Source organism: Gordonia sp. Z-3, assembly GCF_036233855.1.
In the GTDB taxonomy this organism is placed as follows: Bacteria; Actinomycetota; Actinomycetes; order Mycobacteriales; family Mycobacteriaceae; genus Gordonia; species Gordonia tangerina.
The window spans coordinates 172,703-229,541 of the sequence record NZ_JAZARS010000001.1; the positions used below are offsets into that span (position 1 = coordinate 172,703).

Below are 56,839 nucleotides of genomic sequence, written 5' to 3' on the forward strand. Positions count from 1 at the left end.
GTCACGCACCCGGGCGCCGGTGCGGGGTGTGATCGACCAGTCGACCGTCGGGCATGCGCAGACGTTCACGACGGTGGACTTACCGGCTGTGCTCGCCGACTACCACCGACCTCATCCAGGGGTAAAGATCGAGTTCGTCGAGGACATCTCCGTGCTTGTGATGCAGAACCTGCTCCGAGGTATACGGCACCACCTCGACAGCAGATCCAGCCCACGATCCACCGACACCGACGCGCCGTCGATCATGATTGCGGACATCGATTCAACTCTGCCGCCATTGATCTCCGCGTGATACGTGATCGCCCGGGCGAGCTCTTCGGTGAACTCGAGACGCTCCCGCCTCGAGCGGCCCCGTCCGTCTGACATGACGAGCAGTCGACACGATTCCGCCGCGGCCGCGACATCGCCGGCAGTGGTCACCATTCGAGATCGATGGCGGAACATAGTGATTCGTTTCCGCCAGCTCGACGGCAGGAGAGTTGATGACGCAGCGGGAACCGGACAGGCGACCACCACGTGCTCACCGGCAGCCGGTGTATCGGTTCTATGTGGATCCCCGAGTGAGAACATGTGCACGCCAGGCTCCGACGTGGTTTCGGGCGAATCGCGGCGTGCGCCGTCCTCGGTGAGGGCCCCGAGTACCACGGTTGCCGGCTGGCAACTCGCGGTGATCACAGTGAGCGCGATCTCGCTCGCCGGGTGATTCAGAAACCTTGGACGGCGCGCACGTTCAGCTTGGTTGAACACACTCCAGGATGGTGATGGTACCGACCGTGCCGTTGGGAAGGCGGTACGAATGTCGCTCGCCCACAGAAGATCCCAAAACAGCCTGCCCCAGCGGGGAGTCGGGTGAGCAGGTCTCGACACCGACGAACGGCTCTTGGGTCGGATCGCCGACATGAATACGCGCGACATCATCGACGTCGTCATCGAAGGACACTGTCACGATTGATCCCTCTTGCGCGCGGCCCGGATCGTCGGACCGGATCGACCAACCGTCGCTGGAGGACGCGAGCATTGATCGTACGCGGACGAGTTGGGCGTCGAGCATCTCGACTACGCGTACTGCGCGATGGTAGTCGTCGTTGTTTTCGAGATCGCCCACGCTGCGTAGTTCGACCATCGCCGCATGCGCCGTGATCCGCTCCTGCGAAAGTCGATTGACCTCGTCATGTAGTTCAGCGCGGGGCCGAGTCTCGGGCCACATGGTTTCCACGATTGTCACGTCTCTCCTATAACTGCAACGGATTATGAATTCGAAGATTCGCGTTCAGCCGACGACCATGGGGGCCAACGTCGACAGTCCCAGGGCGGGATGGCGCAAGGCGATGTCTCGCCGTCCGCGCCGATCGGTGCTCGACACCAGCGTCAAAATCCAGGGAATGGTCTCCTCGGCCGACATCGACTGGTGTGTAGACGAATCGAGTGTCGTCAGGAGGTCGCGTGACAAGCTCTCCAACCGCGCGGCGGTGAGTCTGCCAGAACTGTCAGCGAAGGCCAGGCAGATGTCGTAGGTCGACGGACATGGTTCTTCGCGGCTCGAATTGGCCTGAGTCCACTGCCGCGCGAGCATCCGAGACGCCTTCTCCTCGACCACGCACGAGCGCATGGTCGGATGCGGAAACGCCTCGGCGGCTTGTTCGATTGCGGCCTCGACGAAAGCATCGCGACGAGCTCGCGACGCACACACTCGGATACGACACTCCATCACAACCGCTTTCACGGCCACTCACTCCTTTTCTGGTGCGGGTGCCATGGACACTAGCCCAAAAAAAAGAAAAAGCCAGTCGCTCGTCGTGCGCGGGATGATCGGGAAATTCACTGGTAGGAAATGAATGTCGATTTTCGTATACCTGCGCCACTGCGCCTGGGCCCGCCTGGACTTTGTGGGATTCTCGGCTATGGTCTCGAGGGAGCGGATTTTATCCGCGATCACTTTCGGCATTGAGGTAACGATGGCGGAGAAGAAGACCAGTTCCAAGCAAAAACGTCTGGCACTGAAAGCGCAGCGTCAACGTAAGCGCGCCGAGGTGGGCGCAGTCGCCATTCGCAAACGCAAGAGTGGTTGATGGCGGACCTGACGGTGGCCTCGGCGTTCTGTTCGAGACCTTGCACGAGCATTCTCGGCGGTAGCCGGCGTGCGGTACAGATCGACGGACCTGCGCGACGGCCACGAGCTGGTGTGACGCGAGGAATAGATATTCGGTAAGGCGCGTATTCTCGACTGCTTCTCGCCGTCGATGACCAGCGACCTTCGCTCCGATCCGTGCGGCATGTCGAAGCTGCGTGAACATCTGGTGACCCGCTCGGGCTTGCGCAGAGATGGGTCGGAGGCCACCTGGGGCTACTACATGGGTGTTTCGGTGGGTGATCGAGTGCGTGGTTGTCGCAGAACGGGCGTGGCACCTGCAGGAGCGTTCGATTGACCCGTGCTCTTCGACCCACGGACGGGTCGCGACCATCTCGACTATGCAGGACTCAATTGGCGCCCGACGGCACCGACGACGAGTTCTCCTTGGGCAGATAGGGCTCCAGGGCGGCGGCGAGTTTGTCCGGTGTCATCGACTGTAACCAGGGCCGGCCCGCGCTGCCGAAGACACCGACTCCGAGTTTGCGCTGCAGCCCCACCCATACCTCGATGTCGTTGGTGCTGGCCACGAAGGAGCCGCTCCGCACCATGAACTGGTCTGCCGCGGAGATCTGGAGATGCTGGATCTCGCCGGGCATACTGGCCGCGAGGGCGACAGAACCCCCGTGCGACGGCGGTGTGTCCTTCGACAGGAACAACTGTCCGCCGCCGAGCATCCGTTCGAGACCCCCGTGAAACCGTTCTCGCCGCCGGAGCCGAACGCCGGGGGACGTCACCATGTCGAACGAGGTGTGAGCCAGGCGACGTCGCCGCCCTCGGCGATGATGTGCTCGCCGGGATCGAGGGTCAGTTCGAGGACGGGCATGGTGGTGCCGTTGATCTGGGTCTGCACGACCTCAGCTTAAGACGACGATGTCACCGCCGCCTGGGTTTGCACCCGATCGGCACGCGTGTAGAGCACCATCGACTCGCCGCGGGAGAACCCGACAAGGGTGATGCCGCGTTCGTCGGCCAGGTCCGCGGCCAGCGACGACGGCGCCGATACCGCCGACAACATCGGTATCCCCGCCATCGCCGCCTTCTGCACGAGCTCGAAGCTGGCGCGACCGGACACCTGAAGAATGTGCCCGCGCAAGGGAAGTCGTTGCGCGGCGGCCGCCCAACCGATCACCTTGTCCACCGCGTTGTGGCGCCCCACATCCTCACGGAGTGCCACGATGTCGCCGGATGCGGCGTCGACGAGCGCCGCCGCGTGCAGCCCACCGGTTTTGTCGAACACCGACTGTCCTGCACGTAGCCGCGTCGGAAGGTCCAGCAGGAACTCGGGGTCGACGACCAGCGGGTCGGACCCGGGATGAAAAGCCGATCGGGTGGTCACCGCGTCGATGCTGTCCTTGCCGCACACCCCACACGCACTGGTGGTGGTGAAGCTGCGTGCCAGCTCCGGTGCCGGCGGCGGCACCTCCGGGGTCAGTGCGACATCGAGCACGTTGTAGGTGTTGACGCCGTCTTCGGTGGCCCCGGCGCAATAGCGGGCGCCCCGGACCTGATCGCCGCCGGTGATCACCCCCTCGGACACGAGAAAGCCGAACGCCAGATCAACGTCATTGCCGGGTGTGCGCATGGTGACGACCAACGGGCGACCGTTGACGCGGATCTCGAGCGGCTCCTCGACGGCGAGCACGTCGGCGCGCGCCGATGGCGGTGCGTTACGCCGAATCCTGGTTACCCGCCGACGGGTGGTGATACGTCCCACGTGGTCAGCCTACCGATGCTCGGAGGCCTGATCAGACGTCGACGATCAATGTGACCGGCCCGTCGTTGGTCAGGCAGACCTCCATGTGCGCACCGAAGCGGCCGGTGGCGACCGTCGCGCCCAGCTCGCGCAGCGTGTCGACGACCGCATCGACGAGCGGTTCGGCCACCGACCCCGGCGCGGCCCCGTTCCACGACGGCCGTCGGCCCTTCGCGGTGTTCGCATACAGCGTGAACTGGCTGATCACCAGGATCGGTGCGTCGAGGTCGGCGGCCGACGCCTGTGTGTCGTCTCCGTCGAGGATGCGCAGCCGCCAGATCTTGTCCGCCAGCGTGGCGGCGTGCGCGGAGGTGTCGTCGTGGGTGACTCCGACAAGTGCGACGAGGCCGTGCCGGCCGTCGGAGAGATCGAGCTCGCCGACCGTCTCGTCATCGACGGCCACCGACGCCCGACTCACCCGTTGGATCACTGCACGCATGCGCACCAGCCTGCCACGAGGCCGGCACGGCCACCCGCGCCGGTCGTGCGGCGGCAGTCGGGACCTTCTGCTCTGGTCGTCGTCGGGCTGCAGGGTGACGATGGTCACATGTCGAAGGTTCTCGTGGCATATGCCAGCAAGCATCACGCGACCGCCGAGATCGCCGAGGCGATCGCCGCGGAACTGCGCACCCGTGGCCTCGACGCCGACTGCGTCGAGGCGGCGCAGGCCGGGGTATCAGGCAGTGATCCTGGGCAGTGCGGTGTACACGGGTCGTTGGCGCAAACACGCACGCGACTTCCTGGCGCACAACCACGACGTTCTGGCCACCATGCCGCTGTGGATCTTCAGTTCCGGACCGACCGGTGAGCATGCCGCCGAACAACTCGACGACGACTCGCGGTGGCTCGAACCGCACAAAGTCCTCGAACTCGCCGAGGCGGCCGGGATGCGCGGACACATGGTGTTCGCGGGCAAGGTCCCCGACGACCCGCACGGCTTCATGGAGAAATCCGTCGCCCGCCACACCCCGCAGGCCTACCGGGACGCGCGGGACTGGGACGCGATCCGGCAGTGGGCCGACGAGATCGCCGACGAACTCAGCTCAACGCGTAGGTGACCGTCACCGAGAAGGTGAGGGTCTGCTCGCCCGGTTCGATCGGGACCGAAGCAGCCGCCACGGCCGAATCACGTTGCACCGTGGTCGGTTGCTGCTGACCGCTGGTCGATTCGGTGATCGTCTGGACTTTACCCAGCGAGTCGCCGGCCAGCGACGCGTACTGCTCGGCACGGGCGCGCGCATCGTCGAAGGCCGCTTCGCGCGCCTGTTTCATCAGTTCCGAGTCGTCGTCGATGGCGAAGGCGACGTTGCTGATTCGGGTGTTGTCGCCGCCGGCGGTGGCTGCCGCGGCGAGGACATCCGAGGCCGCTGCGATGTCGCGAATGGTGACCCGGATGGTGTTGGTCGCCTGATAGCCGGTGATCTCGCCCGAGGTGCCCGGCGCGGGGTTGGTGTAGCGCGGAGACAGATTCACCTGTTGGGTCTGGATGTCGCTGCGTTCGACCCCGGCCTCGACCACCGCGTCGGTGACCTTGCGGACCTGTGCACTCGACTCGTTGAGCGCGCTCGAGACATCGGGGCCGGTTGCCTCGACACCGATGTCGGCGCGCAATGTGTCGGGCACCCCGGTCACCTCACCGCTGCCGTTGACAGTCACCGTCCGCGGGTCGCCGCCGCTGCCACCACCATCGCCGCACGCCGTGAGGAACAGCAGCGCGACGACCCCGACGACGGCCGCGGCGGCCCGCACCGGGCGCGGCCGGTTCACACCGACTCCTTCATCAACAGCCCGAGCATCCACCCGACGATCGAGATCACGATCGCCCCGAAGATCGCCGACCAGAAGAAACTGTCGACCTCAAGACCCCAGTGGGTGGTGTTGCGGGTGATCCAGGCGGTCATCTCGAGCATGAATGCGTTGATGACCACGTGGATGAGGCCGAGCGTCAGGATGTAGAGCGGGATCGACAGGATCTGCACGATCGGTTTGATGAAGGCGTTGACGACACCGAAGATCAACGCCACGACCACGACGATGCCGAACTGTTGCCAACCCGTCGAACCCCCGACGAAGTCCAGGCCCGGCACGATCAGGGTCGCGATCCACAGGGCGAACCCGGTGAACGCCGAACGAATCAAGAACGCGGACATGGCAGACAGTGTGCCAGGCCGGCCACATCATCCGCGCGGTTGCCACGCATCCGCGCATGTCTCGACAAGCGCGGATGCGTGGCAGGTGCGCGGATGGCATGGACGGTCAAACATCCGGTGGTTCAGCCGATCTGCAGCGGGAAGAAGACCGTGTAGATCAACGTGATGACGAAGTTCACTCCGATGATCGCCACCGTCGAGACCACCACCGTGGCGTTGACACCGTCGGCCACGCCGCGTGGCCCGCCCTTCGCCTCGAGCCCGCGCTGACAACCGATGACCGCGATGATCACCCCGAAGATGGACGCCTTGACCATCGCGAGCAGCATGTCGCGCTGTGAGGCGAAGGAGCCGAACGACTGCCAGTAGCTGCCGGGCCCGACACCCTGCATGGTGACTGCGAGATAAAAGGCGGCGAGAACACCGACCACCACGATGAAGATCGCCAGGAGCGGTGCCACCACCGCGGCGGCGATCACCCGGGGTACCACCAGCCGTTGGATGGGGTCGACACCCATGGTGCGCATGGCGTCGATTTCCTCGCGGACCGTGCGCGCGCCGAGGTCGGCGGCAATCGCCGAGGCACCTGCCCCGCCGAGCAGAATCCCGGCGGCCAGCGGTGCGGCCTGCTGGATGACGGCGAATCCGGATGCGGCGCCCAATAGCGACTGAGCACCCAGCTGGTTGATGATGTTGCCGATCTGGATGGTCACGATCACGCCGAACGGGATGGCCATCAGGAAGGCCGGCAACGCGGTGACACTCACCAGATACCAGGCCATGACCACGGCCTCGCGGACCTTGAGCTGACCGCGGACGAGGTCGAGCGCCATCTGGAGCATCGCGACGATCGACAGCCGGAATGTGCGGCCGAGTGTCCGCACCGGGCCGAGCGCGTTGTCGGAGAAATTGGCGGAGAAGGCGTCGAGGGCGGGGCTGCGTGAGGCTCGGCTCATCGTCATCGCTCAGCCCCCAGGTGCCGGCGACGGGGCGGGAGCCGATTCCTGTGCGCCCGAATCCTGTGCGCCCGAATCCGGTGCTGCCTCACCCAATCCGCCGGGGATCGCGCCGGTCGGATCGCCGACCTCGGTGATCAGCCAGTCCTGCGATCGGTCCAGCGTCACGGTGTACACCGCGACGGCACTGCCGCCGTCGGGGGTTTGCACGCTCTTGGTGTCGACGTCGACGACGGCGTCGACGCGGAACATGTCGCCGTTGACCTCCTGGGTCTTGGCCAGTACCAGTTCGGCCGTGGTCTGCATCCGCAGGGGTGTGATGATCTGCTCCATGGCCTGACCGATGACGTCGTACTTCTTCTGCAGTTCCGGGCTCACGCCGTCCTTCATCGCTGCGATCCAGGGGGTCAGATCCTGGTAGTCCAGGGTGGCGGCGGCCACGGCGTAGCGAGCGGCGACATCTTCGGCCTTCGCCGAATCGGCGGCCTCCGACGTCATGGCGTCGAGGTCCTTGCGTGCGGACACGTCCCGGTAGATGAACGTCCCGAGGGCGGCGACGAGCGCGGCGATGAGCAGTGAGATGCCGAGCGTGCCGAGCGAGATGGACAGCTGGCGTTTGGCTTTACCGGCACGTGCCGGCGCGTGCTCGGCACTCGGCTTCGGGCCGGCGGGGGTGGGGCCGTCGGTGTCGGCTTTCTCTACGGTGTGGACTTTCTCTTCGGTGCCGGCCTTTTCTACGGTGCCGGTGTTCTCGACGGTGTCGCCTGTCGTTGTCTCGGACGCCTCGGTGTCCGCTGGCTCGATGCGATCGGCGTCGGCGTTGTCGTGCTTGTCCTCGGTGGACGTGTTGTTCTCGGCCACAGCCGATCTCCTTCTGCTACGCGGGTATGTCTCGATGTCTCAGTTCGGCTGGGTGATCACCAGTCGCATGCCGTCGCCGGCACCGAACAGTTCCAGCGCACGTGCCAGCAGTTCGCTCATGTTGATCTGCGGCAGGGTCTGGTTGAGTGCGGTCACGATCGGCATCAGTGGGCCGACGGCATCCATCACCGGGGGAATCGTCTTCTCCAGGTAGGGGTTGAATTGCTCGAAGAACGGGTGCAGCGTGTTCATGATCGAATCGTGCAGATCGGTGCTGTTGACCAGGTGGGCGGTCGCGTGCAGTGCGCCCTGGAATTCGGTGACCACCTGATCGAGTCCGCGGGAGAACTGTGGGAGGGTATCGACGATCCACCCGAGATTTGCCGTGTAGATCTGGGTGTTGGAGAACATGCTGCGCAGCTGTTCGGACCGCGACAGCAACAGGGCCGCGACCAGCCGGGTGCCGTCACTGATGCGGCCCAGCGACGGCTCGGTTCCGTCGAGTGCCTCCGAGACCGTCTTCAGCACGCCGGCCATGGGGCCGGCGGCGATTGCGGTCGACATCGTCGAGATTTCATCGAAGATCCCGGGGATCGACTCGGGTTCGTCGATCTGCTCGGCCGAGATGACCGCTCCGTCGGGCAGTGCCGGACCGGCGTAGGTGCCCGAGGTGAAATTGATGTACGGCTCGCCCAGAGCCGACTGCAGACCGATCTCGACGGTGGAGTCGACAGGAATCTCTTGGTCGCTGTCGTAGTCGAGGATCAGCGTCGCCCCCTGCCGGGCGAGTTGGACCTCACGGACATCACCGATGCGTACCCCGCTGGCGAACACGCCGGTTCCGGACAGGATGAGCCCGGTGTTCGCCACGCTCATCTGGACGGTCTTCGGCTGCTCGAACGGCCGCCAGTCGTACGCCTGTGTCGCCAGATAGCCGCCGCCGAAGATCAGCACGACGACGAACGCAACGATGTTGAGGATCAGTTCTCGGATGGTCTGTGGATTCATCGGGTCATTCCCAACATGCGGAAGACGTTGGTGAGCTGGCCGGCGATCTCCCGGTCGGAAACGTTGTTCTCGATTGCCATGGACCGGATGTTCAGCCCCGGGGCGTTCTTGAAATACGGCACCAGCTTGTCGTTGAGGACGTCGACGAGCAGTTCCGCATTGGACACGTCGGAACCGGGCCATCCCGGGATGAGGATGGGCTTGACGACTGTGTTGATCAGTCGTGTCAGACCCGTGAGCACCGGCACCAGTGGCATCGCGGGACCGAGTGCCCGCGACAGCCGGGCCAGGACGACCACCAGGTAGGTGGTGTCGCTCATGGCGCGGAACTGGCCGGCACCTTCGGGGCTCAGAGCGAACTGCAGGGTGCCCTTCATACTCTTGAGCCGCTCGGTGAGCGCCGTGACGTTGCGCAGGATCGAGGTGATGTCCTGTGTGCTGTCGGCCCAGGTGTTCACGGTGTCGGTCAGCACGGCCTGGATCTTGCGGACCTCGGCGGGGTCCTGCGGGAACTGGTTGTTGACCGTGGTGAAGGTACTGCCCAGCTGCATGAGGTCGCCGCTGCCGAGAAAGTTCGACAGGCTCACCATCAGCTGTTCGATCTGGACCGGCCTCTGGACCTGGGACTGGGGGAGCGTGCCCCCGGGGGGCAGAGCCGAGCTGATGGCGTCGGGCGGGTTGGTGATCGAGACATAGGTGTCACCGAGAAGGGTGTCCTGCTTGAGTTCCAGAGTGGCCTGCGCCGAGATCGCCTGCGATTCATCGACCAGCAGTCGGACGACCGTGTGACCGGTCGCGGGCTCGATCGCGGACACCACACCGGACGCGATGCCGTTGACCACGACCCGCGAACGCAGCGGAAGGTTGACGGCGGTCGGGACCTCCACGTGCATCGTCCAGCCGGTGCGCACGGACTGGGGTGTGGGCAGTTCCTCCGGAGTGAAGTGGGTGTAGGCCGAACACCCCGTGACCAACCAGCCCGCCATCAGCGTCGCGATCAGTCGGAGTGTGGTGGTCCGACGCGGCATACGTGGCACGATTCTCATGGTTTGGCCCCGGTCATCATCAGGGCCATCGTGATGGCGTCGACCTGCATCCCGTCGGGATCGGTGACGGTGCACTGGCCCGGGACGAGGCGGTTGATGTTCGCGCATGTCAGCTCTGGATTCTTGGCGGGGATGCGGGTGGTCGGCGGTGTGTACCGGATGCGCAGGCCCAACGACTTCTGATCGAAGGAGATGTCGAAGGCCTTGATGAGGACCGGGACGATGCCGAGGATGTCGCCGAAGTTCCGCATGCCGGCGCCGATCACGCGCGCGACCGGCACCACGACGTCGAGCGCGGGCCAGACGAAGTGACCGTAGTGTGAGATGACGTTGGTCAGCAGGTTGATCGTCTCCGGGACGGCCGCGATGATGCGGACGACGTTGCCGACCGTCGGCAGGACCAGAGGTTGGATCACCCCGGTGATCTCGGTGATGAACTTCTCGAGGAAGTCCCAGTTGCCGGCGAGGCCGGTGGACATGGCGCTCACGCTGTCGACGATGCGTGCGGTGTCCACGAGCGCGCCGTCGATCGGACTGTTCGCGGGCATCGCGAGCTTCTTGATCAACGCGTTGAGCTCGGGTCCGGTGCCGGCGAGTTCGTCGTCGAGATTGCCGACGAATCCGAGCACGTTCTTCAGCTGATCGGGCCCGCCCGCGGTGGTGAGTTGTTTCGCGACGACCGAGATACTCTCCAGCGACTCCGAGATCGACACCGGCGTATTGGTCGACAGGCGCGGTATGCACGTGTCCGGGCTCAGCGTGTCGCCGTCGGTGTCGTCACCGATGAGAGCGAGTTGCCGGACGGCGATTACCGACGGCGCGACCGTCGCCGCCTTGACCTCGGCTGGGAGTCGCTGTGCACCGTCGGCGGTGAACCGCACTATCGCGGTGCCGGGACCGGGCTCCACCGACGTGATGGTGCCGACGGTGACACCGCGCTGGGTGACGTGGTTGCCGGGAAACAGCCCGATGGCGTCGTCGAACTCCGCGCAGTACTGCTGCTTGCCGGTAAGTCCGGAGCCGACGACGTAGAGGCCCGCCAGTGTCGCGACCACCACCGTGATCGAGATACCGGAGATCAGCCACTTCGAACCGAGGATCTTCACCAGCATCAGCACGCCACCCCCACCATCGGTACGCAGTAGTCCGACGACAGGACCAGGTTGCTCTGGTCGATCACGATGGAACCGTCCGGCGCCACCATGCCTTCCAGCCGCTTGATCAGGTCGCGGCCCTGCTCGATCAACGGCGTGTAGCGCTGGAGCGCCGGTCCGAAGTCGCGGCCGATCGCGTCGAGCTGATCGATCAAGGGTTGGATGTCGTCGTCATAGAGCAGGGCGAGACCGCGCAGTCGTTGCAGCAGCAGACCGGTGTGTTCGAGCACCACGTTCAGACGTGGTGCGAACACGGCGTACTCGGAGATGAAGCTGCTGAGGTTGCGGGCCATCTGGGTGATCACGTCGCCGTTGGCGTTGATCTGCTCGGCGTAGTCGGCCGCCAATTGCAGCATCGAGCCGAACTGATCCTGGCGCTGCTGCAGGTTGTCGAGCATCGAGCTGATCACGCCGATGTTCGTGCGCAGCGCGCCGGGGTTGGCGGTCAGCGCCTCATCGAAGTCGGCCATGGTCGTGCGCAGCGGGTTGGCATCGATCTTCGCCAGCTTGGGCTGGATTGTCTGGAAGGTCTGCATCAGGCTGTAGGGCACCGTGGTGCGCGCAGCCGGAATCGGCTCGTCACCCAGTGGTCGGTCGCCCGCGGTCGTCAGGTCGACGAAGGAGCCGCCGACGATGGTGAGCATCTTGACGTCGGCACGGGTCTGGTCGCCGAGGTATGTACCCCACCGCACGGCCATCTCGACGTCGACGTGGTCACCTGCGAGCTCGATGCTCTTGACCGTGCCGACCGGCACACCGGCGACCCGGACGCTGTTGCCGACTCGCATCTGTCCGGCCTCGTCGAACTGTGCGACGACCCGGTAATGGCCCGGGCTCAGCCAATAGACACCCATCGCGATCAGCGCGGCGACGAGGGTGACGGCCACACCGGCGATGCCCCACCGCAGTTCGGAGCGGCGGCGACCTCGATTGGACATCGGCTTGTGGTCGGTCATGCGGTTCACCAGACCGATGCCCCGGTCCCACAGTCCGCGGATCGCCGAACCGAGGCCCGACAGCTTGGGCATGGACGTGCCGTCCTCGCGGAGGGTGTCGTAGTTCATCGTTTGCACAAGGTCACCTGGCTTCCACGCAGAAACAGCTTCACGTCGGCAGGTATCTCGGCCGCGCCGGCCGAGCATGTTCGATCGACCTGTGCCGCGTCGGTCGCCGGCAGCACCGAGTTGATCGACTGCAGGATGCCGGGCGACAGCGAGAGCAGTCCGATGGCGGCCTCACCGATCGGCTTGATCTGGTTGAACAGGAAGTCGGCGTCGGGGGTGCGGTTGGGCTGCACGCCGAGCGCGGCCAGGAGGTAGTCGGCCTGTACCAGCAGGTCGCCCGTGTGGTTGGCGAGATCCTCCAGATCGGGGGTCCATTCGGCGAGCACGGTGCCGAAACGCGAGATGTAGCCGATGATCGGATCGATGTACTCGGCGCGACCGTCGACCGCGCCGGACAGCTCGGCGAGGTTGTCGACGAGTGTGTTGATCACCTCGGACCGGTTGTCGACCAGCCGCATCATGGATGTCAGCGAACTCACGAATTCGCTGAAACTCGAGCCGTCGCCCTCCACCACGGCCAACAGGCTCTCCGAGAAGTGGTTGATGTCTTCCGGGCTCATCGTCGCGAACACCGGTGCGAGACCGTGGAATACCGTCGTGACGTCGAACGACGGCGTCGTCGAGGCAGTGCCGATGATCTCGTCCTGTCCAACCGGGTCGCCGGGCTGCTCCGGGTCCTGCAGGTCCACGTAACGGATGCCCGTCAGGTTGAGGTAGCGGATGGCCAGGGTGCTGTTGGCATGAACCCGGGCATCGCCCGACAGCTCGAACTCGACCCGAGCGACACTCGTCGCGTCGCCGGGAGCGTGGTGCACCTCGATGGCCGTGACCTTGCCTATCCGTGCACCGCGCACCCGCACGTCGTTGCCCGCCTTGAGGCCGGCGGCATTGGTGAAGTCGGCGGTGTAGGTGCGGGTCACGTTCGACACCGGACGGTCGATCGCATTGTTGATGAACAAGCCCCCGGCAACGGTCATCACCGCGAAGACGATCAGGTACACCAGGGCGCGACGGAAGCTGGTCATCGGGGGCCCGCCGATCCACCGGTGGGCAGTTGCAACGCTGCCGCCAGACCCGGCGTCGACCTGAGCACGACGTCCACGTTGAGGACCGGGCCGTCGGGGGTGTCGGGCAGCGACCTGCGTAAACGTTCGATCAGGGTGGCGATCTGGATACCGTTGCGTCGGCTGTCCGGGAAGGTCTGCTGGACCCGACCGATGATCTCGGTGAGCACCGGCATCAGCGGCGCGGTCATCCCGAGCGCATCCGGACCGAGGAGGCGGGTGAGGTCGTCGACAAACGGACCGGCGGTGGCCGAGAGGCCCTTCTCGGAGGCCTCGAGGTATCCGGGTGCACGCGGCGCCTGCCAGTCCATGATCTGTTTGACCGGCGGCAACAGGTCGTCGACGGCGCCACGCACCTGTCCGATCAGCTGCGTGTACTGCGGGAGGGTCTCGGCGGGGGTCACCACCTGGGTGTCGGCGATGTCGCTGGCGATCTGGCCGATGGCCCCGAATAGGGGCAGCAAACCGCCGGTGGCCTGGTTGGCGATGTCCAGGACGCCGCCGACGTACGGATCGAACGCCTCGTTCTGCAGGTCGCTCAGGTTGTGGAGCAGCGTGGTGAGGGTTGCGTCCTCGGGTTCCGGTGGGGAGAAGCTCGACCCGTCGTGCAACGGGGCGCCTCCGGGCTGTCCGTAGAGCACCACGGCGGCGATACCGAAGAGATTCTCCGGCGCGTAGCTGACCATCGCTGTGTCGGTGAGTATGTCGGTAGACGCGCCCATCCGCTCGGGGTCGAGATCGAGCGCGATCTCGTAGGTGTCCGGTGCCGGCGTGGTCACGTCAGCCACCCGGCCGACCTGTGAGCCGTTGAGGACCACCGACGCACCGCGCTGGATACCACCGGCCACCGATGACGTGGACATGGTGATCCGGATCGAGTCGCTCGGGATCGCCCGATCGATCACCACGACAGCGCCGACGAACACCACGGAGGCGGCCAGGAAGGCGAGTGCGCGTCGTCGGTAGGTCGCCGTGTCGGCGGACATCCCGGGAATACGGAATTCGGCCATCGGATCAGCCTCGGAAACTGAACGGAGAGTTGATACCCCAGAACGCCACGGTGAGGATCAGATCGAGGATCATGATCGACACCAGGCTGGCGCGGATGGCCCGACCGGAGGCGACCCCGACACCTTCCGGGCCGCCACTGGCGAAGAAGCCCTTATAGGAGTGGATGAGGGTCACGGCCACCACGAAGACGACGCATTTGATCGTCGCGGACACGAGGTCCGGAAAGTTCAGGAACTGGTCGAAATAGTGTTCGTAGGCTCCCACGGACTCATCGCGGAACCCGACGACCAATGAACTACTCAGGTAGCTGGCGACCAGTGCGACGAGGAAGGTCGGGATGGTGGTGAGGACGCCCGCGATGACGCGCGTGGTGACAACGAAGGCCATCGCATGCACGCCGATGACCTCGAGCGCGTCGATCTCCTCGCTGATCCGCATGGAACCGACCTCGGCGGTGATGCGGCATCCGGCCTGGATCGCGAAGGCCACTGCGGCGAGGATCGGCGCGAACTCGCGGGTGATCGCGAACGACGATGCGGCGCCGGAGACCGCGCCGAGTCCCACGAGGTCGAGGGTGCTGTGGGCGATCACCGCTACGGTCGCGCCGGCCGCGATGCCCAGAGCGGCCATGACCAGGGCTGTGCCACCTCCGACGATCACCGCGCCACGACCCCACGCGAGGTCGGTCACGGCGCGGACGGTTTGCCGTGGGTAGTGGACGAAGGTGGTGGGTATGTAGCGGATCGTGTAGTAGACGAAGGTGAGGAACTGGCCCACGTAGGCCAGGGACGTGTCCGCGCCATGGACCGCCCTGGCCACCGGTTTGGCCCACGGCGGAGCGTACGTCGATGGCGCGTTCATGAATTTCCCCCGAAATCCTTCGTTCCCCCGAGTCGTGTGCGACGACGAACCGAGCGCGTGTGCGTCCATCAGCCAACAGCTGGTGGCGTGTTTCAAGTCATATGTATCATATATGTGGTCAAGTGTCCCACATCACACCGAATTCGCGCTGTGGGGCCGCACACCTCATTGGCGCTGTAATGCCGCTGTATTGCCGCTGTGTCGGCGCGACTCGTCACAACCGCGCATCTGTCACGGTGCCGCGCATGTCGCGACGTGCGCGGCAGCGCGGGGAGTGCGCGGTTGTCTCAACTCCTGGCGGTTTGGTCTGAACTGCCAGTTCGCGTAACATTGAACGTCGGTGTGCTTCGCATGCCGGTATCCGCATGTCTTCGAGCCCACGGGCCGGCGAGGCGGTTCCGGCGGGTGTCAGCACCGATGGGGCCGGTCGGCGACGATCGGTGTCCACACACTAACGGATAAACACGGTTTCAACCGGGCTTCGTGTCATGGGATCGCATGGGCGATCTCCGCCGACCAGGAGCCAGGATCGCGGAGGACATGGCGAAAAAAGACGGGGCCATCGAGGTCGAGGGTCGAGTGATCGAACCCCTGCCCAATGCGATGTTTCGCATTGAGTTGGAGAACGGGCACAAGGTTCTTGCCCACATCAGCGGCAAGATGCGGCAGCACTACATCCGCATCCTGCCCGAGGACCGGGTCGTCGTGGAACTCTCGCCCTACGACCTCGGTCGTGGGCGCATCGTTTATCGGTACAAGTAGGACTTCCCCGGGTTTCCGGGAGAGGACAGGATCGGGTGCGGCTTGGTCGTGCCCGGACAAGTCAAGGAGAAGCGGACGTGAAGGTTCAGCCGAGCGTCAAGCCGATCTGCGAGAAGTGCAAGGTGATCCGCCGTAACGGGCGGGTCATGGTGATCTGCGACAACCTGCGTCACAAGCAGCGTCAGGGCTGATCATCGGCACCCCTCGGGGTCGCTTGAGAGTTACCGACCACAACTGAATATGCATCGAAGAGCTGAACATTCTTTGTGAAGCCCTCCCAGCACCAGTGTCGACATACGGGTCGGCGCCCACCCCCGGTTCAGAGGCCGGGGCCCCGCAGCATCAATCACCACAAGAAGAGTCGGGGACGGACTGGGAGCAGACCTCTGAGAAGTAAAGGAAACGCCACATGGCACGTGTTGCTGGTGTGGATCTCCCCCGCGAGAAGCGGCTGGAGATCGCACTGACCTACATCTACGGAGTTGGTCGTACCACCTCCAAGGAGATCCTCGAGGGGACCGGGCTCTCTGCCGACCTCCGGGCGAAGGATCTCACCGACGCCGATGTCGCAAAGCTGCGTGAATACATCGAGAACTCGGTGAAGGTCGAAGGTGACCTGCGTCGCGAGGTGCAGGCCGACATCCGTCGCAAGATCGAGATCGGCTGCTACCAGGGTCTGCGTCACCGTCGTGGCCTGCCCGTCCGCGGACAGCGCACCAAGACCAATGCCCGTACTCGTAAGGGCCCGAAGAAGACCATCGCCGGGAAGAAGAAGTAATGCCACCCAAGTCACGTAGCGCAGGCCCCAAGAAGGGCACCCGCCGTCGCGATAAGAAGAACGTCCCGCACGGCCACGCACACATCAAGTCGACGTTCAACAACACCATCGTGTCGATCACCGAGCCCAACGGCGCCGTCATCAGCTGGGCGTCCTCGGGTCATGTCGGCTTCAAGGGCTCGCGCAAGAGCACCCCGTTCGCTGCTCAGCTCGCCGCGGAGAATGCTGCGCGCAAGGCCCAGGAGCATGGCGTCAAGAAGGTCGACGTGTTCGTCAAGGGACCGGGTTCGGGTCGCGAGACCGCCATCCGTTCCCTGCAGGCAGCCGGTCTCGAGGTCGGCACCATTTCCGATGTCACCCCGCAGCCACACAACGGTTGCCGTCCGCCCAAGCGGCGTCGGGTCTAGCGGGAAAGGGAGGAAGAGAAAACATGGCTCGTTATACCGGCCCCGCAACCAAGAAGTCCCGTCGTCTGCGCGTCGATCTCATCGGCGGAGACCAGGCGTTCGAGCGTCGCCCCTACCCGCCCGGCCAGCATGGCCGCTCGCGGATCAAGGAGAGCGAGTACCTGCTCCAGCTGCAGGAGAAGCAGAAGGCCCGATTCACCTACGGAGTGATGGAGAAGCAGTTCCGTCGCTACTACGAAGAGGCCAACCGTCGTACCGGCAAGACCGGTGACGAGCTGCTGAAGCTGCTCGAGACCCGCCTCGACAACGTCGTGTACCGCGCCGGCCTGGCCCGGACCCGTCGTCAGGCCCGCCAGATGGTCACCCACGGTCACTTCACCGTCAACGGTGTGCGCGTGGACGTGCCCAGCTACCGGGTCAGCCAGTACGACATCATCGACGTCCGGCCGAAGTCGCTGCAGACCGTCCCGTTCCAGATCGCCAAGGAGATCCAGGGCGACCGTCCGGTTCCGGGGTGGCTGCAGGTGGTTCCGTCGACGCTGCGCATTCTCGTGCACCAGGTGCCCGAGCGCGCTCAGATCGACGTGCCGCTCACCGAGCAGCTCATCGTCGAGTTCTACAGCAAGTAGTCCAGCCAGCAGCCACCTGGCTGTTCGGTTTCACCCTCGAGGCCTTCAAATAGCGGTAGGCCAAAGGAGAGAACACAGAAATGCTCATCTCACAGCGACCCACTCTGACCGAGGAGATCATCGCCGAGAACCGCTCGAAGTTCGTCATCGAGCCGCTCGAGCCGGGATTCGGCTACACCCTCGGCAACTCGCTGCGTCGTACCCTGCTCTCGTCGATCCCCGGAGCTGCGATCACCAGCATCCGCATCGACGGTGTCCTGCACGAGTTCACCACCGTCCCGGGTGTGAAGGAAGATGTCACCGACATCATCCTGAACCTCAAGGGCCTCGTGGTCAGCTCCGAAGAGGACGAGCCGGTCACCATGTACGTGCGCAAGCAGGGTCCGGGCACCGTCACCGGCGCCGACATCGTGCCTCCGGCCGGTGTCACCGTGCACAACCCTGACCTGCACATCGCCACCCTGAACGACAAGGGCAAGCTCGAGATCGAGCTCGTCGTCGAGCGGGGCCGCGGCTATGTGCCGGCCGTGCAGAACAAGGCGTCGGGTGCCGAGATCGGCCGGATTCCGGTCGACTCGATCTACTCGCCGGTGCTCAAGGTGACGTACAAGGTCGAGGCCACCCGTGTCGAGCAGCGCACCGACTTCGATCGGCTCGTGCTCGATGTGGAGACCAAGAACTCGATCACCGCTCGCGACGCGCTCGCTTCGGCGGGCAAGACCCTGGTCGAGCTGTTCGGGCTCGCCCGGGAGCTCAACGTCGAGGCGGAGGGCATCGAGATCGGGCCGTCGCCGGCCGAGGCCGACCACATCGCGTCGTTCAGCCTGCCGATCGAGGATCTCGAGCTGACCGTGCGGTCCTACAACTGCCTCAAGCGCGAGGGTGTGCACACCGTCGGCGAGCTGGTGGCCCGGACCGAGTCGGATCTGCTCGACATCCGCAACTTCGGCCAGAAGTCGATCGACGAGGTCAAGGTCAAGCTGCACGCGCTGGGTCTGTCGCTCAAGGACAGCCCGGCCAGCTTCGACCCGTCGCAGGTCGCCGGCTACGACCCGGCAACCGGTACGTGGACCGATGACGCATCGTTCGACGCCGACTCCGGTGAGGATTTCGCTGAAACCGAGCAGCTGTAAGGCGCTCGCCCCAAACCCTTCCGGTCGAGAGATCGTGAGTTTCTTCGAGGAGAAGAGAAATGCCCAAGCCCACCAAGGGTGCCCGCCTCGGCGGGTCGGCCAGCCACCAGAAGGCGATGTTGGCGAACCTCGCCACCTCGCTCTTCGAGCATGGCCGGATCACCACCACCGAAGCGAAGGCGAAGCGGCTGCGTCCGTACGCCGAGAAGCTGATCACCCACGCCAAGGCCGGCTCGCTGGCCAATCGGCGTGAGGTGATGAAGGACATCCGGGACAAGGATGTCGTGCACACGCTGTTCGCCGAGATCGGTCCGTTCTTCGCGGATCGTCCGGGCGGCTACACCCGCATCATCAAGACGCTGCCGCGCAAGGGCGACAACGCCCCGATGGCTGTGATCGAGTTGGTGCGTGAGTCGACCGCGTCGAGCGAGGCCAGCCGCGCGACCCGCGTCGCCGCCTCCAAGAAGGCCGCCGAGGAGAAGCTCAGCGAGACCGAAGAGGTCGTCGCGACCGAAGGCGACGTCGCCGACGTCACCGACGCCGAGAACCCGGTCGAGGCCGTCGAGGCCGACGCCGACGACGCGGCCGTCGAGAACGCCGAGGCCGTGGCCGAGGCCGTGGACGACGAGTCCTCCGCGGCGACCGCTCCCGATGCCGAGGCAGCGGGCGCGGACGTCGATGGCGACAAGAAGTAGTCGCTGAACTCAGCAGAGCGCGCAGAGCCCGCCGTCACCACATCCGGTGACGGCGGGCTCTGCCGTCTGCGCCTCGACATCTCCTACGACGGGACCGATTTCGCCGGGTGGGCATCGCAGGTTGGTCAACGGACCGTCTGCGGTGTGCTCGAGGAAACGCTTGGCACCATCCTGCGTGTGCCGGTGCGATTGACCGTCGCCGGTCGTACCGACGCCGGCGTACACGCGACCGGACAGGTCGCACACACCGACGTGCCGGAGGCCACGCTGGGCACCCGCTCGATTGCCGGCGACCCGTCGCGGTTGACGGGCAGACTGGCCAAGATGCTGCCCGATGATGTCCGTGTCCGTGTCGTCGAGCGGGTGAACAGGGATTTCGACGCGCGGTTCTCCGCGCTCCGACGCCATTACGTGTATCGGCTCACCGACGCGGTCTGGGGTGCGGAACCGATCATGGCCCGCACCACCGCGCACTGGCGTCGTCCGATCGACCTCGCGGCCATGAACGCGGCCGCCTCCACCCTGCTCGGGCTCAACGACTTCGCGGCGTTCTGCCGTCGTCGCGAGGGCGCCACCACCATCCGTGATCTGCAGCGTTTCGACTGGACCGCCGACGCCGACGGGGTGCTGGTGGCGCGGGTCAGCGCCGACGCATTCTGTTGGTCGATGGTGCGCTCGCTGGTCGGGGCTGTCGCCAGCGTCGGCGACGGACGACGCGATATCGACTGGTGTCGCGGACTATTGACCGAGCGGACCCGCAACAGCGCGATTCCGGTGGCGCAAGCGCGCGGACTGTGTCTGGTCGGCGTCGACTACCCCGCCGACGATGACCTCGCCGCACGCAACGAGGTCACCCGCGACATCCGCACCGCCGACGGTTGCTGCGGCGGCTGATCGTGGTCGGGACGGGCCCGGTCGGAGTCAGCGGCGGTTTCGGGTACGGCGGCGGGACACGGTCACGGTCGTAGCGGATATCCGTGCGTGTCGGTCACGCCGCCGGTGAGCATGATGATCCCGTCGACCAGTGCCCACAGACTCACCGCGAGGATCAGGAAGAACCCGATGAAGAAGAACAGGGTCACGAAGCCGACCAGCGTGAGCCCGAGTTGGATGCCGCCGGTCTGGTTGTCGCCGATGTAGAAGCGGCCGACCCCGAGGGTGCCGAAGAAGATCTGCAGTAACCCGGCGACCACCTTCGACTTCCCCGAGTACGGCAGTCCCGACATCGGATCGCGACCGTACGGTGCGTACGGGTCACCGCCCATCGGGGCGAAACCGTAGGGATTCGGCAGGTACGGATTCGGCGGATACGGATTCACCGGAGCCGGCCCCCAGGGCTGGTGCCCCGCTCCGGGCGCGCTGTGGGGCGCCGACGGTGGCTGTCCGCCGGCCGGCGGAAAGCCGTACTGTCCGTGCGGATCACCGGAGGGGTATCCGTACGGATCGTGGTACGGGTCGTTCGGCGGCTGTCCCGGGTGGCTCACCGTCACATCATCGCACGGGCATTGGCGTGGTCGGGCGCGGATGTAGTGGTCGTTCAGGTGGCGCTGCGTTCGTCCTCGATCGCCTCGAGCACCGCCTCCACCGTCTCCTCGTCACCGGCGAACTCGCCGAGTCGCTGGCCCTCGGACATCAGATGACGCCAGTTCGCCGGATCGAACACTACGGCCTCGTTGCGGTCGATGAAGTCGATGATGGTTTTCGTGAAGCGGTCCGGATCGGCATGGAATGGGAAGTGTCCACAACCGGTGAAGGTCTCGAACTCCGAATGCGGAATCGCGGCATGTGCCAGCCGGGCGTGGTGGTAGGGGATGACGGTGTCCTCGTCGCCCCAGATCAACAACACCGGAAGACGTTCGGTGAGATAGCACCGGTCCAGCATGGTCACGACCTGACCACGCCAGTCGACCACTGCGCGCAGCGTGCGCAGGAACGCAGACGACGCGGTGGCGTCGGCGAGGTCACCCAGCACGCGCACCAGGTCCTCGTGGTCGTTGAGCAGACGCCGCGGAGATGCGGCGGCCGGCACACCGGGGATGTGCGGTGCCGCGGCCAGGGTGCGGGCGGCCAGTCGCAACGAGGGAACCACTCCGGGCACCCGCAGCAGGGTGAGGATCTCGTGCGCAATCGGCATCGACACCAGCCGAAGTGCGGGATTGACCTCCCGCGTGACGCCGCCGGCCGCAACCAGGACCAGACGCTCCACGAAACGTGGGAACTGGTAGCAGAATTGCATGGCGACGCCTCCGCCGAGGGAGTGGCCGACCACCGTGACCTTCGAGATGCCGAGCACCACAAGGAGATCGCGCATGCCGTTGGCGAACGCCGGCACCGAATAGTCGGCGCGGGGCTTCTCCGACCGTCCGTGGCCGAGGAGGTCCGGCGCGATGACGGTGTAATGCTGGGCGAGCGTGGGGATCACCGAGTCCCAGGTCGACGAGTTGTCGCCGATGCCGTGGATGAGCAGCAGCGCCGGTCCGCTGCCGGCGATGCGGTAGGCCCGCCGGTACCCGTGGATGGTGTGATACTCGATGCGGATCTCGGTATCGGTTACCGGCCGCAGGGCGTGGCTCTTGCCGTTGCGGCCGTGGGTTCGGCTCCGAGACCCCGCCGCCAGCGGGGGTGTGGCTCCGGACACGGTGACTCCTTGGTGATCACATCTGCGTGATGGCTGCGGGCGCCGTGCGAGTACGCGGAACCGGTCGGCCCGGCGGCGTTCGTCGGCGTGCTTACCCATGAGTAAACCGCAGTTTGGCACATTTCGCCCGGCATGTTGCATCGAGTTAACTTCGTCCGTCGACGCTGGGGGGCGGCGCCGCTGCGGCGCCGCACGCGGCCGGGCTCTCGCCCACGTCATTAGGCTTGAGGTGATGAATCCGTTCGACGTCGACACCTTCCTCGCCACGGGCGGCCTGATCGGGTTGTGTCTGCTGGTCTTCGTCGAGACCGGGTTGCTGATCGGGTTCGTGTTCCCGGGCGACTCGGTGCTGTTCACCGCCGGCGTGTTTGCCGCGCAACCGGATCCGTTCGCGCCGCTGTGGTTGTTGTGCATCGCCGTGCCCGCCGCAGCCATCATCGGTGACCAGGTCGGTTACGCCATCGGCCGACGGCTGGGCTCCAGTGTCGTGGAGAGCCGGCTGATGCGGTTGGTGGGTCCCGAACCGCTCGCCAAGACACACCGGTACTTCGAACGGTTCGGTGCGCTGACGGTGTTCTTCGCCCGGTTCATCGGGATCGTGCGCACCCTGACGCCGCTGGTGGCCGGGTTCACCGGGATGTCGTACCGGATCTTCACACTGTTCAGCGTTCTCGGCAGTTTCGCGTGGGCGGCGGGCATCATCACGCTCGGATACTTCCTCGGTCAGGTTTCGATCATCCGCGACCACCTCGACGTCTTCATCATCGCCTCGGTGCTCACCGTGGTGGTGCCGACCGCCCTGCATCTCGCGCGGCGTTGGCGCAACGGGCGCCGAACGTCGCAGGACGGGGCTGCCGAACCCGTGCCAGAAGAGCCGGATCCCGAGCCCGCCGCCGAGAAACCGACGTCGTAGGTCCGCCAACCGGCTACTGGTAGAACGGCTCGTCGCGGTCGGTGGGCACCGATGAGAAGTCATCGGCGATCGTGGCGGCGAGTTCGGCGAAGGCGCGTCGGGTCTGTTTACTGACCAGGTCGAGATCCACGTCGGCGCCTTCGGAGAGATGATCGTCGAACGGGACCTTGTGCACCGCTCGACATCGGGTCAGGAAGTGCTGGCCCAGCTGATCGGTGTCGATCGTCGAGGCGCCCGGGCGCGATGAACTCAACACGACCACCGCGCGCGACACCAGATGGGCGTAGCCGTGGGCGGCCAGCCAGTCGAGCGTCGCCCCGGCACTGCGTGCGCCGTCCATCGCCGGCGAGCTGACCAGGATGATGGCGTCGGCGAGGTCGAGCACCCCGCCCATCGCGGAGTGGCTCAATCCGGTGCCGCAGTCGGTGATGATGATGTTGTAGAAGCGTTGCAGGATGCGCATCACCCCGCGGTATTCCTCTTCGCTGAAGGCCTCGGCCATCGCCGGGTCCCGCTCGGAGGCGAGTACTTCGAGACGGCTCGGCGACTGAGATGTATGCGCCCGCACATCCGAGTACCGGTAGACGTTGGTATCGGCGAGCAGGTCGCGCACCGTGGAGCGGGTCTGTTGGGGCACGCGTTGCGCCAGGGTGCCGAGGTCGGGATTGGCGTCCACGGCGATGACCCGGTCACCGCGCAGCGACGCGAAGGTGGAACCCAGGCCGACGGTGGTGGTGGTCTTGCCGACGCCGCCCTTCAGCGACAGCACAGCGATCCGGTAGTCGCCGCGGACCGGCCGATTGACGCGTTCCAGCAGCCGCTTGTACTCGACGTCGGCCGACGACTCACCCGGATTGATCGTTCCGGCGGAGATGGTGTGCACGGCGCGCCGCCACCCTCGGCTCGGTGGTCGCCGGGCCTTGCGGATGAGGGCGACCTCATCGAGCGCCGGGCCCGACTGCGGGTCGGCGTATCCGGGCGGTCCCATCGGGTAGCCGCCGTACGGTCCGCCCGGGTTCATCGGCGGCTGACCGGGCGGCGGTCCGGCCGGTGGCTGTGGGGGTGGACCCACGGGTGCGGGCGCGTCCGGCCAGGGCGGGGCACCGAAGGAGTTCGGTGGGCCCTGCGGCGCGGCGGCGGAATTCGGGGAATGCGGCGCGTGCGGAGGCTGTAGGCCGGACGGCGGCTGTGGGCCGGACGGCGGCGGCGGGCCGGCCGGAGGCATGGGACCGCGAGGGCCCGGTGGGTCGGTCGCGGGCATCGGGCCGGCCGAAGGCGTGTGCTGGGCTGGTGGCGCACCGGGCGGTTGCGCAGCTCCGTTCGGCGGGGTGGTGCCAGGCGGAGGAGGCGTGGTCGGCGGCAACGGGGCGCCGTGTCCAGGCGCGCCCGCGGCGGCAGCCGTACCGTTGTCCTGCCGGTCCGGCGGTACATCGGGCTGACGATGCGCGCTTTCGGGACTCGGGGCCGGTGCGGGCGCCTCGGTCGGCTCCGGCTCGGCGAACTGGAGCCATGGAGGGGGCGCCGGCACACCGGAATTGTCCAAACTTCCGGAGTCGTCGTACGTCATGTGAGAAAAGGTCCCCCTGTAGGTGGTCGATGGTGGCAGTTCCATCGCGCGTTGACGAGTCTAACGAACACTTTCCGACCCGCCGAATGCGGCGATGTAGACTCCCCGCTCGCTGTCGCGCCTCATCGCTTGTGCGCTAGCCGAGGATCGTGCATCAGATCACACCGTCGCGGAGCAGGTCCGCCATCGTGGCGTCGTCCAGGCCGAGGAGGTCGCGATAGATCTCGTCGTTGTGGGTGCCCGGTCGCGGTGGCCCGGCCGAGCGCACCCGGCCCGGCGTTTCCGACAGCTTCGGCACGATCCCTGGGCCGAGGACGTCTCGGCCGAGCCGCTCGTCATGGTGGGCAACGAGCATCTCGCGTGCCTGCATCTGCGGATCGGCGACGACCTCGGCAACCGTGTTCACCGGCCCGACCACGACGCCGGCGGCGCTCAGGACGTCGATGAGTTCCTCGCTGGTGTGCCGCGATGCCCAGTCGGCGATGATCTCGTCGAGCTCATCCTGATTGATGCCGCGGGCCCGGTGATCCACGAAGCGCTCGTCGGTGGCCAGTTCGGGCCGGCCCATCGCGCCGCACAGCCGTCCGAAGACAGTGTCCTGGTTGGCGGCGATCACCACGCGCAGGCCGTCGGCCGCCAGATACAGGTTGGAGGGGGCGATGCCGTCCAAACGGGTGCCCGAGGGGCCGCGCACCACCCCGGCGAGGTCGTAATCGGCGATGGTGGATTCCTGAACGGCCAGGCACGCCTCGGTCAACGCGGTGTCGACGATCTGCCCGCGGCCGGTGACGGTGCGTCGATACACCGCGGCAAGTGTGCCCTGGGCGGCGAACATCCCGGCCAGGGTGTCACCCAGCGACAGCGCGAGGCGTGGGGGCGCCTCCCCGGGATATCCGTTCAGATAACGCAACCCGCTCTCCGCCTCGGCGACCGACGCGTAACCGGCCCGGGTCGCGGCCGGACCGGTCTGGCCGTATCCGGATACCCGGGTGAGGATGATGCCGGGGTTGCGGTCCGCGAGGACGTCGTAGCCGAGCTCCCACCGTTCCAGCGTCCCCGGGCGGAAGTTCTCGACGATGATGTCGGCGACCTCGACGAGTTCGAGGAAGACCGCCCGGCCGGCCGGAGCGCGCAGGTCGAGGGTGACCGCCTTCTTGTTGCGCGCGTGCACCGTCCAGTACACTCGTTGGCCGTCCTTTTCGGCCTGGCCCCAGGTGCGGATGGGGTCCGGCGACCCGGGTGGTTCGACCTTGATCACCTCGGCACCCATGTCGGCGAGGAGCCGGCCCGCGAACGGACCGGCGATCAGTGTGCCCAGCTCGAGGACTCGGAGCCCGTCTAGTGCGCCGGGCACGTCTGTGTCGGTGTGCGTCACACTGCCAGCATCGCCGATCCGGTCCGAGGCGATGTGAGTGGGGCGCCGAGGCGGCCGCGTACGGCTGTGCGGTCGTCGGCGAGGTCATTCGAACGAACGCAAACCCGAGTGTTGGGTGGGCGGTGACGGGCTGGTATGGCAGGATCGTCGTCGGCGACCGGTCGCTATGACGCGTCGGTCGAATTGTTGTGCACCCGCGGGCGTGCGCACGGTTGGTCGGGGGACTCGTATCGCCACATCGTCGATCGTGGGAACCGATCGCGGCCGGGCTGCGTCCAAGTGTCAGCAGGATGGGGTCCGGAAGGGGGAGTCGCCATGACCGCACCAGGTCACCACAAGTGGGACGCGAACCACGGGTATCAGCACGACGGGTACGCGGATGACGAAGCGCTCGATGGCGGGGTCGCCCAAGATCGCAGAGGTGCAACCGGCGACGACCAGACGGCCGACGCCGCGCAGGCGCTGTCGAGCGCACGCTCACGTTCCGGCTCCCTGGCGGTGATCACCACGCCGCAGGGATTGCCCGTCTCGGTGCGGATCGATCAGTCGGCACTCGACAAAGAACCCGCGGTCGTGGCCGACGAGATCCTGCGGCTGTGTCGGCAATCCGCGATGGCCGCCGGGATCCGACTGCGCGAGCAGCTCATCGCCTCGGGTGTCGAACGCGACGTGGTGGATGCGATGAAGCTGCCGCGGGCTGATGATCTCGCACGTGCCGAGCAACTCGACGACCATGACCTCGACGCCCCGGCGTCCTGGTTGCGGTCAGGGTAGGGGGACGCCATGAGTTGGGCGATGGACGAACTCGAGGCCCGGGCACACGCGCAGTTGAACAGTCTCTACGAGCTCAACGAGCGCTACGCGGCGATCTCGGTGCGCGAGACGTCGGCAGACGATCTGGTGACCGTGGAGGTCGACGGTGTCGGAGCGCTCACCGGTCTGTGGCTTGCCCCCGGCGCCAACGAGATGGGCGGGCCGCGCCTCGGCGAGCAGATCGTCGCCACCGCCGCGCTGGCGGCTCAGCGGGCATTCGCCAAGCGCGCGTCGATCACCGAGGAGTTCAACGAGTCGTTCGGTGACCTGGTGAATTCCCGGCCACGGACCGACTAGCCGGCACGACCGAGAAAAACTTTCGCAAGAGTGGAACCGAATCGGACGCCGCTGCGTCCAAAGAGGGAATCGCGGCGGCTGCGCTCGACATCGAGAGCGCGCAAGCAAGTCACAGCGGTGAATTGGGAGGGACAGCGATGAGTGACGTGACAGTCGTGCCGGAAGCGGTCGAGGCATTCGGGGCGACCAGCGCGGCCATGGCGACTGCGGTCGGCGCCGCCGGATCGATCAACGCGGCGGCCAACACCGCGGTGATGGTCCCGGTCTTCGGTCTCATCGGCCAGGAGTTCCTGGCCTCGTTCATCGTCGCGCAGGCCAACCACCTGCTGTCGGTCGGCAACCTCGCGGCCGTGCATGCGGGCAGCGCCGCAGCGACTTTCGCCGGCCTGGCCCAGATGCAGGGCGCCGACGGCGATTCCGCGGCCACCATCCGATCGGTCCTGTGACCGGCGTCGGAGACCCCGGGCCGTTGCCGGTGACGGTGCCGGATGTGCCGGCGATGATGCACATGACGGTGCAGGAGATGATCGATGCATCTCCGCTGGGCCCGATCCTCGACACCAGCGTGGCCGACGTGCTCGCGGGCCACGGTCTGCCGGCTCTGCCCCCGATGCCGCCGCCAGGACCCCCACTGCCAGGGCTGCCGCCGCTGCCGCCGATCGACATCACCCTGTTGATCAAGCCGTTGACCGACCTCCTCGGTGGCTTCGGTACCGGCAACCTGTCGGGCGCCGACTTCGACCCGTCGGCGATCTTCGAAGGACTGTCGAAGGTGCTGCAGACCAGCATGTCGATGGGATCGGGAGCGGTGAAGGCGCTCGACAAGCTGTGGACCGGCACGGCGTCGACCGCCGCGGTGGGTAAATCGGCGGTCGCGACGGCAGATACCGCGAATGTGTCCACCCAGGGCACCGGGATGTCGATCGACATCCAGGCCGCTGCGGGCATTGTCGGGGCCGGTCTCGCCGCGGTGCAGGCGATCATCGCGGCCACCATCGCCAAGATCGCGGGCACGGTTCCGATCATCATGACCCCGCCCGGGCAGGGGCTGGCGGTCGCGTTCGCTTCCGAAGGTCTCGCCGAGGCGACCACCCAGGTTGCGGTGACGCGCGCACAGTTACTCGCGCCCACCGCGAAGATGACGGCGAACGGCGCGCAGGTACCGGTCACCAGTGCACCCACCACCGCCGGCGCGACGCAATCGCCGTTCGCCGTGGCCAGTGCGGTGCTGGACGGGGTCTCTCCGGCCGTGTCGTCGGCGTCGGAGCTGCCGTCGATGATCGCGTCACCGGTGTCCGGGATGCTGTCGGCGGCACGGGCAGATCCGATGCCCGGATCAGCGGCTGCCGGGCTCGCCGGTAGGCCAGGTGGTCCGGGTGGTGGTGGAGCCGGTGGCTCCGGCGGCAAGGGCCGCGTCGGCGGCGGAGGTGGTGTCGGTGCGGTCGGCGCTGCGTCGACTCCGCTGGCGCCCCGCCCGTTCATGACCCCTTCGGTCGGGATGACCGAGCCGGCCGCATCGGGCCCGACCACCACCCCCCGGGGCGCGGTGACCTCCACCGGTGCGATGCCGGCATCGATGGCTCCGATGGCCGGCGCCGGCGCCGCTCGCGGCGCGGGTGCGGGCGCGGGTACCGAGGAGCATCAGGTTCCGGACTATCTGGTGACCGAGGACAACGGCCAGCGGGTCGTCGGCGAGGTCCCCGATGTGGTGCCCGCAGTGATCGGTCAGGAGGACGACCAGCCTGCGGCTTCGGCATCTCCGGACATCGAACTGCGACTGGGCCCGCCGTCGAACCCGAAACCCGATCCGTCGGACAGCTCGTAGGCGTCGTCGACCCGAGCTCACCGGCCTGCGCATCGCACTGACCAACCGAACCGACCAGAACGAGGAAGACATGGCAGATTCGCACTTGAACGTCGACCCCACCGAACTCGTCACGGCGGCGGGCCGACTCGACCGCCTGGCCGAGCGACTGGAGACCTCCCTGGGTGGTGCCGTGCCCGCCCTGAGTGTCCCCGCGGCCGGTCGCGATGAGGTATCGCAGGTGTCCGCGACGAGTTTCAACTCGGTGGCCGAGACCTTCGCGACGGATTCCGCGAAGGGCGTCGAGGAGCTCCGCAAGATCGCGGCGTTGCTTCGTGCCCAAGCCGACGGATACGCCCGCGGCGAAGACGACGCCGCAGCAGGCTTCCGCATCTGACGTGACCTGACAGACCGCCCACCCATCATCGCCAGGAAGGAGAGGTGACAGTGACCGGCTTCACCGGTGTCGTCTGGGACGCCCGCACCACCGAGCAACTCGCCTCGGATCTCGGTGATGGCGCCGGACCAGCCCCGCTTGCCGAGGCGGGGCTGGCGTGGAGTCGTGTTGCGTCCGAGTTGGCATCTGCGGCAGCCGAATACGGGACCATTCTGGCTGCGCTCGGCATCCATTGGGAGTCGGTGCACACCAGTGAGTCGTTCGAGACCCTGGGTCGCCTGGCGCCATGGTTCGCCGATGCCGCGGCAGCCGCGGGCCGCAACGCCGCCCGTGCCGAGGCGCAGGCGGCCGCGGTGACCGTCGCCCGGATGACGATGCCGAATCTGGCCGAGGTCGACCTGGCCGAGGAGGCGATGCGTACTGCGAGCACGATCGCCGCAGTCGCACCGGCGCTCGTCGGCGCCGCCGCCCAGGCAGAACGTGCTCTGCACGACCAGCGGTTGCGGGCCGCTCGCGTGATGCAGACCTACGAGGCCGCATCGGACTCGGCGGCGACTCCGTGGGGCGGCGCCGCTCCTGCACCGAACCTAGTATCGGGGCAAGCACTTGCCGCCGAGCGGGCGGCACGGGAAGCCGCGTCCCGTGCGGCCGCACCGGCACCACCCCAGCCGCAACCGGCGCCCATCGCGGCGGCGACGGCCCCTGTCGGGCTGCCCTTGGCGGGCATGGTGATGCCGCCTCCGGAGAAGACGGGTTACGCGCCCACCATCCTGGCCGGCGGAGGTCCCGCGCCCACCACGTCGACGGCACCGGCGAGCCAACCCACGCCGTCTCCGCACGCGGGGCCCTTGGCCCCACCGATGTCACCGCATGGTGCGGGCAGCGCCGATCGGTTCGTCACCCGCGGGCCGTCGGCGCCCGAACCCGACACACAAGCGGCGGCCGCAGAGGTGGAAGCCGAACCTCTGGCCACCTGGGCAGATGTGGCCATGGCGCAGAGTCCTGCCGTGGCGCACACCCAGGACCTCGCCGACAGTCGAACCCTCGACCGTCGCTACCTGGACGAGACACTGTCGCTCGAGCACGGGAAGGGGTTCTGACATGTGGCAACTCAGCGCCGACGCCCCGGCCGCCCGCCTCGACGTCGACGTGTTGCGTCGACTGGGCGAGTACATCGACGTGCAGACCTGGCCGGTCGTGCTCGACCTCTGGCCCACGCATGCCGATGGCGACGACCTCGATGCCATCCGCGCCGCTGCCGATCGCGAGATCGCGCAGCGCGGTCTCATCGATGCCGGGGAGCCGGTGGCCTGGCTGGCCACCGCGCTGCGGGTGCTCAGAACACCGGAGCGGCAGCTGGAGATCCGCACGATGGGTACGGGTGCGGCCGAGATTCGGCGGACGTGCGTGGCGCGCAGCGGACACGACCATGTCATCGCGCGCCGGGCCGGTGAGCATGTGGATCTCCGGTTGGTGACCGTCACCGGTGAATCCGAGGTCGGGTCGCTGCTGGCGCGCGAACTCGACGTCGTCGAACCGCTCGAGTTCGGCGGCCTCAGCGCTCCGGCGGCGGAACTGACCGAGCGGCTCACCGACTGCCACGGCGCCAACGACATCGCCGACGCGTTGCATGCACTCGGGGCTGTCGGCTCCGACGCGGTCGTGCTCGCTTCGGCATTGACCCGTTGCCACACCCGATCGGAGATCGTCGCGGTCTCCTGGTCGAGCAGTGGCAGCACACAATCTTGCGGTGCACTGGCGATCTTCGACACCGAGCGTGGACGAGTCGTCGCCAGTCCCAGCAAGTCTCCGGACGGGCGCGTGTGGACCACGCTGTCGCCGGGTGGCGCTCACCGGATCGCGCAGGCCGTCGGCCTGCTGATCGAGACGCTGCCCGACGGGCGGTGGATGCCGTGAACCGTACGGAGGAAATAGTCAGGGTATCTGTGTCGCCGGCGCCGGGAGCATCGCGAGCGGGCCACTTTTCCGCGGATACCACCGGGGCATCGCCGTGCGGTGCCGAAACACAGAAGGAGAACAAGCATGGCCGGTGAAGGGTCGGGACTGAATCTCGATGTTGTTGCCGCACAGGCGTCATCGCAGTCGATCGCGGGGATCGTCGAACAGATGCGAGGCATTCTGCGGCAGATCGAGAGTTCGGCACAGAGTGGCATGGCCACGTGGGGCGGCACTGCAGCCAAGTCCTACAACACCACCCAGACCGACTGGAGTGGGACGGCGCAGAAACTACAGGCGGCGCTCGACGAGATCGAGGGCAAACTGACGACCGGGTTCAAGGGGTACGCGGAGCACGACGAGGACATCGCCCAGGCGATCACGTCGAGCGTCGGTCACCTCAAGCTCTGATCCACCGACGCTGCGTACGCCCACATCCCATCAGCCGATATCTCATCAGCCCAATCTCATCAGGACTGATACCTCAATAGGGGGAGCCACCATGTCTGAACCCATCAAGTACGACTTCGCCGGCCTGGACACGCTGTCCGGCGACCTCAATCGCCATTTCGCCGCGCTGGGACACCTGTCCGACCAGCTCAAGAGCGAGGTCAACAAACTCGGCGGCAACTGGATCTCGCAGGACGGCGCCGAGTCCTACCGCGTTGCTCAGGCGCACTGGGACAAGCTGTTCGAGGAAGCGCGACTCCAGCTGAGCGGCCTCGGCCAGGGCGTTTCGAACGCCGCGGAGCGGATGATGCAGACCGACCGGTCCGTCGGCGCCTCGTTCCACGGATAGTCACACCCGAACGGTCACACCCGGGGAGGGCTCACCGGCCACCTGTGCCGGTGGGCCCTCCTCGCTGTGTCTGTCGGGCTCGGCGGCGCACCGTCATCGGCTGACGCGCGAGGTCGAATGACGCCCGCAGACCCCACCGGTGCGATAGCGTCGGGCAGAACCGACGAGGGAGGGAACTGTGGCCAACCCCGACGCTGGCACCGCGAATCGTGAGACGTGGACCAGGAACTCCGGCTTCATCCTGGCCGCGATCGGATCTGCGGTCGGACTCGGCAACATCTGGAGATTCCCCGGCGTTGCCTACGAAAGCGGTGGCGGAGCGTTCATCGTTCCGTATCTGTGCGCACTGCTCACCGCCGGCATTCCGATCCTGTTCCTGGACTACGCAATCGGCCATCGATATCGCGCGGTTGCGCCGCTGGCGTTCCGTCGCATCCGGCGTCACGCCGAGGCGATCGGCTGGTTCCAGACCGGACTGCTGTTCGTGATCGGCGTGTACTACGCCGCGGTGATCGCCTGGGCGATGAGCTACTTCGTCTACTCGTTCGACCTGCGCTGGGGTGAAGACACACAGACGTTCTTCCTCTCCGACTACCTCCAGGTGGGTGACCCGGAGATCTCCACGACGGTCGTCGGCAACGTCGCGCTGCCGCTGGTGATCGTGTGGTTGGCCATCCTGGCCGTGCTGTGCCTGGGTGTGGCCCGAGGTGTGGAGAAGATCAACATGGTCTTCATCCCGCTGTTGTTCGTCGGATTCGCCGGACTCGTCGTGCGCGCCGTCACCCTGCCCGGCGCGGCTGACGGCCTCAACGCGCTGTTCAGTCCGGATTGGTCGGCCCTGTCGGATCTCGACGTCTGGATCGCCGCATACAGCCAGATCTTCTTCTCTCTGTCGATCGCGTTCGGCATCATGATCGCCTACTCGTCGTTCCAGCGCCGCAAGGCGAATATGACGAGTTCGGGCCTGGTGGTGGCGTTCGCGAACTCCTCGTTCGAGATCCTCGCCGGCATCGGCGTCTTCGGTGCACTGGGCTTCTTGGCCTACCAGCAGCAGACTGCGATCTCGGACCTGGAGGGCCTGACCGGCCCGATCCTGTCGTTCGTCACCTTCCCCGCGGTGATCTCGGAGATGCCGGGCGCCAGCTTCTGGGGGGCGTTGTTTTTCGGTTCGCTCGTTGTCGCCGGCTTCACCTCCCTGATCTCGTTGCTGATCGGCGTCTCGAGTTCGCTTCAGGAGAAGTTCGGGCTGTCACGCGTGGTGGCCGCAGTGATCACCGCCGGCGTGAGCGGCGTGATCTCGATCGGCCTGTTCTCCACCACCTCCGGACTGATCGCACTCGACACCGTCGATCAGTTCGCGAACAACATCGGTGTGGTGTCCTCGGCGATCATCATGACGGTCTTCACGGTGTGGCTGGCGCGCGACGCGGATCTGTTGCGTCGACATCTCAACGCGGTGTCGACATTCCAGCTGGGACGCTGGTGGATTGCGTTGATCGGCGTCGTCGGGCCGGTCTTCCTCACCGTGATGTTGGTGCAGAAGATCATCTCGATCATCAACGACGGTTACGAGGGCTACCCGCAGTGGTATCTGGGAGTGTTCGGATGGGGCACGATCGCGCTGCTCGTCGTCGGTGCGGTGGCCTTGACCCTGCCGTCGTGGCGGGGCCGCGACTATCCTGGATTCCAACCGTGGCCCCCACTGGACACCAAGCCGGAGAAGGAGGCGGTTCGATGAGCGCCGGTGCCATCATCATGATGATCATCGCGATGGTGATCGTGTGGGGCGGGCTTGCGGCCAGCATCGTGAATCTCCGGCTGCGGCCGGAGAAGACGGACAGCCCGTTCGAGGACCCCGATCTCGTCGCCGACGACATCGCACGCGAGCATCTGCCGCATCCCACCCGCGACACCTAGCCCCGCGTCCCGGTCGGATAGCCTTGCCAGAGACAAGGCAGACGACAAGGTAGACGAAGGGGACGAGATGACCACGGTGGCGGACTCCGCACCTGCGGCAGACAGTCGCAACGGGATCGACTTCAAGGTGGCCGACCTGTCACTTGCGGATTTCGGCCGCAAAGAGATCGAACTCGCCGAGCACGAGATGCCCGGTCTGATGTCGCTGCGCCGCGAATACGCGGATGTGCTGCCGCTCAAGGGGGCTCGCATCTCCGGTTCGCTGCACATGACGGTGCAGACGGCGGTTCTGATCGAGACGCTGGCCTCGCTGGGCGCAGAGGTTCGCTGGGCTTCCTGCAACATCTTCTCCACCCAGGACCACGCGGCCGCCGCGGTCGTGGTCGGTCCGCACGGCACGCCACAGGAGCCCAAGGGTGTTCCGGTGTTCGCGTGGAAAGGGGAGACCCTCGCCGAGTACTGGTGGGCCGCCGAGCAGATGCTGACCTGGCCCGACCAGCCGGCCAACATGATCCTCGACGATGGTGGCGACGCCACCATGCTGGTGCTGCGCGGTGCCGAGTTCGAGAAGGCAGGTGTGGTCCCGCCCGCCGAGGACGACCATCCCGCTGAGTACAAGGTCTTCCTGGAACTGCTGCGGTCCCGCTTCGAGACCGACAAGACCAAGTGGACGACCATCGCCGACTCGGTGCAGGGTGTCACCGAGGAGACCACGACGGGTGTGTTGCGGCTGTATCAGTTCGCCGCCGCCGGCGAGCTGACCTTCCCGGCCATCAATGTCAACGACTCGGTCACCAAGAGCAAGTTCGACAACAAATACGGCACTCGGCACTCGCTGATCGACGGCATCAACCGCGGAACCGATGTGCTCATCGGTGGCAAGAAGGTGTTGATCTGCGGCTACGGTGACGTCGGTAAGGGTTGCGCGGAATCGCTTGCCGGACAGGGAGCGCGGGTCCAGGTCACCGAGATCGACCCCATCAACGCCCTGCAGGCGCTGATGGACGGTTTCGACGTGGTGACCGTCGAGCAGGCAATCGCCGACGCGGACATCGTCATCACATCGACCGGCAACCTGGGGATCATCACCCTGGCGCACATGCGGCAGATGAAGAACCAGGCAATTCTCGGCAACATCGGTCACTTCGACAACGAGATCGACATGGCCGGCCTCGAGAACTCCGGTGCCAAGCGGATCAACGTCAAGCCGCAGGTGGATCAGTGGATCTTCGAGAGCGGCAAGTCGATCATCGTGTTGTCCGAGGGGCGTCTGCTCAATCTCGGCAACGCGACCGGCCATCCGTCGTTCGTGATGAGCAACAGCTTCTCCAACCAGGTGATCGCGCAGATCGAGCTGTGGACCAAGCAGGACGAGTACGACAACGAGGTCTACCGCCTGCCCAAGCATCTCGACGAGAAGGTCGCACGTATCCACGTCGAGGCGCTCGGTGGCACGATGACCAAGCTCACCAAGGAGCAGGCCGAGTACATCAACGTCGACGTCGAAGGCCCGTACAAGCCGGAGCACTACCGCTACTGACCCACCCCGCACCCAACCTCGTCACTCGCCCCACGGCGGTCGACAGAACCCCGAAAATCGCCGAGAGAACCCACCGCGATCGACAGTCGCGACACGGTCACCGACCGTGGGTTTCTCTCGGCGATTTTCGGGGTTCTGTCGACGTGAAAGTGGGTTCCGTCGGCGGGACCCTACGTGCCGATGTCGAGTTGGGTGCCGGGGCAGACGTACCAGGTGCCGTCTTCGCGGGCGAAGCTCTCGTCGTTGCGTTTGGTCATCGAGCGTTGGTTGCCGAGCTCGACGTGTGTGGACACCGTCGAGGCGGCCGCATCCCCGGTGACCGTGATATCGGTCAACTCTTCGAGGACCACGTTTCCGGTGATGTCGAGGGGCGTGGTCACCTGCGGACGCAACGCGCTACACACCGAGGCCCGGATACGGGCGACGTCGCGTGAGTTGACCGCGTCGACGAACATCTGCATGGCCGAGCGGATGGCGCCGGCATCGGCTGCGTTCGCGGTTTCCTCGGTCGGGACCCCTTGTGTGATGGGGTGATCGCGGCCGGCGGAGCTGTTGTCGGTCTCGGTGGCGACGGTCAGCACGACCGCTGCGGCCATGATGACGACGATAGTCACGACCCCGAGCACCGCGCCGACGATCATCCCGGCGCGCGGGCCGCGGGGCGGTGGGGGAGGATACGGCGGCCGATACCCAGGCGCCCAGCCGTGCTGCGGAGTGGGCGGATACCCGCCGAACTGCCCTGCGCCCGGCCCGTGGGTGGGCGGCGGCCACGGCGCGGGACCGTACGGAGGGTGCTGTGCGGGCGGAAACGGCTGCGGGCCATCCGGCGGCTGTTGGGTCATGCGCCCTCCTTCCCGCGGCGGGGTGGAACTCCCAGGCTATCGAAATCGTCGTCGGCGGGCATTGCGCTCAGTCGTCCAGTAGACGTCGCGCGAGTTCGGCCGGATCGCCGTCCGCGGTCGACAACCACGGTGACATCCACATCGACTGGGCCAGTTGCCGATACACGTGATCCACGCGAAGTTGCAGGTCGGTGTCCCGCTCGTAGAGATCGCGGGGACGGGTGGCGTCGGTCGCGGCTCGACGAGCCGCTCGGTCGAGGGCTACCTCGGGCGCCACGCCGAGGAGTACATGGTGGTCGGGGACCGGCAGTCGAAATCGGTGGAACTCGACCTCGCGGACCCATTCGACCATCTCGCCGTCTGCGTCCTGGCTCAGCCGTGCGGCGTTGTAGGCGGCATTGGACGCCACGTACCGGTCGAGGAGCACGATGTCGTGTGCGGCGACGGCTGCGCGGATCTCGTCGGCCGCGTCGGCACGATCGAGGGCGAACATGAGTGCCATCGCGTAGACACTCTCGCGCAGGTCGCCGTGTTGGCCGTGCAGCGCCTCGGCGGCGAGATCTGCGGTCACAGACTCTCCGTAGCGCGGAAACGTCACGGTCCAGACCCGGAGTCCGTCTCTGCGCCATCGGTCGACGAGTTCGGTGACCAAGGTGTTCTTGCCGGCGCCGTCGAGTCCCTCGACGGCAATGAGTTGACCCACGAGCGCGATGGTAACGGCCGCGGGTGGGTCGACCCGCCGAGGCGCGGCGGTGCGTCGTGCAGGAGTGTGGCGCCGGAGTGTCCCGGAGGGATGGGTGGACCGGTGCGGTTCGGCGCGTCATCTCCGCGGTTGGGTCACGAAAGTGTCACCATTGAGAGCATGAAGCCTCGCATCCTCGTCGTCGACGACGACGCCGCACTCGCTGAGATGCTCACCATCGTGCTGCGCGGCGAGGGTTTCGAGCCGTTTGTCGTCGGTGACGGGACGCAGGCCTTGACCGCGGTTCGGGAGATCCGGCCCGACTTGGTGTTGCTCGACCTCATGTTGCCGGGGATGAACGGAATCGACGTGTGCCGGGTACTGCGCGCCGATTCGGGTGTACCCATCGTCATGCTGACGGCGAAATCTGACACCGTCGACGTGGTGCTCGGGTTGGAATCCGGCGCAGACGACTACATGGTGAAGCCGTTCAAGCCGAAGGAACTCGTCGCGCGGGTGCGCGCCCGGCTGCGCCGTACCGACGAGGAGCCGGCCGAGCTGTTGTCCATCGGTCCTGTCGAGATCGACGTCCCCGCGCACAAGGTCACCCGGGATGGGGTACCGATCTCGCTGACCCCGCTGGAGTTCGATCTGTTGGTGGCACTCGCACGTAAGCCGCGTCAGGTGTTCACCCGTGACGTCCTGCTGGAGCAGGTGTGGGGTTACCGCCATCCCGCGGACACTAGACTCGTGAACGTGCATGTCCAGCGTCTCCGAGCCAAGGTCGAGACCGACCCGGAAAATCCTGAGGTCGTGTTGACGGTGAGGGGGGTCGGCTACAAGGCCGGCCCGCCGTGATCGGCCGTCCTCGACGTCGCGTCAACAGCACCTTCGGGCGGGTCACCCGCGTCGCGAGCAGCGTCGGTCGTGCCTTCGGCAGGATCTGGCGGCGATCGCTCCAGCTGCGCGTGGTGGTCTCGACGTTGGTGCTGTCGTTCGTTGTGATCGTCATCCTGGTGTTCGTGCTGATCAGTCAGATCACCGACCGGCTCCTCGATGTGAAACTCGCTGCGGCGACCGAAGAGGTCGAGCGCGCCCGGATCTCCGTGGAACGGGATCTGACCAGCAGCGATGGCAACATGTCGGTGCAGAATCGGCTGCGCCAGACACGATCGCTGCTCACCGACCGTGACGTCGACACCAGCGACAGCTCCGGAACGGTGGGCACTTTCGACACGGTGCTGCTGGTGCCGGGTACCGAGGACGACGGGAGCGACAGCGGCGTCGGACCGATCTCGGAGATCCCCGACAACCTGCGAGACATGGTCGAAGGTGGGCAGGTCGCCTACCAATACACCTCGATCTCCAATGCGTCCGGAGGGTCGGAACCCGCGCTCGTCGTCGGCACACCGACCAACGCATCGGTGCCAGGTCTCGAGCTCTACCTCGTGTTCCCGTTGACCAGCGAACAGAACACCGTCGATCTGGTGCGCGGCACCCTGGTCACCGGTGGCGTCGTGTTGCTTGGTCTGCTGGCCGCGATCGCCTGGCTCGTGTCGCGGCAGGTGGTGCTTCCGGTGCGCAGCGCATCGCGCATCGCCGTGCGCTTCGCCGACGGCCGGCTCAAGGAGCGGATGCCGGTTCGAGGTGAGGATGACATGGCGCGGCTGGCGATGTCGTTCAACGATATGGCCGAGAGCCTGTCGAAACAGATCACCCATCTCGAGGAGTTCGGTGGACTGCAGCGACAGTTCACCTCCGACGTCAGCCACGAACTGCGCACTCCACTGACCACGGTGCGGATGGCCAGTGACGTGCTCTACGAGGGGCGCGACGAACTCGATCCGGTGCGCAAACGATCCGTGGAGCTGCTCGACAAGGAGCTCGACCGTTTCGAGACGCTGCTCAACGAGCTGCTCGAGATCTCGCGCCACGACGCCGGTATGGCCGAACTCGCCGCCGAGCGGATGGATATGGCGATCCCCATCGACGGTGCGCTCGCGACGGTCAGCCACCTGGCAGAGGAGACCGGAACCGAGTTGGTGCTGGACCTTCCGACCGAACCGGTGATCGCCGAGATCGATCCCCGCCGCGTCGAGCGGATCCTGCGGAACCTGCTCGCCAATGCCATCGATCACGGTGAGCGCAGCCCTGTGGTGCTGACGATGCGGTCGGACGGCGACGCGGTGGCCATCACCGTGCGAGACCACGGCATCGGACTACGGCCCGGGGAGGAAAAACTCGTCTTCAACCGATTCTGGCGGTCGGACCCGTCGCGCTTCCGTCGTTCCGGCGGCACCGGGCTCGGTCTGGCGATCAGCATCGAGGACGCCCGCCTGCACCAGGGCCGGCTGGAGGCCTGGGGAGAACCCGGCAACGGAGCCAGCTTCCGGCTGACGCTGCCATTGGTGCGGGGCCACAAGGTGCTCGGCAGCCCGTTGCCGCTCAAACCGGTGGGTGGGGGGCTGGGCCGTCAGTCACCCGCGCGCACCGCGCCGAAGCCGGTCGCGGGGCCCGAGTTGGGTGCCGACGACACCCCGGCATCAGCACCGCAGAACTCGCCCGCGTCGCAGAACCCACCCGCAACGCAAAGCACATCTATGCCGCAGAACCCATCGGGGCCACACGGCCCGACCGTGCCACAGCGCAGCAACGGGGGAGGTGGCAATGGCGCCGGTTGATCACGCACCGGCCGGTGCCGGGGGCTCGGCGCATCGTGCGGTGTCGACGCTGGCGATGATGCTGGCAGTCTTGTGCGGTCTGAGTGCCTGTGGATCGATCCCCAGCAGTTCATCACCTCAACCGATCACCGCGTTCGAACGCCAGGGGCCGACCAATGCCGTGCCGGTCCCGCAGGCGGATATGGATCCGGAGTCGCTGGTGCGGGCCTTCCTCAAGGCCACCGCCGACCCGGACTCCGGACACGAGGCTGCGCGCAAGTTCCTCACCACCACCTCGTCGGAGCAGTGGGACGATCGAGGCGACATGCTGATCATCGACGAGATCAACATCTTCGTCGACCAACGCAGTGAGGACGCCGTCCGGTTGCGTCTGATCGGCGACAATGTCGGCACGCTGAAAACCGACGGGGAACTGCTGCCGGCGACAGGCCGGGTCGAGACCACACTCTCGCTGGCCCGCGTCGGCGATCAATGGCGCATCGACGGTCCGCTGCCCAACGGCACGATGCTCGACCGCAACCAGTTCGAGACCGCCTACCGCGGCGCCACGCTGTACTTCACCAACCGCAGCCTCGAACACCTCGTCGCGGACCCACGATGGTTCTACTCCGGCAAGGACACCGAGGCGACCGAACTGCTCACCCGGCTGATCGCGGGGCCGGCTGCCGACCTGGCAGACGCCGTCGACAGCGGCTTCCCCAACGGTGCCGCACTACGTGGGCCGGTCACCGCATTGAACGACGGTGGCGTGCGGGTGGAACTGACCGGTATCGGCTCCAGTTCGACCCGCGACCGTACCGCGCTGGCGGCGCAGATCATCTGGACCCTCGACGCCGCCGACATCGGCGGGCCGTACGTGATCAACGCCGACGGCGGTCCACTGATCCCCGAGCGCGCGCCCGGCTGGCAGACCACCGACGTACGCTCGTTCGACCCGACCGCGGTGCCTGCCACCGATGTCGGCCTCAACATCATCCGGTCGGGGGCATTGCTGAAGGTCACCGACTCCGGCACGGTGCCCGTCGACGGCCCGCTCGGCTCGGGCACCGCGGTGCGCTCCGCGATGATCTCCGCCGACGGCGAGACCGACGCGGCCGTGCTCGCCCGCGCCGAACGGCGATTCGACCTGGTCGTCGGGCCTTACGGTGCGAATCCGGCGGTCGTGACGAGCGGGGTCTCGATCACTCGGCCGTCGTTCGGGCAGGACGCCAACGCGGTCTGGGCGGTCGTCGACGGACAACCCGTGCAATGGATGCGCGACGAGTCCGGCGACAGTGAACGGCTCATCCCGGTGAATGCCGACGCCATCGCCACGGTGGCGCGTGGGGCGATCACCGAGTTGCAGGTGGCCCCCGACGGGGTGCGGGTGGCGCTCATCGTCGGTGGCCAGGTGGTCTTCGCGGTGGTCAGCACCAATGCCGACGGCGGGCTCTCGCTGACCAGCCCACGAATCGCGGCCTACAACATCGGTAACCGGGCGGTGTCGTTGGATTGGGCGTCGCCCACCACCCTGATGGTGGCCCGGGACACCGTCGAGTCCCCGGTCGCCCAGCTGTCGATCAACGGCACGCCCGCGGTCGGACTCCTGTCGGGCAACCTGTCGCCGCCGGTGCGTGCCGTCGTCGCCGACCAGTCCACCGTCTACGTCGGGGACACCCTTGGTGTGCTGCGCCTGGGCAGCTCAAATGGGCAGCCCGACCAGTACTGGACGGAAGTCGAACCGGCGATGGCCCCGGACGTGATCCCGGTCCTGCCATGACCCGGCCCGCCTGACACACCTCCCGGCCCAGGGAGCATGTCAGGCGCCGGCGATCACGACGACCGTGGCGAGGCGCAGGCCGTGGGTGGACAGTACCCGCGACGCCTCGGCCGCGGTGGCACCGGTGGTGAGGATGTCGTCGACGAGCACCAGAGTTCCGCCGGGCAGCGGCCGGGTCCGCGTCCGGCGCCGCATGTGGACGGCGCCGGTGAGATTGGCCACCCGTCCACGTGCATCGAGGCCTGCCGAGTCCCGCGCCCGCGAGGCCGTCACGAGCAACTCCGCCACCCGCACCCGGGGTCCGAGGCGCACAGCGGCGGCTCGGGCGATAGCGGTCACCGGATCTCCACCCCGACGTCGTGCCGACGCGGCGCGGGTGGGCGCGGGAACCAAGGTCAAGGTGTGGCGGTCCGGGATCTCACCCCACTGGGCGAGCGTCACCAGCCCCCGCGCCAAGGCATCGGCGAGCTCCTCGACCAGATCACGACGACCGTGCTCCTTGACCGCGATCAGGGCGGCCCGGTGTGGCCCGCGGTAACGCCCGAGGGCCCATGCCGGCACGCCGACCTTCACCCGGGGCTCGAGCCGCACCGGGGAGTCGGCCAGGGTCGCCGCGCACTGCGCGCACCACGCGATGCCGGGGAGATCGCACCCGCCGCAGTGTGTCGGGATCATCAGATCGACCCCGGCGCGCGCGACGTCGGCGGCATGGCCGGCCAGGCCGGGGCGCCATCGGGTCATCGGTCGAGTATGACCGGGGTCGTGGATCGTCGCGGGGCCGGCCGAGGCGGTGACGACAGATCTGGGGATGCACCGAATCGCCGGTGGACAATCGTGACACGCGTCTGTTGCCCGGAAACGTGGCCAGTAGGCGAACTTCCGGCTACGGTCGAAGGCACAACAGGTAGCCACCGCTTTTCACGAGGAGGTGAGGCCCCTGCCACTGAGTGTCAGCCGTCGGCTGGCATGGACTCGATTCCCTACCGACGACGAAGGTGTCAGCGCGACAACGAGTCTGACGTCGCTGTCCAGCCTCTCCTGCCGTGGGTTCTGCGCCCGGCGGCAGAAACGCGAGTGGTACATCCTGATCGGCGTCCTCCACCAGCGGCATCATGCCGCCTGTGCCGGTGGATCGGATCAGGTCGCGTCGTGACACTGCGGTCCTCGGGTGGGAACCACCACAAGGAGGTAGTTGTTTATGTCAACAGTCATCCACCGCAAAGGCCATCGCGAGTCGAAGGTCGGTGAACGAGCCCCCGAATCAACCCCGGACTCCAAGCAGGCCCGTCCGACCTCAGACGAGGCCTTCGATCCCAGTTTTGCCTTCGTCCGACCTGCCGGCTCCGTCGCCGCCGACGACCCCGCCGAACCCAATGCCAAGGTCGACATCAGTGGACGCAACGTCGAGATCCCAGACCATTACCGAATCTATGTGGGAGACAAGCTCGCCCGACTCGAACGTTTCGATCCGTCCATCTTCCGTTTCGACGTCGAACTGAACCACGAACGCAATCGGCGACAGTCCAAGGTCTGCCAACAGGTCGAGATCACCGCGGTGGGCAAAGGCCCCAAGGCACGCGCCCAGGCGTGTGGAGAGAATTTCTACGCCGCCCTCGAGGCCGCGCTCGACAAACTGGAATCCCGGCTCCGTCGGGTGAAGGACCGCCGTCGGGTGTCCTACGGCAACCGCCGTCCGCTGTCGGTGGCCGAGGCCACCGAGATCGGCGCGCCCCCGCTTCGTGATGGCCAGCTCACTGCCCAACCCGATGCCGGCGCCGATGCGAACGCTCAGGAGTGGGATGACGGTGTCGAGCTCCATGAGCCAGGTCAGGTCGTCCGCGTCAAGGAGCACGAGGCGGTCCCCATGTCGGTGGACGACGCGCTCTACGAAATGGAACTCGTCGGACACGACTTCTTCCTGTTCCACGACAAGGAAACCGACCGGCCGTCGGTCGTTTATCGGCGCCACGCCTTCGACTACGGTCTGATCCGTTTGGCCTGACATCGATCAGCCCGACACCGATCAGGTTGCACTAAGGCGACCTGAGTACCATGGAATCCGGTCTGTACTGCGTTGCAGGCCGGATTTCGTGTGTTGTCGACAAGAGTGAGGGACTCGATCCACGGTGCTGAACAAGCTGCTGCGCGTCGGTGAAGGCCGGATGGTCAAGCGTCTCGATGCGATCGCGTCGCACGTCGAGGCTCTCTCCGACGAGGTCGAGGCACTGACCGACGCCGAACTGCGGGCCAAGACCGACGAGTTCAAGGAGCGCATCTCCGACGGTGCCTCGCTCGACGAGTTGCTACCCGAGGCGTTCGCGGTGGCGCGTGAGGCGGCATGGCGAGTGCTCGAACAGAAGCACTTCCACGTCCAGATCATGGGCGGCGCGGCCCTGCACTACGGCAATATCGCCGAGATGAAGACCGGTGAGGGCAAGACGCTGACCTGTGTGCTGCCGGCCTACCTCAACGCGCTATCGGGCGACGGTGTGCATGTGGTCACCGTCAACGACTACCTCGCCAAGCGCGACGCCGAGTGGATGGGCCGCGTACACCGGTTCCTCGGTCTCGACACCGCGGTGATCTTGACCGGCATGAATTCCGAGCAGCGCCGCGCAGCCTATGCCGCCGACATCACCTACGGCACCAACAACGAGTTCGGCTTCGACTACCTGCGCGACAACATGGCCCACTCGCTGCCCGATCTGGTGCAGCGCGGCCACAACTACGCGATTGTCGACGAGGTCGACTCCATCCTGGTCGACGAGGCCCGTACCCCACTGATCATCTCCGGTCCCGCCGAGGGATCGAGCAAGTGGTACGTCGAGTTCGCGCGGATCGCGCCGCTGCTGGAAAAGGATGTGCACTACGAGGTCGACATCAAGAAGAAGACCATCGGCGTGCACGAGGCAGGCGTCGAGTTCGTCGAGGATCAACTCGGCATCGACAACCTGTATGAGGCGGCCAACTCCCCACTGGTCAGCTACCTGAACAATGCCATCAAGGTCAAAGAGCTCTTCCATCGCGACAAGGACTACATCGTCCGCAACGGTGACGTGCTCATCGTCGATGAGTTCACCGGCCGGGTGCTCGACGGACGGCGATTCAACGAAGGTTTGCATCAGGCGATCGAGGCCAAGGAACGCGTCGAGATCAAAGCCGAGAACCAGACGCTGGCCACGATCACCCTGCAGAACTACTTCCGCATGTACGACAAGCTCGCCGGCATGACGGGAACCGCGGAGACCGAGGCCGCCGAGTTCGATCAGATCTACAAGCTCGGCGTGCTGCCGATCCCCACCAACAAGCCGATGATCCGCAAGGATCAGGTCGATCTGATCTACAAGACCGAAGAGGCCAAGTTCGACGCCGTCGTCGACGACATCACCGAGAGCCACGAGAAGGGGCAGCCGGTCCTGATCGGTACCACCAGCGTCGAACGCTCGGAGTACCTCTCGCGCCAGCTCACCAAGCGCGGAATCCCGCACAACGTCCTCAACGCCAAGTTCCACGAGCAAGAGGCCCAGATCATCGCGGAGGCCGGCCGTACCGGTGCGGTCACCGTGGCCACCAACATGGCCGGTCGTGGCACCGACGTCGTGCTGGGCGGCAACCCGGACATCATCGCCGACACCCGGTTGCGCAAGGCCGGGCTCGACCCGGTGAACACACCCGACGAATACGAGGCCGCATGGCCCGAGGCCATCGAGGTCGCCCGGGCGGCCGCGGCCGAGGAAGCCGAGGCGGTGCGCGCGGCCGGTGGCCTGTACGTGCTGGGCACCGAACGCCACGAGTCCCGTCGTATCGACAACCAGTTGCGCGGTCGATCCGGCCGTCAAGGTGACCCAGGGGAGTCGCGCTTCTACCTCTCGCTCGGTGACGAACTCATGCGTCGCTTCAACGGCGCCGCGCTCGAGTCGATCATGAATCGCGTCAACCTGCCCGATGACGTGCCCATCGAGGCGAAGATGGTCACCAAGGCCATCCGGAGCGCGCAGACCCAGGTCGAACAGCAGAACTTCGAGGTCCGTAAGAACGTCCTCAAGTACGACGAGGTCATGAACGAGCAGCGCAAGGTGATCTACTCCGAGCGCCGCCGCATCCTCGAGGGCGAAGACCACCGTGAACAGGTCCAGACGATGATCGACGACGTCGTCGGAGCGTATGTGGAAGGCGCGACCGGCGAGGGGTACGCCGAGGATTGGGACCTCGACGAACTCTGGACGGCGTTGCGGACGCTGTACCCGATCCAGCTGGATCCCAAAGAGGTCGTCGGCGAGAACGAATTCGGCGAACGCGACGACATCAGCGCCGAGGAGCTCAAAGACGTACTCGTAGGCGACGCACGCGCCGCCTACGAGGCCCGGGAGAAGGAAATCGAGTCCATCGCCGGCGAAGGCGCGATGCGTCAGCTCGAACGCACCATTCTGCTCACCGTGCTCGACCGCAAGTGGCAGGACCACCTCTACGAGATGGACTATCTGCGCGAGGGTATCCATCTGCGGTCGATGGCCCAGCGCGATCCGGTGGTGGAGTACCAGCGCGAGGGTTTCGACATGTTCCACGGGATGCTCGACGGTCTGAAGGAAGAGGCACTGGGCTTCCTCTACAACGTCCAGGTGCAGACCGAGCAGGCCCCGCCACGAGTCCCCGCGCCGGGCGCGCAGGCGACCCTGTCGTCGCCCGAGGTCGCCGACTTCGCGGCCGCGAACGGCAGCGCTACGCAGGAGCCGGAAGCCCCCGAGAAGCAGGTCCCTCCGGCGCTACGCGCCGTCGGCGTGGAGCAGCCGGAGGTGCCGATGACATTCTCCGGTCCCTCCGAGGGTGGCGGAACCGAAGTGCACTCCGCAGAGGAGGAGCTCGACGATCCGGTGTTGGTCTCGGCGACGCGTCGCGAACGCCGCGCGGCCGCGCGAGAGAGCGTCAAGGGCGCTCGGCAGAAGCCGCCGAAGTCCAAGAAGAAGCGTCGCTGACGCTTCAGCGAGTTCTGCGACAGCGGATTTGTCGAGAAATTTGCTGTGGAAACGGAACCGGCGGGCACGCTGATGCGTCCGATTCATATGGAGCCCTCTCGAGTCCTGATCCGACCCGCACCGTCCTATGAGCCGCCGGCCCGTCCCGTCGACGAGGTCCCTGGCGGCGCTCCCGACACGAGCGCGCCCGCCACGGTGCCCGGCGCGGTGCCCGATGAGCCGACCCGCCGGCCGCGTCGGGCACTGTCGAAGGCGACAGTCGACGCCCGACGACACGCCATCCGCACCATCACCCTGGTCCTCGAGGTCATCGACCGTCGGCGCACCGTGGCACATCTCGAGGGGCTGGCAACCGCGCATCTCATCGATCAGGTCACCGCGCTCATCCGCCTGACACCACCCGGTGGCGTGGCAGGCGACACCGCCACGTTGCGTCGTGTGCACGTGCAGATGCTCAGCCCCGGCACCGCCGAGATCTTCGGTAGTTATCGTCGCGGGATGCGTGTGCGGGCGTTCGCCGCACGCATCGAGCAGCTGCCGTGTCGTGTGCGCGCCACGCCCGGCCCGCGACACCCGGTGCTGACCCGCGCCGCGGAATATCGTTGGCAACTGGTTGCTTTCACGCTGGTCTGATGTCCGTTGCCCGACCTGACTCACCGATCGAGCAAGCACAGTCCGGACGAACTCACCGACAGCACCACTAAGATCACACTCGTGGTCAACCGGCTGTCCCCGCGCGAAGCGATGTTCTATTTCCTCGACGAGACGGGTTCGACGACTCACCTCGGAGCGCTGCTGATCGTTGACGCGGGCGAATCGGAGAAGTCGGGCACGACTGCGGCGGCCGAACAGCAGTCAGGTGACGGCGCGAGATCCGGGTCGGCGAAGAAATCTGCGCGCAGCGGCTCCACCACCCGGACACTCGACTACCCGAGCCTGGTCGCGCTGGTGGAGAACCGGTTGCAGTCCATTCCCCGGTACCGGCAGGTGGTGCGCGAAGTGACCCTCGGGCTGGCCCGCCCCGTGTGGGTCGACGACCCTGATTTCGACATCAATTTCCACATCCGCCGCTCCGGCCTGCCGCGCCCCGGGGACACCGCGCAGCTGCAGGATCTGATCGCGCGGGTCATGTCGCGACCACTCGATAGGACCCGGCCGCTCTGGGAGATGTACCTGATCGAGGGACTCCCAAACGGTCAACAGGCAATTCTGACCAAGACCCACCGATGTCTGGTCGATGACGAGGCCGCGCTCGAGATCAGCGAGGCGATCTGCGACGAACAGCCGGAGGTCGAAGCGCTCGCCGAAGACCTGTGGATGCCGGGAGCGCCGCCCGGTTCGGTGTCGCTGGCGGTGGGTGCGGTGGCCGAGGCGTTCTCCCGGCCCGGCGATTTGTTGGACTCGTTGATGCACGGGAACTCGGTGGTCGCCGAGGTGCGCTCCACTGCCGAGGACGCGTTGCGCCGTATGGGCAGCATCGTCCAGCAACTCTCCGACTCGGCTCCGTCGAGCCCACTCAACAACTCGACCACGTCGACCCGGATCTTCGCGGTGGCGTCGGTTCCACGTCGCGGATGCGCCAAGATCGCCGACCGCTACGACTGCACAGTCAACGATGTGGAGTTGGCGATCATCTCGGGTGTGATGCGCCGGTGGATGCTGTCCTTCGACGAGTCGGTGAACGTCGCCGACACCGTCCGCGTGGTGCTCCCACTGTCGGCGCGTGACCCGGGGGTGGAGCGACGTCTCGATTCGGAGGCACGCTGGATCGCCGTGGGCAAACCGAGCTTCGTCACCGACCTGCCCGTCGGGGAGGACAATCCGGCGGTGCGACTGGCGCAGGTGGCGGGCCTGGCCAATCGGTACTCGCAGTCGTCGCGACGGTTGTCGATGGGTCCGCAACCGATCCTGTCCGAATTGGGTGTGGTGCCCTTTCCCGAGCTGAGTTCGCGCGCCTTCCGCAGCCTGAACCGCCGCGCCTACAACGTGCCGGTCGGGATGGGGACATCGCCGGTCGCCGACAAGTTCGTGGACGGGTGCCCGGTGTCGGAGATGTACATGATCCCCACGTTGATGGCCCAGCGGGCGCTGGCTATCAGCATCACCGACTACCGCGACAACCTGGAGTTCGCGTTCATCGCCGACCGCGGGGTCATGAACGATCTGCCGGCGATGACCGACTATGTGACCGAGGCATATGAGGAGCTCCTGGCCACCAAGTGATCCGCTGGGTCGGCCGCCCACCGGGGCCGGCGCCGACGAGCCGATAGGGTGTTGGATTGATCTGACAGCGGGGTGCCGATGTGGTTGAGGGATGGTGCGGATGAGGGTGTACTTGCCGGCAACACTGGCGATGCTGATGGAGCTCAACGAGGTCGGCGAGTTCCGCGCGGTCGGTGGTACCGGCTTCGCGTTGACCCCGACCCTGCGCGAGGCGTTCGTATCCGGTGACGACGAGGAACTCGCCGAGGTGGCGATGCGCGAGGCTGCGCGCGCCTCGCTGCGGTTGCTCGCCGGCGAGGCTCCCGAACCCGGCGACGACGCCGCCGATGCGGACCTGACAGCCGACGAGCGCACCACGAAACCGGGGGACACGCCGAGACTTCCGCCGCGTCGCGTGGTGGTGGCTGCCGATGTCGCCGACGTGACGTTGCATCCCGAACTCGACGACGCGGTCGTTCGCATCTCCGGGCCGGTGGCGCTGCGTGACATCGCCTCGGTGCACGTCGACGTCGCCGAAGCCGAGGACAAGGTGCGGGCCGCGGCGGTGGTGATCGATGCCGCCGACCTCGGTGACCAGGACGCCGAGCTCGCGGTCGGCGACGTGGAGGACTTCGACCTTGCCTGGTATGCCACTCAGGAGCTGCCGTTCCTGCTCGAACTGCTGTGACGGTTGGCTGCCCGCCAACGGTCGCGTAACCTACGCAACCGTAGGTTGTCGGGTGTCGAGCGTGATCGTCGGTCACGGGTGAGGTGGTGCGCAGGTGGGCTGGCGCGAGCGTTTCGAAGAGCCGGTGGCGGGGGTCGCCGCACGCAGCCGGGCTGCGCAGTGGGCGCGCGCCGCGGTCGCCAGGATCACCACGCCGCTGCTGCCCGACGATTATTTGCATCTGGCGAATCCGCTCTGGTCGGCTCGGGAACTGCGCGGCAAGGTCGTCTCCGTGACCGCCGAGACCGAGGATTCGGCCACCATCCGCATCCGGCCGGGGTGGGGGTTCTCCTTCGACTATCAGCCGGGACAGTACGTGGGCATCGGCGTCGGCATGGAGGGGCGCTGGACGTGGCGCTCCTACTCGTTGACGTCGGTCCCGGTCACCGCGGGCGGTCGCGATGATCGGATCATCGCCATCACGGTCAAGGCCATGCCCGAGGGATTCCTGTCCTCGCACCTGGTGACCGGTCTGCGTCCGGGTACCGTCGTCCGACTCGCGGCGCCCCGTGGCGAGTTCGTGCTGCCCGAGCCGTTGCCGTCGAAGATCCTGTTCGCCACTGCCGGAAGCGGGATCACCCCGATCATGTCGATGCTGCGCACCATCCGACATCGCGGGCAGCGCGCCGACATCTGCTTGGTGCATTCGGTGCCCCACGAAGACGATCTGCTGTTCGCCGATGAACTCGCCGGGCTCGCCGCCGACGGCCTGATCGATCTGCATGTGCAGTACACGCGGAGCGTCGGGCAACTCACCGGAGATCGATGGGCCACGGTGGTGCCCGATTGGCGCGAGCGGCAGACGTGGGCGTGCGGCCCGGCCGGGTTCCTGGACTCGGTGCAGGCCATGTTCGCCGATGCCGGCGTCGATGACGCACTGCATATCGAGCGGTTCGCGCTTGAACGCGGCGCGGTCGGCGCGCGGGGCGGAAACGTCACCTTCGGTCGGTCGGGTACGGTCGCGCAGGCCGACGGCGCGACGACGCTGCTCGAGGCGGGTGAATCGGCGGGGGTGCTGATGCCTTTCGGTTGCCGGATGGGGATCTGCCAGAGCTGCGTGGTCATGCTGGATCAAGGGTGTGTCCGCGACTTGCGGTCCGGAGTCGAACACGTGGAAGGTGAGCGGATCCAGACCTGCGTCAGCGTCGCGGCCGGGGACTGCACGCTCGACGTGTGAGACGCGCCGGTTCGGACCTGCGGGCGAGTTCGGTTTCGACTCGGCGTCGCGCCCGGATGGCGTTAGGCTCGTCAGGACGGCAGTAGTCGACCACGGAGGAGATCCGCGTGCGCGCTGAGCTGACCCAGACCATGGAAGTGCCGGTCCTGTCCGACGACGTCGTCACGCTGCGGGCCCATTCGTCCGCGGATGCGGAGCGGGTCGTGGAGTACGCGACGGACCCGCTGACGATGCGGTGGGCCAGGATGCCCTCGCCCTACGGCCGCACCGATGCCGAGCGCTATATTGCCGGGGCGCGGGCCGGATGGCAGTCCGGCGAGGCGATGACCTGGGCGATCGAGTATGAGGGGCGATTCATCGGCAGTGTCGATCTGACCGGTTCCGGTCGCATCAGCGAGATCGGTTTCGTCCTGCATCCGGATGCGCGCGGTCGGGGGCTGGCCCGTCGAGCGATCATCCTCGCGATCGAGTACGCCGTCGCCCACCGGGATATCGAGGTGGTGCGGTGGCAGGCCGAGGAAGGGAACCTCGCGAGTCTCCGGACGGCGCACAGCTGCGGTTTCACACTCACCGCCAAGATCCCGGATTGGCTTGAGATGAACAGCAAAGTGGTCGACGCGTGGTGTGCGAAGTGGCGTGCCGGCGACGACTTCGCGCCCAAATCAACTTGGCGCGCAACCACTTTTGAAACCGATCGGTTCCGACTACGTCCACTCGCCGAGGCCGATGACGAGCGGATTCGACAGACCCTCGATGACCCGGTCTCGCGCAAGTACCTGTTCGGGCGCCCCGACCCGCTGCTGATCGAGCATGCCGCCGCGGAGCGCACCCGCAAGTGGTGGACCGCCGCACGCGGGGAGACCTGTACCTGGGCGGTTGCCGACCTCGAGACCGACAACTATCTGGGCGACATCTCGATATTCGAGATCAGCCCTGTCACCGGGGCGGAGATCGGCTTCTACACCCATCCGGATGCCCGCGGCAGCGGAGTCCTCGGCGAGACGTTTCCGGCGGCCGTCCGCCATTGCTTCGATGTCCTCGACATTCGCCGGATGACGATGTTCGCCGCCGATTCCAATGAGGGCAGTAAAGCGTTGGCGCGGCGGGCCGGATTGCGCGAGTTCGGCACCCAACCGCTCGCCGCCAGCTCCGCGGGGCGCCTCGAGGATCTCGTCGGCTACGAACTGCTGCGCGACGACGCCTGACCGCGCACAGAGTGCGCTCGGTCACAATCGAGCCCTGACATCGGCAAGGGGTGGACACGTCGGCTCCGGCTAACCTACGCTTGCGTAGGTTACGGAATGGTAGGTCGGTGCTCCGGCCAAACCACACAGGTCTTCGACTACACCCGGGAGGGCTCATGGCGATCAGCGACATTCCCGAGTACGCCCATCTGACCGACGCCGACGTCGCAGCGCTCGGCCGCGAACTCGACGCCATCCGCGCCGACATCGAGGCCGATCGCGGCGAGCGCGATGCGCGCTACATCCGGAACACGATCCGCTTCCAACGCGGCATGGAGCTCGCCGGTCGCGCGTTGATCTTCGGCTCCACCAAGCGGTCGATGTGGTGGGCGGGAGCAGGTGCGCTCGGCGTCGCGAAGATCGTCGAGAACATGGAACTCGGCCACAATGTGATGCACGGTCAGTGGGACTGGATGAACGACCCGGAGGTGCATTCGACCACCTGGGAGTGGGACAACACCGACCCGTCCGCGCACTGGAAGCACACCCACAACTACATCCATCACAAGTACACGAATGTGCTCGGGATGGACGACGATGTGGGTTACGGCCTGCTCCGCGTCACCCGCGATCAGCGGTGGCGACCCTTCTACCTGGGCAACCTCGCATACAACACGATCCTCGCACTGCTGTTCGAGTGGGGCGTCGCCGTGCAGCATCTCGAGCTGGGCAAGAAGCGTCGGACGCCCGAGGCCAAGGAACAATTCCAGCGTGACCTCGCCGATGTCGGCAAGAAGGTCGGCAAGCAGATCGCCAAGGACTACGCCGTGTATCCGGCGATGGTGAGCGCGGCGACGGGACATCGCACCGGCTACGCCCGTGCCTTCGGCAAGGCGGCGTCGGCGAATGCCCTGGCCAACGTGATCCGCAATGTCTGGACCAACGCGGTCATTTTCTGCGGCCATTTCCCCGATGGTGCGGAGAAGTTCACCAAGCAGGACGTCGACAGCGAAACCCAGGCGGAGTGGTATCTGCGGCAGATGTTGGGCAGCGCCAACTTTCGCTCCGGTCCGGTGCTCGCCTTCATGAGTGGCAACCTCTCCTACCAGATCGAACACCACATCTTCCCCGACCTGCCGAGCAACCGACTGCCGGAGATCTCGGTGCGCGTGCAGGCGCTCTGTGCGAAATACGATCTGCCCTACACCACCGGTTCACTTCCCGTGCAATACGCGAAGGCCTGGCGGACGATCGCCAAGCTGTCGTTGCCGAACAAGTATCTGTCGGCAACCGCCGATGACGCGCCGGAGACGGCGTCCGAGTGGCGTTTCAAGGCAGAGTTGGCCGATGGTGCACGCCTGCAGGGCACGGTCGATCCGGTCAGTGGACGTCGCAGCGGTTTACGCACCGCCATCGCTGCACTGCGCAAGCGTGGTCGGCGGCGCGACCGTTCGGTGTCGAGCGTTGCGACGTCGACCCCGCAACGCCGGGCAGCGTGAGCCCAACGCGCCCGACCGCGTGGGGTCGGGCGTGCGGTCGGCGCGGCTGCGCAGGCATAATGGGGACCAATGGCCATCACCGACATCAATGAGTATGCCCATCTGACCGACGCGGACGTCGAGGCGCTCGGCGCAGAACTCGATGCGCTTCGACGCGAGATCGAAGCCGATCGGGGGCTTCGCGATGTCCGCTATCTGCGGCGCACCATTGTCGCGCACCGAGCACTCGAAGTGGTGGGGCGAGTCGCATTGTTCGGCAGCCACAAGCGTTCGCTGTGGTGGCTGGGCACCGGGTCGCTGGCCCTGTCGAAGATCATCGAGAACATGGAGCTCGGGCACAATGTGATGCACGGGCAATGGGATTGGATGAACGATCCCGAGGTCCACTCCGCCACGTGGGAGTGGGACATGGTGTGCGCGTCCCCGCACTGGAAGCACTCGCACAACTACATCCATCACAAGTACACCAACGTTGTCGGCATGGACGACGACGTGGGCTACAAGATCCTGCGGGTCACCCGGGACGAGCCCTGGGAACCGCGCCGCGCCTTCCAGCCGCTGTTCAACGTGTTGCTGGCGCTGAGTTTCGAATGGGGTATCGGGCTGCACGATCTGGCGCTCAAGGACGTCATCGCGGGAAAGAAGTCCAAGGAGGAGGCGATCCCGCAGATCACGTTGTTCCTGCGGAAGATCGGTCGGCAAGTCGCCAAGGACTATGTCCTGTTCCCGGTACTCACCGGACCGAATGCGCGGCACACGCTAACCGCGAATCTCAGCGCGAACGTCATTCGCAACCTGTGGGCGTATGTGGTGATCTTCTGTGGCCATTTCCCGGACGGCGCAGAGAAATTCACCACCGAATCGCTCGACGACGAGACGCCGGGGCAGTGGTACCTGCGGCAGATGCTCGGCACCGCCAACTTCAACGCCGGACCGGCGATGGCATTCATGAGCGGCAACCTGTGCTACCAGATCGAGCACCATCTCTATCCGGACCTGCCCAGCAACCGCTATGCCGAGATCGCCGAACGCGTGCGTGCCTTGTGCGACAAGTACGACCTGCCGTACACCACCGGGTCGCTGTTCGTGCAGTACATGAAGACGTTGCGCACGATCAACAAACTGGCGCTGCCCGACCGATTCCTGCGCGACACCGCCGACGACGCCCCCGAAACCGCGTCCGAACGTCGCTTCGCCGGTATGGCGCGTACCCGGGGGCTCAAGTCCGCCATCGCTGATTTGAAGCGCAACAAGCTGTCGCGTAGGTGATCTCGATACGCCGCCTCGCCTAGCGGCTCGGTGGCTACTCGATCAGCGGCAGGCCAACCCCCGCAGCCGCGCATGCGCCGACACCCCTTGCACCGGGTGGTTGCGCTCAGACCGCGCGTACACCGTCCAGGCGACGAAACCGATGATCGCAGAGCCGATCCCGAGCTCGCACACGAGCGACCATCCGCCGACCTGATAGGCCCATGCACCCACCGACGACCCGATCACGCCGCCGGCAAAGTAGGACACCATGTAGGCGGTCGTCAGCCGCGACCGGGCAGTGTCGTCGAGCGAGTACACCCCTGTCTGATTGGCCAACTGCACCCCTTGTACGCCGAAATCGAACACCAGTAGCGCGATTACGAGGACGATCACGTTGTGGCCACCTGCCCACAGCAGCAGCCAACTCAGGATCTGCACGGCCCAGACGGCGTACTGGGTGTGCCGGAGGTAGCCGCGATCGGCGATCGTGCCCACCACCGGCGCGGCCAGTGCACCTGCGACGCCGGCGAGACCGAACAGTCCGATAACGGCCTCCGAGTAGTTGTAACCCGACGCGCCGCCGCTGGCGAGCAGGAACGCGATGGCCGTCCACATCGCGCTGAAAGCGGCCATGTTCAAACCGCCCAGCAACATTCGGTGCCGAAGCACTTCCTGCTGCCGCACCAGGGTGAGAATCGAGCGCAGCACCTGCAGATAGTGCGCCGAGGTATCCGTCGCCTCGGCGGGCCCAGTCGGTGCACGGAATCCGACCGCGGCGGCCATCGTCAGCTGCAATACCGCGGCGACGAACAGGATTGCTCGCCATCCGCCGACCTCGGCGACGATGCCGCTCAGTACGCGGGACAGCAGGATGCCGATGAGCAGGCCACTCATCACGTGACCGACGACCGTGCCACGTTCTCCCGGTCCGGCGATGGCGGCCGCCCACGGCACCACGACCTGCGCCGCTGACGCCGACACCCCGACGACGAAGACCATCACCAACAGGCCCGCGTACCCGGGCATCAGGCCGGCACCTACGAGAGCCAGAGATGAGACCGCGAGCAGACCCGTCACCAATCGCCGTCGATTGACGAAGTCACCCAACGGCACCACCAGGGCGAGACCGATCAGGTAACCGATCTGGGTGATGGCCACGACCAGACCTGCGGTGGCCGTCGAGACGGACAGGTCGATGCTGATCTCATGCAGCAGTGGCTGCAGGTAATAGAGACACCCGGCCGATGACCCGGCGGTAACCGCGAACAGGAACACCACGATTCGGCTCAATCGCGTAGTGGTTGCAGGTGTGGTGGCGGTCGCGGACATGTTTTCATCATCGTGCGGCACCGGTCTCATGAAAAGCGATAGATTCTGATGTATACATCGCAAATCGAGATGGACGCGGGAGGATTCATCAGTGGAACTGAGACATCTGGAGTACTTCCTCGCGTGCGTCGACCAGGGCACGTTCACCGCGGCCGCCCGATCGCTCAACGTCGTGCAGTCGGCGGTGTCGACCGGGGTGGCGAAGTTGGAGCGAGAGGTGGGGGATCGGCTTTTCGACCGGACCCCGACGGTGCTGGTGCTCACCGAGACGGGCCGGGCGGTGGTCGGTCCGGCACGCGCGGCATTGCGGGCACGCGCTGATGTCTTCGACGCGGTCGACGGTGTGCGTGGTGACATCCGCGGTGAGGTGGCCGTGGGTGCACTCGTCAACGTCGTCGCGATCGACTTGGCCGAGGCGTTCGCCGAGATCCACCGTCGCCATCCCGGAATCACCATCGCGATGCGGCAGAACCCGCGCGGCACCGCGGGCAACATCGTCGGCGTACGCGCCGGCACCCTGGATCTGGCCTTTCTGGGTTCGTATCCCGATCGGCTTCCGGGGTTGGCTGTGCACAGGCTGGCGCAGGAGCCGTTGGTCTTGGTGTGTACAGGCGATCATCGGTTGGCGCAACGAGGATCGTTCACCACTGCCGATCTCGCCGAGGAACGGATGATCGACTACCCGCCGGGATGGGGGACTCGGGCCGTCGTCGATCGGGAGATCCCGAACCGCCGTACCGTGATCGAGGTGGCCGATCAGTTCTTCGGAATGAGTCTGGCCGTCAAGGGGTTCGGCGTGACGCTCGTTCCGTTGAGTGTGGCCCGGATGCAGTCCGGTGCGGCGATACTGCCGTGTTCGGACACCGCGCTGATGTGGGACATCGCCATCGCGCACTCGTCGACTCGGGTGCCGTCGCAGGCCGCGCGGTCGGTGTTGGAAACCGTGCTGGAGTTGGCACGCCCGCTGCGGAGCGTCACGCAAATGCCGTCGTGAACGCGTCGAGAGCGGGGTCCGGATCAGGTTTCGCTTACCCCAGTTCGGAAGACGCCGGGC

At 66.3% G+C, this 56,839-nt stretch carries 61 protein-coding genes; 37 read left to right on the top strand and 24 right to left on the bottom strand.

The window, feature by feature from the left end:
* The first annotated feature begins 28 nt into the window (after positions 1 to 28).
* Entirely contained in the window at positions 29 to 292 is a 264-nt protein-coding gene (locus VX037_RS00660) for a hypothetical protein (RefSeq protein WP_328712868.1), read from the top strand.
* Between the two features lie 438 nt (positions 293 to 730).
* Here the strand turns inward: VX037_RS00660 and VX037_RS00665 are convergent, their stop codons facing one another.
* Both VX037_RS00665 and VX037_RS00670 read right to left on the bottom strand, forming a co-directional pair.
* Positions 731 to 1,225, bottom strand: a complete 495-nt coding sequence (locus VX037_RS00665) for a GreA/GreB family elongation factor (RefSeq protein WP_328712870.1) — start codon at positions 1,223 to 1,225, stop codon at positions 731 to 733.
* A 45-nt stretch (positions 1,226 to 1,270) separates the two neighbouring features.
* Complete coding sequence (locus VX037_RS00670; protein WP_328712871.1) at positions 1,271 to 1,729, bottom strand: hypothetical protein; 459 nt, start codon at positions 1,727 to 1,729, stop codon at positions 1,271 to 1,273.
* A 106-nt stretch (positions 1,730 to 1,835) separates the two neighbouring features.
* On the opposite strand from VX037_RS00670, the gene VX037_RS00675 reads away from it, so the two are divergent.
* A complete protein-coding gene (locus tag VX037_RS00675) occupies positions 1,836 to 2,069 on the top strand; it encodes a hypothetical protein (RefSeq protein WP_235724989.1) in 234 nt (77 codons plus the stop codon).
* A gap of 409 nt (positions 2,070 to 2,478) precedes the next feature.
* Here VX037_RS00675 and VX037_RS00680 read toward each other — a convergent pair whose 3' ends face one another.
* From VX037_RS00680 to dtd, 3 genes are all read right to left on the bottom strand, one after another.
* Positions 2,479 to 2,868, bottom strand: a complete 390-nt coding sequence (locus tag VX037_RS00680) for an AIM24 family protein (protein ID WP_328712874.1) — start codon at positions 2,866 to 2,868, stop codon at positions 2,479 to 2,481.
* A 122-nt stretch (positions 2,869 to 2,990) separates the two neighbouring features.
* Positions 2,991 to 3,845 (bottom strand): formate dehydrogenase accessory sulfurtransferase FdhD, encoded by an 855-nt coding sequence (gene fdhD / locus VX037_RS00685; RefSeq protein WP_328712877.1) that lies wholly within the window; start codon positions 3,843 to 3,845, stop codon positions 2,991 to 2,993.
* Between the two features lie 31 nt (positions 3,846 to 3,876).
* Positions 3,877 to 4,323: a D-aminoacyl-tRNA deacylase gene (dtd, locus tag VX037_RS00690; protein ID WP_328712879.1), complete on the bottom strand. Its 447-nt coding sequence runs from the start codon at positions 4,321 to 4,323 to the stop codon at positions 3,877 to 3,879.
* Between the two features lie 193 nt (positions 4,324 to 4,516).
* Here dtd and VX037_RS00695 point away from each other — a divergent pair, with 193 nt between their 5' ends.
* Positions 4,517 to 4,942, top strand: coding sequence for a flavodoxin domain-containing protein (locus VX037_RS00695; RefSeq protein ID WP_328712881.1), 426 nt, complete (start codon positions 4,517 to 4,519; stop codon positions 4,940 to 4,942).
* Here the strand turns inward: VX037_RS00695 and VX037_RS00700 are convergent.
* From VX037_RS00700 to VX037_RS00750, 11 genes are all read right to left on the bottom strand, one after another.
* The gene (locus tag VX037_RS00700) at positions 4,923 to 5,651 is read right to left on the bottom strand and encodes an SIMPL domain-containing protein (protein WP_328712882.1); all 729 of its coding nucleotides are present in this window, start codon (positions 5,649 to 5,651) and stop codon (positions 4,923 to 4,925) included. The genes VX037_RS00695 and VX037_RS00700 overlap by 20 nt on opposite strands.
* Complete coding sequence (locus VX037_RS00705) at positions 5,648 to 6,034, bottom strand: phage holin family protein (RefSeq protein WP_328712884.1); 387 nt, start codon at positions 6,032 to 6,034, stop codon at positions 5,648 to 5,650. The genes VX037_RS00700 and VX037_RS00705 overlap by 4 nt, the downstream gene beginning before the upstream one ends.
* A gap of 122 nt (positions 6,035 to 6,156) precedes the next feature.
* Positions 6,157 to 6,996, bottom strand: a complete 840-nt coding sequence (locus tag VX037_RS00710) for an ABC transporter permease (protein ID WP_372475197.1) — start codon at positions 6,994 to 6,996, stop codon at positions 6,157 to 6,159.
* Between the two features lie 3 nt (positions 6,997 to 6,999).
* Complete coding sequence (locus VX037_RS00715; RefSeq protein ID WP_328712885.1) at positions 7,000 to 7,851, bottom strand: hypothetical protein; 852 nt, start codon at positions 7,849 to 7,851, stop codon at positions 7,000 to 7,002.
* A gap of 39 nt (positions 7,852 to 7,890) precedes the next feature.
* A complete protein-coding gene (locus VX037_RS00720; protein WP_235724998.1) occupies positions 7,891 to 8,859 on the bottom strand; it encodes an MlaD family protein in 969 nt (322 codons plus the stop codon).
* Complete coding sequence (locus VX037_RS00725) at positions 8,856 to 9,887, bottom strand: MlaD family protein (protein WP_328713036.1); 1,032 nt, start codon at positions 9,885 to 9,887, stop codon at positions 8,856 to 8,858. The genes VX037_RS00720 and VX037_RS00725 overlap by 4 nt, the downstream gene beginning before the upstream one ends.
* Positions 9,888 to 9,901: 14 nt before the next feature.
* Positions 9,902 to 11,017: an MlaD family protein gene (locus VX037_RS00730; RefSeq protein WP_235724999.1), complete on the bottom strand. Its 1,116-nt coding sequence runs from the start codon at positions 11,015 to 11,017 to the stop codon at positions 9,902 to 9,904.
* A complete protein-coding gene (locus VX037_RS00735) occupies positions 11,017 to 12,123 on the bottom strand; it encodes an MCE family protein (RefSeq protein ID WP_328712886.1) in 1,107 nt (368 codons plus the stop codon). The genes VX037_RS00730 and VX037_RS00735 overlap by 1 nt, the downstream gene beginning before the upstream one ends.
* Positions 12,120 to 13,148, bottom strand: a complete 1,029-nt coding sequence (locus VX037_RS00740) for an MlaD family protein (RefSeq protein WP_235725002.1) — start codon at positions 13,146 to 13,148, stop codon at positions 12,120 to 12,122. The genes VX037_RS00735 and VX037_RS00740 overlap by 4 nt, the downstream gene beginning before the upstream one ends.
* A complete protein-coding gene (locus VX037_RS00745) occupies positions 13,145 to 14,197 on the bottom strand; it encodes an MlaD family protein (protein WP_328712887.1) in 1,053 nt (350 codons plus the stop codon). Before VX037_RS00745 ends, VX037_RS00740 begins: the two co-directional genes overlap by 4 nt.
* A gap of 4 nt (positions 14,198 to 14,201) precedes the next feature.
* The gene (locus tag VX037_RS00750; protein WP_328712888.1) at positions 14,202 to 15,059 is read right to left on the bottom strand and encodes an ABC transporter permease; all 858 of its coding nucleotides are present in this window, start codon (positions 15,057 to 15,059) and stop codon (positions 14,202 to 14,204) included.
* A gap of 540 nt (positions 15,060 to 15,599) precedes the next feature.
* On the opposite strand from VX037_RS00750, the gene infA reads away from it, so the two are divergent.
* From infA to truA, 8 genes are all read left to right on the top strand, one after another.
* A complete protein-coding gene (gene infA, locus VX037_RS00755; protein WP_005170487.1) occupies positions 15,600 to 15,821 on the top strand; it encodes a translation initiation factor IF-1 in 222 nt (73 codons plus the stop codon).
* 77 nt (positions 15,822 to 15,898) lie between these two features.
* Positions 15,899 to 16,012 (top strand): 50S ribosomal protein L36, encoded by a 114-nt coding sequence (rpmJ, locus tag VX037_RS00760; RefSeq protein ID WP_040515091.1) that lies wholly within the window; start codon positions 15,899 to 15,901, stop codon positions 16,010 to 16,012.
* A 218-nt stretch (positions 16,013 to 16,230) separates the two neighbouring features.
* Entirely contained in the window at positions 16,231 to 16,599 is a 369-nt protein-coding gene (gene rpsM / locus VX037_RS00765; protein WP_235725006.1) for a 30S ribosomal protein S13, read from the top strand.
* Positions 16,599 to 17,006 (top strand): 30S ribosomal protein S11, encoded by a 408-nt coding sequence (gene rpsK / locus VX037_RS00770; protein WP_160900678.1) that lies wholly within the window; start codon positions 16,599 to 16,601, stop codon positions 17,004 to 17,006. The genes rpsM and rpsK overlap by 1 nt, the downstream gene beginning before the upstream one ends.
* Positions 17,007 to 17,029: 23 nt before the next feature.
* Positions 17,030 to 17,635, top strand: a complete 606-nt coding sequence (gene rpsD, locus VX037_RS00775) for a 30S ribosomal protein S4 (protein WP_235725008.1) — start codon at positions 17,030 to 17,032, stop codon at positions 17,633 to 17,635.
* An 80-nt stretch (positions 17,636 to 17,715) separates the two neighbouring features.
* Positions 17,716 to 18,768 carry a DNA-directed RNA polymerase subunit alpha gene (locus tag VX037_RS00780; RefSeq protein WP_235725009.1) on the top strand — a complete coding sequence of 351 codons (1,053 nt, stop codon included), beginning with the start codon at positions 17,716 to 17,718 and terminating at the stop codon, positions 18,766 to 18,768.
* Between the two features lie 59 nt (positions 18,769 to 18,827).
* On the top strand, positions 18,828 to 19,463 hold the full coding sequence (gene rplQ / locus VX037_RS00785) for a 50S ribosomal protein L17 (RefSeq protein WP_235725010.1): 636 nt from the start codon (positions 18,828 to 18,830) through the stop codon (positions 19,461 to 19,463).
* Positions 19,464 to 19,529: 66 nt separating this feature from the next.
* Entirely contained in the window at positions 19,530 to 20,357 is an 828-nt protein-coding gene (gene truA, locus VX037_RS00790) for a tRNA pseudouridine(38-40) synthase TruA (RefSeq protein WP_235725044.1), read from the top strand.
* A 62-nt stretch (positions 20,358 to 20,419) separates the two neighbouring features.
* On the opposite strand, the gene VX037_RS00795 is transcribed toward truA, so the two are convergent.
* Both VX037_RS00795 and VX037_RS00800 read right to left on the bottom strand, forming a co-directional pair.
* Complete coding sequence (locus tag VX037_RS00795; RefSeq protein WP_235725011.1) at positions 20,420 to 20,947, bottom strand: TM2 domain-containing protein; 528 nt, start codon at positions 20,945 to 20,947, stop codon at positions 20,420 to 20,422.
* Between the two features lie 53 nt (positions 20,948 to 21,000).
* A complete protein-coding gene (locus tag VX037_RS00800) occupies positions 21,001 to 22,080 on the bottom strand; it encodes an alpha/beta fold hydrolase (protein WP_328713038.1) in 1,080 nt (359 codons plus the stop codon).
* Positions 22,081 to 22,333: 253 nt separating this feature from the next.
* Here VX037_RS00800 and VX037_RS00805 point away from each other — a divergent pair, with 253 nt between their 5' ends.
* Positions 22,334 to 23,014, top strand: coding sequence for a DedA family protein (locus VX037_RS00805; protein WP_235725012.1), 681 nt, complete (start codon positions 22,334 to 22,336; stop codon positions 23,012 to 23,014).
* A 13-nt stretch (positions 23,015 to 23,027) separates the two neighbouring features.
* Here the strand turns inward: VX037_RS00805 and VX037_RS00810 are convergent, their stop codons facing one another.
* Entirely contained in the window at positions 23,028 to 24,581 is a 1,554-nt protein-coding gene (locus tag VX037_RS00810; protein ID WP_328712891.1) for a MinD/ParA family ATP-binding protein, read from the bottom strand.
* Positions 24,582 to 24,735: 154 nt separating this feature from the next.
* Positions 24,736 to 25,935, bottom strand: coding sequence for a CaiB/BaiF CoA transferase family protein (locus VX037_RS00815; RefSeq protein ID WP_328712893.1), 1,200 nt, complete (start codon positions 25,933 to 25,935; stop codon positions 24,736 to 24,738).
* 336 nt (positions 25,936 to 26,271) lie between these two features.
* Between VX037_RS00815 and VX037_RS00820 the strand changes: the two genes are divergently transcribed.
* The 12 genes from VX037_RS00820 to ahcY all read left to right on the top strand — a co-directional run bounded on the left by VX037_RS00820 (position 26,272) and on the right by ahcY (position 35,479).
* Positions 26,272 to 26,730 carry a hypothetical protein gene (locus tag VX037_RS00820; RefSeq protein ID WP_328712895.1) on the top strand — a complete coding sequence of 153 codons (459 nt, stop codon included), beginning with the start codon at positions 26,272 to 26,274 and terminating at the stop codon, positions 26,728 to 26,730.
* 9 nt (positions 26,731 to 26,739) lie between these two features.
* Positions 26,740 to 27,066: a YbaB/EbfC family nucleoid-associated protein gene (locus tag VX037_RS00825; protein WP_235725014.1), complete on the top strand. Its 327-nt coding sequence runs from the start codon at positions 26,740 to 26,742 to the stop codon at positions 27,064 to 27,066.
* Positions 27,067 to 27,203: 137 nt separating this feature from the next.
* A complete protein-coding gene (locus VX037_RS00830; protein WP_235725015.1) occupies positions 27,204 to 27,512 on the top strand; it encodes a hypothetical protein in 309 nt (102 codons plus the stop codon).
* 53 nt (positions 27,513 to 27,565) lie between these two features.
* A complete protein-coding gene (locus VX037_RS00835) occupies positions 27,566 to 28,891 on the top strand; it encodes a hypothetical protein (protein WP_235725048.1) in 1,326 nt (441 codons plus the stop codon).
* Positions 28,892 to 28,961: 70 nt separating this feature from the next.
* Positions 28,962 to 29,267: a PE family protein gene (locus VX037_RS00840; RefSeq protein WP_235725016.1), complete on the top strand. Its 306-nt coding sequence runs from the start codon at positions 28,962 to 28,964 to the stop codon at positions 29,265 to 29,267.
* 50 nt (positions 29,268 to 29,317) lie between these two features.
* Positions 29,318 to 30,367: a PPE domain-containing protein gene (locus VX037_RS00845; RefSeq protein ID WP_328712897.1), complete on the top strand. Its 1,050-nt coding sequence runs from the start codon at positions 29,318 to 29,320 to the stop codon at positions 30,365 to 30,367.
* Position 30,368: 1 nt separating this feature from the next.
* Positions 30,369 to 31,184, top strand: coding sequence for an ESX secretion-associated protein EspG (locus VX037_RS00850; protein WP_328712898.1), 816 nt, complete (start codon positions 30,369 to 30,371; stop codon positions 31,182 to 31,184).
* A gap of 126 nt (positions 31,185 to 31,310) precedes the next feature.
* On the top strand, positions 31,311 to 31,634 hold the full coding sequence (locus VX037_RS00855) for a WXG100 family type VII secretion target (protein WP_235725019.1): 324 nt from the start codon (positions 31,311 to 31,313) through the stop codon (positions 31,632 to 31,634).
* Between the two features lie 91 nt (positions 31,635 to 31,725).
* A complete protein-coding gene (locus VX037_RS00860; protein WP_235725020.1) occupies positions 31,726 to 32,022 on the top strand; it encodes a WXG100 family type VII secretion target in 297 nt (98 codons plus the stop codon).
* A gap of 178 nt (positions 32,023 to 32,200) precedes the next feature.
* The gene (locus VX037_RS00865) at positions 32,201 to 33,760 is read left to right on the top strand and encodes a sodium-dependent transporter (protein ID WP_235725022.1); all 1,560 of its coding nucleotides are present in this window, start codon (positions 32,201 to 32,203) and stop codon (positions 33,758 to 33,760) included.
* Positions 33,757 to 33,939, top strand: coding sequence for a methionine/alanine import family NSS transporter small subunit (locus VX037_RS00870; RefSeq protein ID WP_235725023.1), 183 nt, complete (start codon positions 33,757 to 33,759; stop codon positions 33,937 to 33,939). Before VX037_RS00865 ends, VX037_RS00870 begins: the two co-directional genes overlap by 4 nt.
* 67 nt (positions 33,940 to 34,006) lie before the next feature.
* Positions 34,007 to 35,479: an adenosylhomocysteinase gene (ahcY, locus tag VX037_RS00875; RefSeq protein ID WP_235725024.1), complete on the top strand. Its 1,473-nt coding sequence runs from the start codon at positions 34,007 to 34,009 to the stop codon at positions 35,477 to 35,479.
* Positions 35,480 to 35,649: 170 nt separating this feature from the next.
* Here the strand turns inward: ahcY and VX037_RS00880 are convergent, their stop codons facing one another.
* Both VX037_RS00880 and VX037_RS00885 read right to left on the bottom strand, forming a co-directional pair.
* A complete protein-coding gene (locus VX037_RS00880; protein ID WP_287016824.1) occupies positions 35,650 to 36,321 on the bottom strand; it encodes an Rv0361 family membrane protein in 672 nt (223 codons plus the stop codon).
* Positions 36,322 to 36,388: 67 nt separating this feature from the next.
* Positions 36,389 to 37,024 (bottom strand): dTMP kinase, encoded by a 636-nt coding sequence (locus VX037_RS00885; protein ID WP_266061557.1) that lies wholly within the window; start codon positions 37,022 to 37,024, stop codon positions 36,389 to 36,391.
* A gap of 159 nt (positions 37,025 to 37,183) precedes the next feature.
* On the opposite strand from VX037_RS00885, the gene mtrA reads away from it, so the two are divergent.
* Genes mtrA through lpqB form a run of 3 tightly spaced genes read left to right on the top strand, consistent with a single transcriptional unit; the run spans position 37,184 to position 41,443 of the window.
* The gene (gene mtrA / locus VX037_RS00890; protein WP_004023513.1) at positions 37,184 to 37,861 is read left to right on the top strand and encodes an MtrAB system response regulator MtrA; all 678 of its coding nucleotides are present in this window, start codon (positions 37,184 to 37,186) and stop codon (positions 37,859 to 37,861) included.
* Positions 37,858 to 39,684 (top strand): MtrAB system histidine kinase MtrB, encoded by a 1,827-nt coding sequence (mtrB, locus tag VX037_RS00895; protein WP_308191720.1) that lies wholly within the window; start codon positions 37,858 to 37,860, stop codon positions 39,682 to 39,684. Before mtrA ends, mtrB begins: the two co-directional genes overlap by 4 nt.
* A complete protein-coding gene (gene lpqB / locus VX037_RS00900; RefSeq protein WP_442903619.1) occupies positions 39,671 to 41,443 on the top strand; it encodes an MtrAB system accessory lipoprotein LpqB in 1,773 nt (590 codons plus the stop codon). Before mtrB ends, lpqB begins: the two co-directional genes overlap by 14 nt.
* Positions 41,444 to 41,482: 39 nt before the next feature.
* Here the strand turns inward: lpqB and VX037_RS00905 are convergent, their stop codons facing one another.
* Entirely contained in the window at positions 41,483 to 42,184 is a 702-nt protein-coding gene (locus tag VX037_RS00905) for a ComF family protein (RefSeq protein WP_235725028.1), read from the bottom strand.
* A 457-nt stretch (positions 42,185 to 42,641) separates the two neighbouring features.
* Here VX037_RS00905 and hpf point away from each other — a divergent pair, with 457 nt between their 5' ends.
* From hpf to VX037_RS00950, 9 genes are all read left to right on the top strand, one after another.
* On the top strand, positions 42,642 to 43,445 hold the full coding sequence (hpf, locus tag VX037_RS00910) for a ribosome hibernation-promoting factor, HPF/YfiA family (RefSeq protein WP_328712900.1): 804 nt from the start codon (positions 42,642 to 42,644) through the stop codon (positions 43,443 to 43,445).
* Positions 43,446 to 43,569: 124 nt separating this feature from the next.
* On the top strand, positions 43,570 to 46,416 hold the full coding sequence (gene secA / locus VX037_RS00915) for a preprotein translocase subunit SecA (protein ID WP_328712902.1): 2,847 nt from the start codon (positions 43,570 to 43,572) through the stop codon (positions 46,414 to 46,416).
* 45 nt (positions 46,417 to 46,461) lie between these two features.
* Entirely contained in the window at positions 46,462 to 47,049 is a 588-nt protein-coding gene (locus VX037_RS00920; RefSeq protein ID WP_328712903.1) for an Rv3235 family protein, read from the top strand.
* 81 nt (positions 47,050 to 47,130) lie between these two features.
* A complete protein-coding gene (locus VX037_RS00925) occupies positions 47,131 to 48,639 on the top strand; it encodes a wax ester/triacylglycerol synthase domain-containing protein (RefSeq protein ID WP_328712904.1) in 1,509 nt (502 codons plus the stop codon).
* 100 nt (positions 48,640 to 48,739) lie between these two features.
* On the top strand, positions 48,740 to 49,306 hold the full coding sequence (locus VX037_RS00930; protein ID WP_266061562.1) for a DUF6912 family protein: 567 nt from the start codon (positions 48,740 to 48,742) through the stop codon (positions 49,304 to 49,306).
* Between the two features lie 94 nt (positions 49,307 to 49,400).
* Positions 49,401 to 50,522, top strand: coding sequence for a ferredoxin reductase (locus VX037_RS00935; RefSeq protein WP_287016820.1), 1,122 nt, complete (start codon positions 49,401 to 49,403; stop codon positions 50,520 to 50,522).
* A 131-nt stretch (positions 50,523 to 50,653) separates the two neighbouring features.
* Positions 50,654 to 51,727 carry a GNAT family N-acetyltransferase gene (locus VX037_RS00940; protein ID WP_396573094.1) on the top strand — a complete coding sequence of 358 codons (1,074 nt, stop codon included), beginning with the start codon at positions 50,654 to 50,656 and terminating at the stop codon, positions 51,725 to 51,727.
* Between the two features lie 155 nt (positions 51,728 to 51,882).
* Complete coding sequence (locus tag VX037_RS00945) at positions 51,883 to 53,205, top strand: fatty acid desaturase family protein (protein ID WP_328712908.1); 1,323 nt, start codon at positions 51,883 to 51,885, stop codon at positions 53,203 to 53,205.
* Between the two features lie 69 nt (positions 53,206 to 53,274).
* Positions 53,275 to 54,474, top strand: coding sequence for a fatty acid desaturase family protein (locus VX037_RS00950; RefSeq protein WP_235725039.1), 1,200 nt, complete (start codon positions 53,275 to 53,277; stop codon positions 54,472 to 54,474).
* Between the two features lie 42 nt (positions 54,475 to 54,516).
* On the opposite strand, the gene VX037_RS00955 is transcribed toward VX037_RS00950, so the two are convergent.
* Entirely contained in the window at positions 54,517 to 55,785 is a 1,269-nt protein-coding gene (locus VX037_RS00955) for an MFS transporter (RefSeq protein WP_328712909.1), read from the bottom strand.
* Between the two features lie 91 nt (positions 55,786 to 55,876).
* On the opposite strand from VX037_RS00955, the gene VX037_RS00960 reads away from it, so the two are divergent.
* Positions 55,877 to 56,779 carry a LysR family transcriptional regulator gene (locus VX037_RS00960; RefSeq protein ID WP_328712910.1) on the top strand — a complete coding sequence of 301 codons (903 nt, stop codon included), beginning with the start codon at positions 55,877 to 55,879 and terminating at the stop codon, positions 56,777 to 56,779.
* The last annotated feature ends 60 nt before the right edge of the window (positions 56,780 to 56,839 follow it).

Bases quoted from the DNA above. Each gene is read 5' to 3' on its own strand.
- VX037_RS00780 (WP_235725009.1), top strand. From the start codon at position 17,716: ATGCTCATCTCACAGCGACCCACTCTGACCGAGGAGATCATCGCCGAG.
- VX037_RS00735 (WP_328712886.1), bottom strand. From the start codon at position 12,123: ATGAACTACGACACCCTCCGCGAGGACGGCACGTCCATGCCCAAGCTG.
- VX037_RS00810 (WP_328712891.1), bottom strand. From the start codon at position 24,581: ATGACGTACGACGACTCCGGAAGTTTGGACAATTCCGGTGTGCCGGCG.
- VX037_RS00830 (WP_235725015.1), top strand. From the start codon at position 27,204: ATGAGTGACGTGACAGTCGTGCCGGAAGCGGTCGAGGCATTCGGGGCG.
- VX037_RS00825 (WP_235725014.1), top strand. From the start codon at position 26,740: ATGAGTTGGGCGATGGACGAACTCGAGGCCCGGGCACACGCGCAGTTG.
- VX037_RS00850 (WP_328712898.1), top strand. From the start codon at position 30,369: ATGTGGCAACTCAGCGCCGACGCCCCGGCCGCCCGCCTCGACGTCGAC.
- VX037_RS00750 (WP_328712888.1), bottom strand. From the start codon at position 15,059: ATGAACGCGCCATCGACGTACGCTCCGCCGTGGGCCAAACCGGTGGCC.
- VX037_RS00730 (WP_235724999.1), bottom strand. From the start codon at position 11,017: ATGCTGGTGAAGATCCTCGGTTCGAAGTGGCTGATCTCCGGTATCTCG.
- VX037_RS00955 (WP_328712909.1), bottom strand. From the start codon at position 55,785: ATGTCCGCGACCGCCACCACACCTGCAACCACTACGCGATTGAGCCGA.
- dtd (WP_328712879.1), bottom strand. From the start codon at position 4,323: ATGCGTGCAGTGATCCAACGGGTGAGTCGGGCGTCGGTGGCCGTCGAT.
- VX037_RS00870 (WP_235725023.1), top strand. From the start codon at position 33,757: ATGAGCGCCGGTGCCATCATCATGATGATCATCGCGATGGTGATCGTG.
- VX037_RS00940 (WP_396573094.1), top strand. From the start codon at position 50,654: ATGGAAGTGCCGGTCCTGTCCGACGACGTCGTCACGCTGCGGGCCCAT.
- VX037_RS00820 (WP_328712895.1), top strand. From the start codon at position 26,272: ATGACCGCACCAGGTCACCACAAGTGGGACGCGAACCACGGGTATCAG.
- VX037_RS00740 (WP_235725002.1), bottom strand. From the start codon at position 13,148: ATGACCAGCTTCCGTCGCGCCCTGGTGTACCTGATCGTCTTCGCGGTG.
- VX037_RS00905 (WP_235725028.1), bottom strand. From the start codon at position 42,184: ATGACCCGATGGCGCCCCGGCCTGGCCGGCCATGCCGCCGACGTCGCG.
- rplQ (WP_235725010.1), top strand. From the start codon at position 18,828: ATGCCCAAGCCCACCAAGGGTGCCCGCCTCGGCGGGTCGGCCAGCCAC.
- VX037_RS00720 (WP_235724998.1), bottom strand. From the start codon at position 8,859: ATGAATCCACAGACCATCCGAGAACTGATCCTCAACATCGTTGCGTTC.
- rpsD (WP_235725008.1), top strand. From the start codon at position 17,030: ATGGCTCGTTATACCGGCCCCGCAACCAAGAAGTCCCGTCGTCTGCGC.
- VX037_RS00680 (WP_328712874.1), bottom strand. From the start codon at position 2,868: ATGGTGACGTCCCCCGGCGTTCGGCTCCGGCGGCGAGAACGGTTTCAC.
- lpqB (WP_442903619.1), top strand. From the start codon at position 39,671: ATGGCGCCGGTTGATCACGCACCGGCCGGTGCCGGGGGCTCGGCGCAT.
- VX037_RS00860 (WP_235725020.1), top strand. From the start codon at position 31,726: ATGTCTGAACCCATCAAGTACGACTTCGCCGGCCTGGACACGCTGTCC.
- VX037_RS00930 (WP_266061562.1), top strand. From the start codon at position 48,740: ATGAGGGTGTACTTGCCGGCAACACTGGCGATGCTGATGGAGCTCAAC.
- VX037_RS00835 (WP_235725048.1), top strand. From the start codon at position 27,566: ATGATGCACATGACGGTGCAGGAGATGATCGATGCATCTCCGCTGGGC.
- ahcY (WP_235725024.1), top strand. From the start codon at position 34,007: ATGACCACGGTGGCGGACTCCGCACCTGCGGCAGACAGTCGCAACGGG.
- VX037_RS00945 (WP_328712908.1), top strand. From the start codon at position 51,883: ATGGCGATCAGCGACATTCCCGAGTACGCCCATCTGACCGACGCCGAC.
- VX037_RS00840 (WP_235725016.1), top strand. From the start codon at position 28,962: ATGGCAGATTCGCACTTGAACGTCGACCCCACCGAACTCGTCACGGCG.
- VX037_RS00675 (WP_235724989.1), top strand. From the start codon at position 1,836: ATGTCGATTTTCGTATACCTGCGCCACTGCGCCTGGGCCCGCCTGGAC.
- infA (WP_005170487.1), top strand. From the start codon at position 15,600: ATGGCGAAAAAAGACGGGGCCATCGAGGTCGAGGGTCGAGTGATCGAA.
- VX037_RS00705 (WP_328712884.1), bottom strand. From the start codon at position 6,034: ATGTCCGCGTTCTTGATTCGTTCGGCGTTCACCGGGTTCGCCCTGTGG.
- VX037_RS00745 (WP_328712887.1), bottom strand. From the start codon at position 14,197: ATGGCCGAATTCCGTATTCCCGGGATGTCCGCCGACACGGCGACCTAC.
- VX037_RS00880 (WP_287016824.1), bottom strand. From the start codon at position 36,321: ATGACCCAACAGCCGCCGGATGGCCCGCAGCCGTTTCCGCCCGCACAG.
- rpsK (WP_160900678.1), top strand. From the start codon at position 16,599: ATGCCACCCAAGTCACGTAGCGCAGGCCCCAAGAAGGGCACCCGCCGT.
- hpf (WP_328712900.1), top strand. From the start codon at position 42,642: ATGTCAACAGTCATCCACCGCAAAGGCCATCGCGAGTCGAAGGTCGGT.
- VX037_RS00725 (WP_328713036.1), bottom strand. From the start codon at position 9,887: ATGCCGCGTCGGACCACCACACTCCGACTGATCGCGACGCTGATGGCG.
- mtrA (WP_004023513.1), top strand. From the start codon at position 37,184: ATGAAGCCTCGCATCCTCGTCGTCGACGACGACGCCGCACTCGCTGAG.
- VX037_RS00710 (WP_372475197.1), bottom strand. From the start codon at position 6,996: ATGACGATGAGCCGAGCCTCACGCAGCCCCGCCCTCGACGCCTTCTCC.
- VX037_RS00950 (WP_235725039.1), top strand. From the start codon at position 53,275: ATGGCCATCACCGACATCAATGAGTATGCCCATCTGACCGACGCGGAC.
- VX037_RS00855 (WP_235725019.1), top strand. From the start codon at position 31,311: ATGGCCGGTGAAGGGTCGGGACTGAATCTCGATGTTGTTGCCGCACAG.
- rpsM (WP_235725006.1), top strand. From the start codon at position 16,231: ATGGCACGTGTTGCTGGTGTGGATCTCCCCCGCGAGAAGCGGCTGGAG.
- VX037_RS00805 (WP_235725012.1), top strand. From the start codon at position 22,334: ATGAATCCGTTCGACGTCGACACCTTCCTCGCCACGGGCGGCCTGATC.